This window comes from Peptoniphilus hominis (ex Hitch et al. 2025) (assembly GCF_040096015.1).
GTDB lineage: Bacteria > Bacillota > Clostridia > Tissierellales > Peptoniphilaceae > Peptoniphilus_A > Peptoniphilus_A hominis.
This window is the reverse complement of the sequence record NZ_JBBMFO010000009.1, coordinates 1-57671: the sequence shown is the minus strand read 5'-3', so window position 1 is coordinate 57671 and position 57671 is coordinate 1. Positions and strand designations below refer to the sequence as shown.

At 33.7% G+C, this 57671-nt stretch carries 51 protein-coding genes and 3 pseudogenes (1 of these 54 running past the window's edge); 2 read left to right on the top strand and 52 right to left on the bottom strand.

The annotated features are described in order from the left end of the window. The 30 genes and pseudogenes from mobQ (WMO19_RS04390) to WMO19_RS04245 all read right to left on the bottom strand — a co-directional run. Positions 1-1636, bottom strand: the 5' portion of a protein-coding gene (gene mobQ, locus WMO19_RS04390) for a MobQ family relaxase (protein ID WP_019595625.1). The gene continues 17 nt to the left of window position 1, outside the view; only the first 1636 of its 1653 coding nucleotides appear in the window; its start codon is at positions 1634-1636; its stop codon lies beyond the left edge, outside the window. Positions 1637-1882: 246 nt separating this feature from the next. Beyond that, a complete protein-coding gene (locus WMO19_RS04385) occupies positions 1883-2212 on the bottom strand; it encodes a DUF3847 domain-containing protein (protein WP_002842117.1) in 330 nt (109 codons plus the stop codon). Between the two features lie 84 nt (positions 2213-2296). Further along, positions 2297-2713, bottom strand: coding sequence for a sigma factor-like helix-turn-helix DNA-binding protein (locus WMO19_RS04380; protein ID WP_005957966.1), 417 nt, complete (start codon positions 2711-2713; stop codon positions 2297-2299). A 284-nt stretch (positions 2714-2997) separates the two neighbouring features. Further along, positions 2998-4353: an MATE family efflux transporter gene (locus tag WMO19_RS04375; RefSeq protein ID WP_002844948.1), complete on the bottom strand. Its 1356-nt coding sequence runs from the start codon at positions 4351-4353 to the stop codon at positions 2998-3000. A 24-nt stretch (positions 4354-4377) separates the two neighbouring features. Beyond that, a complete protein-coding gene (locus WMO19_RS04370) occupies positions 4378-5775 on the bottom strand; it encodes an ATP-binding cassette domain-containing protein (RefSeq protein WP_002844950.1) in 1398 nt (465 codons plus the stop codon). Beyond that, positions 5768-6469 (bottom strand): energy-coupling factor transporter transmembrane component T, encoded by a 702-nt coding sequence (locus tag WMO19_RS04365; RefSeq protein ID WP_002844952.1) that lies wholly within the window; start codon positions 6467-6469, stop codon positions 5768-5770. Before WMO19_RS04365 ends, WMO19_RS04370 begins: the two co-directional genes overlap by 8 nt. A gap of 20 nt (positions 6470-6489) precedes the next feature. Further along, entirely contained in the window at positions 6490-7077 is a 588-nt protein-coding gene (locus WMO19_RS04360; RefSeq protein ID WP_002844954.1) for an MptD family putative ECF transporter S component, read from the bottom strand. A gap of 11 nt (positions 7078-7088) precedes the next feature. Beyond that, the gene (locus WMO19_RS04355) at positions 7089-7679 is read right to left on the bottom strand and encodes a TetR/AcrR family transcriptional regulator (protein ID WP_002844956.1); all 591 of its coding nucleotides are present in this window, start codon (positions 7677-7679) and stop codon (positions 7089-7091) included. Positions 7680-7799: 120 nt separating this feature from the next. After that, positions 7800-9629: a recombinase family protein gene (locus WMO19_RS04350; RefSeq protein ID WP_349170332.1), complete on the bottom strand. Its 1830-nt coding sequence runs from the start codon at positions 9627-9629 to the stop codon at positions 7800-7802. A gap of 38 nt (positions 9630-9667) precedes the next feature. Then, a pseudogene (locus WMO19_RS04345) lies at positions 9668-10393 on the bottom strand (VirD4-like conjugal transfer protein, CD1115 family); the annotation flags it as partial. A gap of 151 nt (positions 10394-10544) precedes the next feature. After that, positions 10545-11177 (bottom strand): hypothetical protein, encoded by a 633-nt coding sequence (locus tag WMO19_RS04340; RefSeq protein ID WP_349170330.1) that lies wholly within the window; start codon positions 11175-11177, stop codon positions 10545-10547. Positions 11178-11197: 20 nt separating this feature from the next. Further along, positions 11198-11617, bottom strand: a complete 420-nt coding sequence (locus WMO19_RS04335) for a nuclear transport factor 2 family protein (protein WP_019107268.1) — start codon at positions 11615-11617, stop codon at positions 11198-11200. 60 nt (positions 11618-11677) lie between these two features. Then, a complete protein-coding gene (gene mobQ / locus WMO19_RS04330; protein ID WP_019107269.1) occupies positions 11678-13138 on the bottom strand; it encodes a MobQ family relaxase in 1461 nt (486 codons plus the stop codon). 241 nt (positions 13139-13379) lie between these two features. Continuing rightward, the gene (locus WMO19_RS04325; RefSeq protein ID WP_019107270.1) at positions 13380-13700 is read right to left on the bottom strand and encodes a DUF3847 domain-containing protein; all 321 of its coding nucleotides are present in this window, start codon (positions 13698-13700) and stop codon (positions 13380-13382) included. Between the two features lie 82 nt (positions 13701-13782). Continuing rightward, positions 13783-14004, bottom strand: coding sequence for a hypothetical protein (locus WMO19_RS04320; RefSeq protein WP_019107271.1), 222 nt, complete (start codon positions 14002-14004; stop codon positions 13783-13785). A 13-nt stretch (positions 14005-14017) separates the two neighbouring features. Continuing rightward, positions 14018-14533 carry a hypothetical protein gene (locus WMO19_RS04315; protein ID WP_349170327.1) on the bottom strand — a complete coding sequence of 172 codons (516 nt, stop codon included), beginning with the start codon at positions 14531-14533 and terminating at the stop codon, positions 14018-14020. Positions 14534-14667: 134 nt separating this feature from the next. Continuing rightward, the gene (locus WMO19_RS04310) at positions 14668-14859 is read right to left on the bottom strand and encodes a hypothetical protein (protein WP_349170326.1); all 192 of its coding nucleotides are present in this window, start codon (positions 14857-14859) and stop codon (positions 14668-14670) included. An 81-nt stretch (positions 14860-14940) separates the two neighbouring features. Further along, complete coding sequence (locus WMO19_RS04305) at positions 14941-16779, bottom strand: recombinase family protein (RefSeq protein ID WP_349170324.1); 1839 nt, start codon at positions 16777-16779, stop codon at positions 14941-14943. A 59-nt stretch (positions 16780-16838) separates the two neighbouring features. Continuing rightward, a pseudogene (locus WMO19_RS04300) lies at positions 16839-17183 on the bottom strand (VirD4-like conjugal transfer protein, CD1115 family); the annotation flags it as partial. Between the two features lie 44 nt (positions 17184-17227). Further along, positions 17228-17434, bottom strand: coding sequence for a hypothetical protein (locus WMO19_RS04295; protein WP_349170323.1), 207 nt, complete (start codon positions 17432-17434; stop codon positions 17228-17230). A gap of 198 nt (positions 17435-17632) precedes the next feature. Continuing rightward, on the bottom strand, positions 17633-18124 hold the full coding sequence (locus WMO19_RS04290) for a PcfB family protein (RefSeq protein WP_349170321.1): 492 nt from the start codon (positions 18122-18124) through the stop codon (positions 17633-17635). A 14-nt stretch (positions 18125-18138) separates the two neighbouring features. Further along, positions 18139-18996, bottom strand: a complete 858-nt coding sequence (locus tag WMO19_RS04285; protein ID WP_050755278.1) for an ATP-binding protein — start codon at positions 18994-18996, stop codon at positions 18139-18141. 14 nt (positions 18997-19010) lie between these two features. Then, positions 19011-19988 carry a replication initiator protein A gene (locus WMO19_RS04280; protein WP_339074591.1) on the bottom strand — a complete coding sequence of 326 codons (978 nt, stop codon included), beginning with the start codon at positions 19986-19988 and terminating at the stop codon, positions 19011-19013. Between the two features lie 87 nt (positions 19989-20075). Beyond that, positions 20076-20366, bottom strand: a complete 291-nt coding sequence (locus WMO19_RS04275) for a CD1845 family protein (RefSeq protein WP_004829699.1) — start codon at positions 20364-20366, stop codon at positions 20076-20078. Between the two features lie 75 nt (positions 20367-20441). Next, positions 20442-20651: a hypothetical protein gene (locus WMO19_RS04270; protein ID WP_349170319.1), complete on the bottom strand. Its 210-nt coding sequence runs from the start codon at positions 20649-20651 to the stop codon at positions 20442-20444. Further along, a complete protein-coding gene (locus WMO19_RS04265; RefSeq protein WP_002836981.1) occupies positions 20648-21376 on the bottom strand; it encodes an energy-coupling factor transporter transmembrane component T in 729 nt (242 codons plus the stop codon). Before WMO19_RS04265 ends, WMO19_RS04270 begins: the two co-directional genes overlap by 4 nt. Then, positions 21376-21966 (bottom strand): MptD family putative ECF transporter S component, encoded by a 591-nt coding sequence (locus tag WMO19_RS04260; RefSeq protein WP_002840863.1) that lies wholly within the window; start codon positions 21964-21966, stop codon positions 21376-21378. The genes WMO19_RS04265 and WMO19_RS04260 overlap by 1 nt, the downstream gene beginning before the upstream one ends. A 25-nt stretch (positions 21967-21991) precedes the next feature. Continuing rightward, positions 21992-23716, bottom strand: a complete 1725-nt coding sequence (locus WMO19_RS04255; RefSeq protein WP_349170316.1) for an ABC transporter ATP-binding protein — start codon at positions 23714-23716, stop codon at positions 21992-21994. Further along, a complete protein-coding gene (locus tag WMO19_RS04250) occupies positions 23713-25482 on the bottom strand; it encodes an ABC transporter ATP-binding protein (RefSeq protein WP_349170315.1) in 1770 nt (589 codons plus the stop codon). Before WMO19_RS04250 ends, WMO19_RS04255 begins: the two co-directional genes overlap by 4 nt. Before the next feature lie 107 nt (positions 25483-25589). Further along, entirely contained in the window at positions 25590-26204 is a 615-nt protein-coding gene (locus WMO19_RS04245) for a TetR/AcrR family transcriptional regulator (protein ID WP_019125083.1), read from the bottom strand. 284 nt (positions 26205-26488) lie between these two features. Between WMO19_RS04245 and WMO19_RS04240 the strand changes: the two genes are divergently transcribed. Then, positions 26489-26845: a plasmid mobilization protein gene (locus tag WMO19_RS04240; protein ID WP_349170313.1), complete on the top strand. Its 357-nt coding sequence runs from the start codon at positions 26489-26491 to the stop codon at positions 26843-26845. A 2-nt stretch (positions 26846-26847) separates the two neighbouring features. Continuing rightward, complete coding sequence (locus tag WMO19_RS04235; protein WP_349170312.1) at positions 26848-28179, top strand: relaxase/mobilization nuclease domain-containing protein; 1332 nt, start codon at positions 26848-26850, stop codon at positions 28177-28179. A gap of 31 nt (positions 28180-28210) precedes the next feature. Here WMO19_RS04235 and WMO19_RS04230 read toward each other — a convergent pair whose 3' ends face one another. From WMO19_RS04230 to WMO19_RS04125, 22 genes and pseudogenes are all read right to left on the bottom strand, one after another. After that, positions 28211-29209, bottom strand: coding sequence for a sensor histidine kinase (locus WMO19_RS04230; protein ID WP_349170311.1), 999 nt, complete (start codon positions 29207-29209; stop codon positions 28211-28213). Then, the gene (locus WMO19_RS04225) at positions 29199-29882 is read right to left on the bottom strand and encodes a response regulator transcription factor (protein ID WP_028078671.1); all 684 of its coding nucleotides are present in this window, start codon (positions 29880-29882) and stop codon (positions 29199-29201) included. Before WMO19_RS04225 ends, WMO19_RS04230 begins: the two co-directional genes overlap by 11 nt. Positions 29883-29914: 32 nt before the next feature. After that, positions 29915-31969, bottom strand: coding sequence for an FtsX-like permease family protein (locus WMO19_RS04220; RefSeq protein WP_028078672.1), 2055 nt, complete (start codon positions 31967-31969; stop codon positions 29915-29917). Next, entirely contained in the window at positions 31959-32732 is a 774-nt protein-coding gene (locus WMO19_RS04215) for an ABC transporter ATP-binding protein (RefSeq protein ID WP_028078673.1), read from the bottom strand. The genes WMO19_RS04220 and WMO19_RS04215 overlap by 11 nt, the downstream gene beginning before the upstream one ends. A gap of 96 nt (positions 32733-32828) precedes the next feature. After that, the gene (locus tag WMO19_RS04210) at positions 32829-33071 is read right to left on the bottom strand and encodes a helix-turn-helix domain-containing protein (protein WP_435891047.1); all 243 of its coding nucleotides are present in this window, start codon (positions 33069-33071) and stop codon (positions 32829-32831) included. 89 nt (positions 33072-33160) lie between these two features. Beyond that, on the bottom strand, positions 33161-33820 hold the full coding sequence (locus WMO19_RS04205; RefSeq protein ID WP_028078675.1) for a single-stranded DNA-binding protein: 660 nt from the start codon (positions 33818-33820) through the stop codon (positions 33161-33163). 40 nt (positions 33821-33860) lie between these two features. Then, entirely contained in the window at positions 33861-42581 is an 8721-nt protein-coding gene (locus WMO19_RS04200) for a helicase-related protein (RefSeq protein ID WP_349170310.1), read from the bottom strand. 86 nt (positions 42582-42667) lie between these two features. Next, a complete protein-coding gene (locus WMO19_RS04195) occupies positions 42668-44095 on the bottom strand; it encodes an AlbA family DNA-binding domain-containing protein (protein WP_037404551.1) in 1428 nt (475 codons plus the stop codon). 19 nt (positions 44096-44114) lie between these two features. Beyond that, positions 44115-44294, bottom strand: coding sequence for an AbrB/MazE/SpoVT family DNA-binding domain-containing protein (locus WMO19_RS04190; RefSeq protein WP_000655432.1), 180 nt, complete (start codon positions 44292-44294; stop codon positions 44115-44117). Between the two features lie 83 nt (positions 44295-44377). Further along, complete coding sequence (locus WMO19_RS04185; protein WP_050139216.1) at positions 44378-46084, bottom strand: DNA topoisomerase 3; 1707 nt, start codon at positions 46082-46084, stop codon at positions 44378-44380. Positions 46085-46181: 97 nt separating this feature from the next. Continuing rightward, positions 46182-48368: a CD1107 family mobile element protein gene (locus tag WMO19_RS04180; protein WP_349170309.1), complete on the bottom strand. Its 2187-nt coding sequence runs from the start codon at positions 48366-48368 to the stop codon at positions 46182-46184. After that, complete coding sequence (locus WMO19_RS04175; protein ID WP_000711923.1) at positions 48346-48582, bottom strand: hypothetical protein; 237 nt, start codon at positions 48580-48582, stop codon at positions 48346-48348. Before WMO19_RS04175 ends, WMO19_RS04180 begins: the two co-directional genes overlap by 23 nt. A 12-nt stretch (positions 48583-48594) precedes the next feature. After that, the gene (locus WMO19_RS04170; RefSeq protein ID WP_349170308.1) at positions 48595-50754 is read right to left on the bottom strand and encodes a CHAP domain-containing protein; all 2160 of its coding nucleotides are present in this window, start codon (positions 50752-50754) and stop codon (positions 48595-48597) included. A 4-nt stretch (positions 50755-50758) separates the two neighbouring features. Beyond that, a complete protein-coding gene (locus tag WMO19_RS04165; protein WP_000653481.1) occupies positions 50759-53188 on the bottom strand; it encodes a VirB4-like conjugal transfer ATPase, CD1110 family in 2430 nt (809 codons plus the stop codon). Further along, entirely contained in the window at positions 53100-53489 is a 390-nt protein-coding gene (locus WMO19_RS04160; protein ID WP_047200384.1) for a PrgI family protein, read from the bottom strand. Before WMO19_RS04160 ends, WMO19_RS04165 begins: the two co-directional genes overlap by 89 nt. A 3-nt stretch (positions 53490-53492) precedes the next feature. Further along, a complete protein-coding gene (locus WMO19_RS04155; RefSeq protein WP_435891046.1) occupies positions 53493-53759 on the bottom strand; it encodes a conjugal transfer protein in 267 nt (88 codons plus the stop codon). A gap of 14 nt (positions 53760-53773) precedes the next feature. After that, positions 53774-54637, bottom strand: a complete 864-nt coding sequence (locus WMO19_RS04150) for a VirB6/TrbL-like conjugal transfer protein, CD1112 family (RefSeq protein WP_000466901.1) — start codon at positions 54635-54637, stop codon at positions 53774-53776. A gap of 19 nt (positions 54638-54656) precedes the next feature. Continuing rightward, a complete protein-coding gene (locus tag WMO19_RS04145; RefSeq protein ID WP_000394208.1) occupies positions 54657-54872 on the bottom strand; it encodes a Maff2 family mobile element protein in 216 nt (71 codons plus the stop codon). A gap of 3 nt (positions 54873-54875) precedes the next feature. Continuing rightward, positions 54876-55187, bottom strand: coding sequence for a hypothetical protein (locus WMO19_RS04140; RefSeq protein ID WP_007894841.1), 312 nt, complete (start codon positions 55185-55187; stop codon positions 54876-54878). A gap of 164 nt (positions 55188-55351) precedes the next feature. Further along, positions 55352-56164 (bottom strand): annotated as a pseudogene (locus WMO19_RS04135) (VirD4-like conjugal transfer protein, CD1115 family); the annotation flags it as partial. Between the two features lie 11 nt (positions 56165-56175). Beyond that, positions 56176-56361 carry a transposon-encoded TnpW family protein gene (locus WMO19_RS04130; RefSeq protein WP_001005000.1) on the bottom strand — a complete coding sequence of 62 codons (186 nt, stop codon included), beginning with the start codon at positions 56359-56361 and terminating at the stop codon, positions 56176-56178. Positions 56362-56462: 101 nt separating this feature from the next. After that, positions 56463-57452 (bottom strand): ORF6N domain-containing protein, encoded by a 990-nt coding sequence (locus WMO19_RS04125; RefSeq protein WP_002838522.1) that lies wholly within the window; start codon positions 57450-57452, stop codon positions 56463-56465. Positions 57453-57671 lie beyond the last annotated feature (219 nt).

Below are 57671 nucleotides of genomic sequence, written 5' to 3'. Positions count from 1 at the left end.
TATTTTTATAATTTTCTTTAGCCTTTTCCTTGGCTTTTTGTTTGTACTGCTCCTTTCTTTCCTCTTGCTCTTGGAATTTTTTCAGCTGTGCAATAACACTTGGTTTATCTCCTCTCTTAATTGCCTTATCTATCTCAATAGATAGGTCTATTCCATACTCGTCATTGACAATCTTTACTGCATATTTGATATGGTCTATCTGCTTAAATTCGTCTTGTACTTTAACTTTATCTTCCGTTAAACTTTGTATCTCTTTTTCAAGGTTTGATATTTCTTTTTGCCAATCACTTAATTTTATAGATGATGTCCCTGTAAATTTTTCTATGGTCTTTCTTGCTCTTAGATATCTGTCTATTCCTTTTTTATGAGAATTATAAAAGCTGTCTTTGAATATGGTTTTGCTTTTGTATTCCTGATAAACTTCTTTGTTTTCTTTGATAGAGTCTATGCAGCTTACACATTGATTTAAGTCTTTTATTCTTTGTGTTTTTTCTTGAATATCACCACTTATCTTTTTACTTTGTTTTGCAAGTTCAAAGACTTTTCCTTGTAGGTCTGCTATGGTTTGAAGATGATTATCTTTTAGATAGTAGATTGCTTTTACAAATCTCTTTAGGTCTGCATTTCCCTTTTTTATCTGTCCATAGTAGGATAGATTTTTTATTTTTTCTCCCTGTATCTCGTTATAGATAGAGATATATTCATAGAGGTTAAAGAGTTCGGCTTTGTTCTCAATCTCTTGTTGTCTTGTTTCTTTGTACTCGTCATATTTTGCTTGAAATGTAGAAACAAGTGAGTTAAGCCAAGAGTTAATCTCTAACAATTTTTCTTTAATTGCCTTAACTAAGGAGTTGTGCTTTTTTATTTCTCGGTTGATGTTTCCTTTGTCGGTTTCGATTCCTTTTTTCTCTAAGGCGCTGGCACTTGCTCCCATGTGAATGGTTGGGATTTCTTCTATCCCTTGTCTTTTGTAGGAACGATGATCCACTCTCTTTTCCTGATGATTTTTTTCTAAATACTGATTACAAAGGCTTGCAAAATTCTCTCGCCATTTCTCTGCGTTGCCTTTATCGTTCCAGTCTGTCAGCTCTACTTTTCTTGTTTTATAGTTTCCGCTTTTTAGTTTTATCTTTTCTCCGTTTTCATCAAGAACATATTCTTTTTTGCTTTTTGCCTGCCACTCTCCTTTTTCATTGATTGGTCTAAGGGTAGTCATAATATGAGCATGGATATTGTTATTTTCTTCATCACTTTCATCATGGATTGCAAGGTCTGCTATCATTCCTTTTGATGCAAAATTTTCTTGTATGAAGTCGATAATGAGTTTCTTGTTTTCTTCAAAAGATAATTCTTTCGGTAAGGCGATAATGAAGTTTCTTGCAAGCTGTGCATTGCTTGCTTTCTCATTTAGTTCAACGCTATTCCATAAAGTAGTTCTATCTTTTAATGCTATGGGGACATTCTCCGGCAAGAAGATTTCTGAATGTAAAAGTCCTTTTTTATTATGGTAGTCGTGAGTTACTCCGTCCCATTCATTTGTTAATTTCTCACAGGATATATATGCTGCACTTGCAACTGCCGATTTACTTTTTCCTCTGCTTATCATTGATATACTAAAGTGAAATGTTTCTGCCATCTGTATAAGCTCCTTTCATTTTTTGTTTGTTTTCAGGTAAATAAAAAAAGCAGACAGGTTATTTTTGTATCTTTTCCTATCTGCTTTATCTGTATATTTTTATTAACTTTTGTATGTTTTAAGACTTGCTAAAATCCCTTAGTTTTTCTAAGGGCGCAATTATACACCCTAAAGGGTGCTTTGCGTTCTGCGAAGCTTTTTGCCCTTGCAGGGAGCTTCTGAAAAAACTAAGGTCTTTTATTCTGTCTACTCGCTGTCTGTTTCATCTTCCATATCTTTCCCATTTATCATTTCTTCATAGGCTTGTCTGTATTCTTCTGTGTGAGTAGCAACTTTAAGTAATTCTTCTATCTCCTCATTGGTAAACATTAGTGGATTTTTAACCACTCTTTCTACTATCAAGCCTCTTTGTATAAGCCTGTGATTTCTTCTTTTTCGTTCTTTTTCGTTTGCAAGTTTTTCTAATTTCTTGCCTTGATTTTCTAATTGTTTCAGCTTCACATTGCACTTTTCTCTTTCTTCCTGAAGTTCAGAAATTTGTTCCTGTACTTCCTGTAATGTATTTTCTTTCTTCATTTTTCATTCCTCCATTTTGGTATCTGCTTGTTTCCATAAAGAAAGGTTAAGCACCTTTTTTTGACACTTAACCTTTCCAAGTTTTTAGATTTTATCTTCTAAAATCTTTCTCAGTTTTTCTAAAATCCTATCCCTCCTCCCACTGATTGCTTGATGTGTAACTTTCTCTTTTTTACCGATTGACCTTAGGCTTTCTTCTTTGTAGAAGATGGCTTCCATTAACTCTCGTTCTTCTTTTGAAAGAGTATTTAATGCTCTATGAAGTTCTTCAATTTGCATTTTTACTTCTACAATTTTTTCTAAGTCTATTTTTTCATCTATGATGTTGTCTATGAAGTGTCCGTCGTGATCCAGTCCTGAAAATGGTATAACATTATGCTTCCAATCTTTTCTTTGGAGATACTTTTCATGCTCTGTTATCTTCCAATAGGCTTTGTAGACTTCTTCGCTTACAGGTACGGCTTTGCCTTTTACATAAAGGTAATATTCTTTCTTTGCCACTTAGTTATCCTCCTTTTTTAAGTTCTCTGTTTTGCTTTTTGAGAATAAAAAAGGAGGACTTCTACACTTTGGCGTAAAATGTCCTCCGAATTGAAAAGAGTTTACCTTTTCTTTAGATGTATTTAATTGTTTGAGAGAATAGACAACTATAAGGCAAATAGAAATTTTTATTATTTATTTCTTTTGTATATAAAGATTTTTTCATCTTAATCACCCATCCCTTATAGTTAAATAATGTTCATACATCAAACCTTTCTTATTTTTTCTTTTGTCTTTTGAGCTACCTAACTTTTTGTAATTTCTTGTTTTCCCATTTTCCTAAGTCCATTAAGCATTAAAACCAGCCCAAGCAAAATCATACTAAAATCCACAATAGGTTCAGCCCACCAAACTGCTAATCTTCCAAATACCTTTGGCAATAACAATATCGCCGGAATAAATAAAATCAGTTGTCTAAGCATTACAATCATGCTCGCTTTTTTCCCATCTCCAATAGATTGGAAAAATGTAAGAGTCATAATCATAATTCCATACAGGATAAAGGTAGAATAGAACAACTTGAAGTTCATAACTCCAACTTCAATTATTTCACTTCTCACATTAAACAAAGACAATAATTTTTCAGAGAAAAACATGGATGGTATCCAAGAAATAGCAGCAAGTATTGTTGCCCCATACATGAAAATCTTCATAGTATCTTTTACTCTTTGATATTGTTTTGCTCCAAAATTAGCTCCTATAACAGGCTGTAAACCTTGACTCATTCCCCACAATGGAATAAATGAGAACATATAAAGTCTCATTGTGGCAGACATTAGAATTCCCCAATTATCTCCACCATAAGCGAAAGCCTGTTTGAACAAAAATGTTTGTTGTACTGCAAATAAAATTTGCATCATCATAGCCGAACTTCCTATACTAAACATTTCACTGTAAATTGCCTTGCTCTTTTGAATTTTATGGATACCAACAAAAGCACTTTTCTTTGAAAAATAGTGAAATGTTAATATCGCCTGTACAATTTGAGATATTACAGTTGCAATGGCTGCACCTTCAATTGCATACTCTCCCATCAACTTCATAAAAATAGGATCTAAAATAATATTTAATAAAGCACCTACTCCCATAATCATCATAGATTGCTTCAATGCACCTTCACCACGCATTGTCATATTACCTGCTTGAGCAAAATTCACAAATATTGAACCAAAGAAAACTACTCTTAAATATCTAACTCCAAGTTCTTTAATATTCCCTTTTGCTCCTACCAAATCCAGAAAATTAGGTGCAAATATCAATCCTAATATGGTAATTACTATAGAAAATAAAATCACCCAATAACAAAAATTACCAAATATTTTATCCGTTGTTTCTTTGTCTCCCTTTCCAATAGCCCTTGACAAAATCGACGCACTACCAACACCAATAAGTGCTGATATACCGCCATTTATTATTGTTAAAGACATTGATATACTAATAGCAGACATAGCATAATCCCCTATAATCCACCCAGCAAATATTCCATCCATAAATGGATAAAGTCCTATAACAACCATTCCTATAATTCCCGGAATAGCTAATTGAAACAACAAGTCTTTAGGACTTTTTGTTAAAAGTTGTGTTTTCATATCTTCTTTCATCGTATTGCTCTCCTTTACTTATATTTATTTTGTAAATTCATATATTGCACCATCGCATTGTTTTATAAATTCAAAATCATGCGTGATTATAATAATAGTTTTCCCTTGCTCTACCATTTGATTTAAAAATCCAATCAAAATATCCATTTGCATTTTGCAAAGTCCACTCGTTGGCTCATCAAACACTATGATTGGTTTTTGACTTACCATAGACATAGCAAGCAACAATCTCTGTTTTTCTCCACCCGATAACGAACTTGGGTGCATTTCTTTTTTATTAAATAAATGTACCTTTCTTAAGGCTTCATTTTTCAAATTATCCTGTTTTGTAACTGTTCCAATTTCTTGCCATACAGATTCTGTAAAAAGTTGATAATTAACATCTTGCATGACTGCAAAGATATTCTCATACCGTTTTTTGAGTTTTTCTCCCTTATAAAAAACTTCTCCCTTGCCTTTTATAGTTCCCATAAGTAAATTGATAAAAGTACTTTTCCCAACACCGTTTTGTCCAATAATGAAATTTATCCCGGTATTAAAAGAAACACTAAAATCAAAAATTGTATTCTTATCGTATGTTTTTTTGAAATGTAGACATGTTATTGATTCATTAGCAAAGTTTGATGGAGTATTTTTTTGCAACATATCTACTTTTTCATATTGTCTATTTAAGAAATCACTCTTAAAAATTTCATTGAAATTTCTTAAATTATGTTTTTCTGAAACTCTTACAAAGAAATCATCACTAAAATATTCTTTCGTGTATTCTTTAAAAGTTTTATTTTCTATTACACACAGCTTGTCTACAATGTCTTTCAAATAAAATAATCTATGCTCGACAATGATTATGATTTTATTTCTTTTTTTTAGCTCAATAATAGCTCTTTTTAAGTTCTTAATTGATTCATAATCCAAAGATGAGGATGGTTCATCTAAAAGAATAATTTCATTTTCTGAAATTCCGCTGGCGGTTATAGCAATTAGTTGCTTCTCTCCACCGGATAGTTCAAAAATATTCTTGTCCAACAAATCTTTACTACCTAAAACATCTGAATAATAGCGTATTTTATCTAAAATCAAATTTCTTTCTATACACCTATTTTCTAATTGAAAAGCTAATTCATCTGTAGAATTGATACAATAAAATTGTGTTTTAGGATTTTGAAACACTGTGGATATAAACTTGGATCGTTCTAATATACTCATCCCTAATAAAGATTTGTCCCTGTATAAAACATCTCCTTTTACATCTCCACAATCATATTCGGGAATAATGCCGTTTATTACTTTTAACAAACTACTTTTCCCCGTACCTGATTGTCCCGTTATAACAGTTACCTCTCCGGGTTTGAAATTTAGATTTATATTTTCTAATATGCTTTCTCCATCAAACTTTAATACTAAATTTTGTAAACTAAGCATACTTACCCCTTATATATAAATAGATTGCCCATACCATTATCAAAAAAAATATGCAATCAATGCCACCAATGCGAGATTCACTAATACTTGTTCGCTTTTGATTAACAGCTAACCCTTTTGTCATTGCGGATACTGTTAAATCATCTGCCGTCTTAGACAAACACATCAATAGTGGCACTAATCTATATTCAAATAATAGAATTGGATTTTTTATTAACTTTTTAAGCGTTAGTCCTCTCAAACGCATGGCTTTTTTTATCTGGCTATAATCAATCCTTGCGGCATAAAAGAAACGAACCATCACAGTCAATGGTATTGCTATTTCATCGGGACATTTCATTTTTTTCAATGAATAAATACTTTCCCCTACATTTGATGTGAGTATGGTATATTTCCCCATTAAAAATGCGGGAAGTATTTTCTTAACAACCATTACTAATATCAGTAAAATCGCTACCAAGGGACTGTATTCTAATTTAATTAAAAATCTATCAGCACCATAAACGAACACAAGAGTAGCCATCCCAATAATAGCTACTCTTGTATGTTTTGTATTTATTAAAAGCACTATCGGAATTACAGATATTATAAGGGCTTGCAAGAAATACTTTACTTGAATATTGCCTAAAACCATCACATATGAAAGAACTATTGTCATAAAAAGTTTTGTACGAAAATCAAGTTTGATTGTCATCCTTAACTCCTTATGAATCCTTATTTTTCCATACCAGCCTTTTTAAAATGTTTTTTTAGGAAAGCCATACCTATACTACAACCAATATATGCTCCTATAATTCCACCTATTGCCATTACGACAATAATCCAATTCGGCATTACACTAAGCATCTTATCAATAAATTCTTGGTTATATCCTTTCTCTAACATCTGTTTGACATATTCATTTCTTGATATAAAAATTGGCAACCAATTTCCTAATGTGCAAAGTGGAGCAATAGAAAATGCTAATCTTGCCTTTCTAACATCCGTATATTCTCCTGATTTCAAAATAACTTCAGCAATAATACCAGCAATAACAGCGGTCAATAATGCCCAAGGTCCATGTCCCATAGCAACATATACTAATGCAATAAGTAATGATTGAATAAACACCATTCCTCTTTTTTTAATCTTTGTGGAATACAGCATATTTACAGGTCCTACTAAAACTCCCTGTGCAAATGGAACAACCGGCATTAAAACTGGAACCATTCCTAAAAATGATCCAATCATCATAAATACAAAACCTAATACAGAAAATAATCCTATGTTGATTAAATCCTTTACTTCTAATCGTTTACTCATTTTAAACCTCCCTATCTCTTGTCAATATCAACAATGTAATTTACCATTGTTTCTTTTATATATTTTTTATGTTGTGAAAAAGAATTTCTTGCACAGAGAACTTCAGAACTTAATATCATCGCATTGATATAATTCACTAAAAAATCATCCTTAAATATGTCTGTTTTAATTCCAAGCTGCTTGGCGATTAAACTTAGCTCATTAGTCGCATTAAGTTTCAATTCTTGATACAATTTTTCCAAATCCTGATTATATTTTTTCGCTTGTAAAAGGAGTGTATACAATCTCATCAATTCTGTATCAGCCAGCGACTTATCAACCAAAATATCACCCATTTGCTGATATTTATCTTTTCCTCGATTGTTTTTTAAATACTCATTTATCAAGTTGTTTCTATAATCATTACCATCAAACATTAAGTCTTTAAGCATTTCATTTGTACTTGCATAATGATGATAAACACCCCCTCTACTCATTCCTACCTCTGTGATAACATCTTCCATTGTTGTAAGTTGAAACCCTTTATTTAGAAAGCATTCCTTTGCAGCTTCTCGAATCTCTTTTTTTCTAATTTGTCCAACTTTTTGTTTTTCTTCTTTCAAAATAAAGACCTCATTTCATATCGTAATAAAAACCGACACTACTGTCGAATTTTATTTTATCATAAACGATAGTTAATGTCAACTAACTTCATGATAATAACTACCGTCTTAATATGAATACTATTTCATATAATCTTTCATCGGTATCCCAACTCTTTTCAAAACCTTTAATTTCTCCTGTTTCTTCTGTTCTCTTCTTGCCTTATATTTATCTTCATACTCTTTCTGTTTTCCGCTGGCTTTTCGTTTCAGGTAATTTTGATGTAGCTTGTCTTTTCTTTCCTTGATTTTTCTTTCTTCTTCCTCAAGTTTTTGTTTTTCTTCTTCACTTAACTCCGCCTGTGGCAGTTCATAATTGCCTATGAAATTAAAGTAAATTTCTATCTTTTGCTTTGATGTCTGACTTCCTTTTCTATCTCTTTCGTGTACGATAATTTTTTCTACAAACTCATTTATCATTGTAGTTGTAAGTTCATCAAAGTTTTCATAACGACTGATAAGAGATATAAATTTTCTTGCTCTGTCTGTTTCTTTTTCATATCTTGAAACCTGCTGCTCCAAGTCCTTAATTTCTTTACTTAAAGCTACCTGCTCCGTTTCATATTGATTATTAAGGATTTCATAGCGATTATTCGGTATTTTATTCAGGATCATATCTTCGTAAATTCTGCACATCAGTCGTTCAAGTTCCTGAAGTCTATTTTGGCTTTCCGTTAATCTTATCTTTTTCTTTTCTATCTCTATTTTTTCCTTTTCTTCCATTTCATTTTGAATGGAACGGATAAAGGCTTCATTATCTTCATCAAGGTATTTTTTAATGTCTTTCAGTGTTTCCCTAATAAGGTTTAGGACTGCTTCTGCTTTTATTCTGTGTGCTGATGGACAAAGTGTGCCGCAAGGGGTTTTGGTATAGGCACTGCAAGTGTAATAGGGAATATTCTTATAGTTGCTTGTTCTATGAACATACATCTTGCTCCCACAATCTGCACAATACATCAGTCCTGTGAGTGGGTGATATTCGCCCCAACCGTCAGGATACCTTTTTACATTTCCTCTTATCCTTTGCACATTATCAAAGGTTTCTTGGTCTATGATTGGCTCGTGTGTATTTTCAAAAATAAGCCAGTTATCCTCGGATACATATTTGCTTTTTTTGTCCTTGAAGTGCTTTCTTGTTTTGAAATTGACTGTATGTCCTAAGTATTCCTGTTTCTTTAAAATGCTTGCTATGGTTGAGCTGCACCAACGATAGGGATGTTCAAAGTTTTTGCTTTGATATAGTCCATAACCTAATTTCTGTTGATGATAGGCGGGTATATCTACTTTTTCACTCTCCAATATCTTTGCTATTCGATACGGACCATTGCCTTGCATGGTCATATTGAATATTCGTCTTACTACTTCGGCTGCTTTTTCATCTACTATCCACTTATTTTTATCTTTTTCATCTTTGATATAGCCATAAGGCGGTGTGCTTGCCGTATGTTTCCCACTTTCGCCTTTTGACCTGAAGGTAGATTGGATTTTTCTTGATGTATCTCTTGCATACCATTCATTCATGATATTTCTAAAGGGGGTAAAATCATCTTCTCTGTAAAAGCTATCTACATTGTCATTGATAGCGATTAGTCTCACTCCCTTTTGTCTTAGTATCTCCATACATTGACCGACTTTGAGATAATCTCTGCCAAGTCTGCTCATATCTTTTACAATGATACACCCAATATTTCCTTGATTAACTCCGTTCATCATTGCCATAAATCCCGGTCTGTCAAACTGCGTTCCACTGATTCCATCATCTGTAAAGTGAATGATGTTTGACAGGTTATTTTTGCTTGCGTATTCTTCCAATATTTTTTTCTGATTGATGATAGAGTTGCTTTCTCCTTGCAGTTCATCATCACGACTTAATCTCTCATAGAGTGCTGTTATCTTTTCAAAATTCCTCATTTTTACCCCCTTTCTCTTAATTTTTCAATAAAAAAGAATTAAGAAGCACATATTTCACTAAAATAGTGATTAAGTGTTCTCCTTAATTCTATTACTCCTGCTGCAAGTTTGTATTTCTTGTATTGCTTTACTGCGAAATGGTTTGGCTTTTCTTTTTCTAATGCTTCAAACATATAGTCTACTGCATTTTTAAAATTTTCATCTTCTTCTCTTACCTCACTTGCATCTATCATAGCAAGTAGAGTTGTAAAGTTCTGTTCTTCTTTAGGAGCTTCATACCAGATATATCCTATAAGTGCTGTGTAATAGAGTTTTTCAGCTTTCACCCAAAAATCCTCAGTTGATTTTTCTCCTTCTCCCTTAGTATTTGCAATTATTGTTTGTACTAATTTCAAAATATCTTTTTCACTTTTCAAGTATGCAAAGGGATTATATCTCATGGATTTTTTAAAGTTTATTGTATTTAGTATTTTTATCTCATATCCATTTCTTTCCAACATTTTTCCGCATTCCAAGACTAATGTTCCTTTTGGATCGGTCACTACATATGAAGAGTGCATTTGCATGAGATTCGGCTTTACAAAGAACCTTGTTTTACCACTACCAGAACCTCCAATTACCAATACATTTTTATTCCTAGCATATTTTGGATTTTTAGGTCTATTGTTCATGGTAAGTCTTTCAGTTTGAGTTAATAGCACATTGTTTTCAAACTTCTTGTCAATGTATGGCTCAATATCTTTTTCATTTCCCCAGGAAGCGTTTTGTCAAGTGCCTTTTTATATTTATGGATGCTTTTTCTACAATGGCATTTTAACTTTTAGACAAAGAAAAACAGTAAACCTTTTTTGATTTACTGTTCTTGTTTTAGTTTCGTATAAATTACTATTTTTATAAATTACGCAAGTAAAAGCACTATAACCATGTAAGAACTTCTCTATGATATAGAATAAAGTAAAATACTAAGAAACTTATGATTATAGAAAATAAGTAAACATAGCGATTTTTCACTCTTCTAAAAAATAATACTCCGAAAGCAATAGTTCCTATTCCATCCATTAGTAACTGAAATAGAAAAGTATGTGTCATGTAAAATTTTATTGCTATAGCTACCGTTTCAGAAAATAATGCTCCTACAGGCAACGAATATAAAATAAAGTTATAAAATTTATCTCTATTCCAATAATAAAGTACAAACGCTGCAATCGCACATGGTATAGACAAAATAGTAAACATTATAAATAAAGAAAAACGAAATCCATCCGAAAACATTGGAATAAACATACCAAGAATAGCTTGCAATCCATAAAAGCTCAATGTCATTCCAAACATATATAAGAATGAGCTAATTCCTGCACACTTATTAGATGAACTTTTTACTACTATTACAGTATTTGAAATCATCCAAAATCCTAATAGTGTTTGAACAGAAGACCAACTCCATAAAGTATCTAATGAGCAGTAATCTAATAATCGAGTAATACATCCCACCAATATTCCAATTAAAAATATTTTTATATATGATTTTCTATCATCTCTTAACTCCATTTTCGTTATATTTCATCTCCTCAAAACCAATTTACTTTTTCATCTCTAAATAATGGACTTTTACTCTGTTTATAAGGATTGTAGTTATTGCAATTACAACCAAACTCTTTCAATGTTTTTATCTTATTATCGGCTGTCCAAACTATCAAAGAAATACCGTCAAATTCTTCAACTTTCCCTTCATTCATTTTATTTTTGAAGTGCCATTCTACAATGGTTTGATTATCCTTATGAAAAAATTGCTTTATATCCCACGCAAGCACTGTTCCTCTTGTATTCCATTCATTAAACCAGTGCTTTACAGTTTGACGATTTTCATACTTTGGACACCAACTTTCAACATAAATTACATCATCTGAAAAAATTTCATCTATCCCTAAGTCTTGTTGTTCAAGCCACATATCAAACCATAAACGAATGATTTTTTCTCTTTCATCCATATATTTAGCACCTCCAAAATCAAATATTTATATATTGTTATACCATTTTTTCACTTAGTTTTATAGGTCTAACTCGTTCCGCTTTACCTGTGATAGTTGCTTTTCGTGTTCCTGTAACTGCTCTATACAGGTCTTAACTTTTTCTGCTTGTTCTACTTCTTCTCTTATCTCTAATATTTGATTGTAAAGGCTCTTTTTCTCTTTCTTCAAAGTGGCAACTTCTGGTTCCCATTTACTGATGGCTAAGGTCTTGCTTTCTCCTAAATGGTCTTTCAAATATTTCTTAGCACTTTCAAATAAAATAATCTCTGCTGTATGCTCATTATAAAAATCTTCCTGTTTTCTTTTCTTTAATTGTGCATAGACTTTGTAGGTGTCCTTATACTTCAAATATTTTTCTGATTGGTCGATGAGTTGTGTTTTTTCATCAATCTTCTTCTCGGTATCTTTTAAGGCTCGTGTTGTCTTATAATTCTTATCTCTAAGGATAACTATATTTTCTTTAAGCTCGGATAATGAAGTGATGTTTTTCTCTTTGAGTAGCTGATAACTTTCAATATATTTCTCCAAGTCTGCATTATTGTTATCTGCGTTTTTATGAATAAGATTTTCAAAGATTGACAACAGATTTTCTTTGGGTGGGAGGGTGGACTTTGTATTTTCGTTTTCTATTTTTTCTTCTTTTCCTATTCCTCTTATCCAATTTAGTAATGCCTTTATTCTTCTTGAAATTTCTCTTAAAATCATATTTTGATGTTTGATTTCTCGGTTGATATTTCCTCTGTCTGTGGCTATGCCTTTCTTCTCCATTTGGGTTGCTGACACTCCTAAATGAATGGTCGGTATTTGTTCTATCCCTTGTCTTTGATAAGAACGATGATCTACTTTCTCCTGTATGCTGTTTTCTTCAAGATATTTGTTTGTAATATCTGCCCATGCTTTTCGCCATTCTTCTGCCTTGTCTTGCTCGTTCCAATCTGTTGTATTTATCTTTCTTGTTTTGTAATTACCATTTTTAAGTTTTACTTTTTCTCCATTTTCATCAAGGATATATTCCTTTTTTGATTTTGCTCCCCATGTTGTATCTTCGTTTAGTGGTCGCATGGTAAGTAATATATGACAATGTGGGTTTCCATCATTTTTATCATGTAGGGCAATGTCGGCACACATACCTACTTTTACAAAATTTTCTTTTACATATTCTCGTACAAGATTTATTTGTTTCTCTCGGTCTAATTCTTTAGGTAAGGCTACTTCAATTTCTCTTGCAAGCTGTGAGTTTTTACTTTTTTCTATTTTCTCAACACTGTTCCACAATGTCCCTCTATCTAAAAATTCCTGTGGTGCATTTTGTGGTAAAAGAATTTCAGTATGTGCTATTCCGCCTTTTCTTGTAAAGTCATGCAGTTCGCCATCGTATTCATTTTTTATTTTTTCGCCACTTCGATAGGCGGAAGCTGCTACTGCACTTTTGCCTTTACCTCTTGAAATAATCTTTATACAAAGATGATATATCGCCATAAGAGAAAACCTCCTTTCGTTTTTCTGATACTTTGATGTGGCGATAGATAAGACTTCCTAAAGAAATCGGATTGCTTTTTATCCGATTTCTTTTGGTAAGTACACAAGGGGTAGGAAATTTATTTCCGTAGGGGAATGTAGTTCCCCTGTATCAGCGTTAGCTGATATGCCCTCTGCTAAGAGCCTTCGGAGAACGCACGCACCTGCTAAGGTGTATATGTGCGCCCTTGTAAACAAGGGACTATTCCTCTATCCCCGTTTCTTCATCTTCTTTTTCTATATTTTCAACTTCGCTTTCTTCTCTGCTTTCTATAATTTTTTGTATTTTGAGATTGGCTTCCTCTTTACGAATTAAAGATGTGATTAACTGATAAAATTCATCTTTGGTTAGATTTTTGCTTTCTGTAAAGATACTTTCAAAGACTGCTCCTTTTTCATATATTCTTTTATCTCTCTTTTTTCTTTCTTCCTGTTTCTGCTGACTGATGAGCTTTTTCCTTTTGTTTTGTAACTGCTTGATTTCTTCATCTGCCATTAAGATTTTTTCTTCTATGTTCTTCATTTTCTCATTTCCTCTCTTTCTAATTTTGAGCAAATAAAAAACAGTAAACCGAATTTGATTTACTGTTTCATATATCTATTTTTTATTTAAAGCTATTTTCTATTAGCATCTGCACTTGCCCTAATGGGATATTAAATATTATACCGTAAATAGACATTCCAAGTAGCAATACTGCAACAACTATGCCTATTCCATAAAGACATCCGTTACTAACTTTAGCTTTTTTAACTTTTATATTTATATAGCTATATATGAGAAATACTGCAAATATAAAAGCCAAAATATAATTTGGTAACATACTCATTATACTTTACCTTTTATTTGCAAAATTTATTCCAAAAATCTACCCAACCACTATGTTCTTCTCTTTGGTCAATATAAGTGAATGTTTCTTCATCATACCAATCATGATTTACTATATCGCCAATAGTCTCAGGAACAAAAAAGTTGAAAAATTCTTTCTTGAATGAGTTTCCGTATTGTAGATAATATGAACCTACCATCTTGGTGAAATTAGTTTTCTTTATATCTTGTGGTCTATAAAGAAGTGCTTCACCAACCTGAGTTAAATCAGGGCTTACCCCAAGGAAAACTAAACTTAAATCACTTTCCTTGTAGCCAAGTATAAAACTTCTATACTTATAGGAAACCGTACGAAGTACCGCAAAATTAGCTCCACCTATATCTTCTGAATAAGCATAGATTATTCTATATTCTGAGCCATTATCTACTTTCCTATCAAAGATTTCTCTCATTAATGCCTTGTTTTTATCGCTTTTTGCTTTATCTAATTCAACTTCTTTTTTTCCTCCAAACAGTCCGAATAACCCCATTTTTTGTTCCTCCGTTCATTTAGTTTTTGAATATAATTATACTTTATTATACCACTTTTTAGTTATTTTTTCTATCATTTTTTATCTGGATTCAATTATTTTTGTCTTTTATATTGTAGGAGTGGTATACCTATTTATTGTTTTTCATTCTTTTTAGAATGTATTACCTTAAACAGTTTATCTTTAAATGTTTCTTTGCTCTTTTTGTCAAAATATATCTCTGTTACAAAGGTCTTTCCATTTATCTTCTTTGTAAGAATGCCATCGGGCTTTTGATGTTGTTCTGCTTGTATTTCTTTAATATCTGTTTTCTCATTTTCTGCCATTTAGTTCCTCCTTTCGACTTGCACAAAAAAAAGATTTCCTGTGATTAGGAAACCTCTTTTGCGATTAATTAATATTTGGTTTTAGGTTGTTGCTTGTAGTTTCTTTTTTGCTCTGTATTCTCTTGCTTTTAATTTTTCATACTCTCGGCACTTTTCAAGATTTTTGGCTCTGTATGCTTTAGAATATGCCCTATGATAAGCTCGTGATTTTTCTCTCTTTGCTTCTTCTATTTCTTCCCTCATCTGTATCATTTCTTCTTTTGTCGGCTCTATCTGTTTTGTAAGTTCATTTTCAAATTTTCCGATATAGTTAAAATAAACCTCTATTCGTTGAACTACATATTTTGCTCTTTTTACATCTCTTTCATGCACTACGATTTTACTGATAAACTCATTGATAATGGTAGGGGTAAGTTCTTCAAAGTTGGAATAGCTTTCTGCAAGTCTGATAAATTTCTTTGCTCTTTGGTTTGCATTTTCACATTCGGATAAGCGTTCTTTGATTTCTTCTTTTTCTGCTTTTAAGGTGTAGTATTCTTCAGCATACTTTCTTGATAACTGTTCATAGCGTTCTGTATCCATATTTCCAAGTGCATTATCTTCATAGAGTTTATTCATCACTCTTTCTATCTGTTCCATTCGATCTGTGATTTGTGGCATACGCTTTTGATTTTTCTTGAATTCTTCGGTCTGTTCTTTATACAGACTCCCTTTTACAAGTTTCTCAAAATCTGCTTTGTTTTCCAAAGAATACTGTGCTATCTTTCGCAAGACTTCTGCAATATTTTCCATAACCTCATCAACATCAATGCGGTGTGGGGAGTTGCATTTGGGGTGCTTTGCTTTCCCTTTGGCATATTCACTGCAATAGGTTACATGCTGTACTCTTCCATTTTTGTGTATGGTGCGAATGTGCATTTTTGTTCCGCAATCTTTACAGTACATCAAGCCTGAAAGTGCGTGAATTTCTCCATCTCCGTTTGGTCTTTTTACAGGTGCATTTTTTAACATACGCTCTACATTTTCAAAGGTAGTTCTATCTATTATTGGCTCATGCACATTTTCTGTTATTTGCCATTTGCTTTTATCTACATATTGGTTTCTCTTATCTCTGTAATGCTTTTCGGTCTTAAAATTGACTACATCACCACAATACTCTTGTCTTTTCAGTATGCGTGTTAGAGTTGCTTTGTTCCAGTTATATCTGTTTTCTTCATTTAGTGGTTTGTTTTTTGCTGTTCCTCTGTTTTGCTGTTTCATATAAAAGGTTGGAGTTAGTATTTCTTTTTCTTTCAGGTAAACAGCTATCTGATTTCTGTTTTTCCCCTCCATAAATAGCCTAAAAATGAGTTTTACAACTTCGGCAGCTTCTTTATCGACGATCCAATAATCTTTGTTCTCAGGGTCTTTTATATAGCCGTATGGGGCTTCTGTTGCGACAGGCTTTCCGTCTGCTCCTTTGGTCTTAATTCCTGTCTTTACTTTCTTGCTGATGTCTCTTGCATACCACTCTGACATGATGTTGATAAAGGGAGCAAATTCCAATGTATTTTGGTCTATGCTATCTATACCGTTGTTGATAGCGATAAATCGTACATTGTTTCTTCTAAATATCTCCATAGCGTTTCCGACTTGAAGATAATCTCTTCCCCATCTTGTCATATCTTTCATGATGACAATACCGATTTTGCCTTGTTCTACATCGTTTATCATCTGTGTATAGGCTGAACGGTCAAAGAACCTACCGCTTTCGTCATCATCGATATAGTGACGAATGTTTATCAGCTTTTTATCTCTTGCATACCTTTCTAAAAAGGCTTTTTGATTTACAATACTATTACTCTCGCCACCGTCTCTATCTTCATCACCAACTGAAAGGCGGGAGTATAGTGCTGTAATTTTATTGTGATATTCTATCATGGCATTATCCTCCTTTTTTGTGTCTATATATCACTCCTGTTCAGTTAATATTATGCAACCCATCTTGCCGATCCATATTCTCTGCCCTCTCTAAACTTTTTTGCTTTTTTCTTTTTCTGTATAAGGATTAACTTAATAACTACTGATAGAATTAGACCGGGTATCAGGCTTTTTATTTTTAATGATGGAATATAGTTTAAAGTATCTATTTGACTAAAAGCTACTAGAATTCTATCTATTATATCACCTCCTACATAAGAGTTGACATGGCTTGCAAAGATATTTCCTATATAAAAAAATAAGAGGTAAGGAAGATTTTCTAATACAAATTTCTTCTTATCTCTTATCTTAAAAACATTTTTTATATCTTTTATTATTTCATTTAGTATTTTCGAATTAATCACTTCCTCTCCATAAAAAAGAGTAGATTTCTCTACCCATTAGTATCTTATTTATCTTTTTTATATCTTATTACTGGAACTTGTTTTATTTTTTTACCTATCTTTTTTCTTTCCAAGACAAAAATCATATTTTCATTTCTTTTAAAATATCCTAAATCTTTATGATAGCTTATACCACACTTGCAATGTGATAGACCTATAAACTGTTGCTTCATCTTTGAGTTACATATGGGATATATTCTTTTATTTGTCATTTTGAACCACCATTATACTTATATTTTACTTTCAAAGGTGTTTTTTCAGTTTCTTTCCTAATGCTTCTGCTCTCATTTTTTATCTACAGATAAGAGAAATTCTTCTACTGGATGACTCCAATCTTCTTTTTCATAGTATTCAACAATAAAGCTATTCATGCCTTCTCATCATATATATTATATATCCAGGTGCTTTTATTATAAACTTTGTTCCTGATGCTTATGCTTAACCTTATCTTTGTCAATGGTATCTTTGACTTTATTCTTGAAATTATTAAGCCTTTCTATTACAGATTTCCTTTTTCTTGACTTATCTTTAGTAAATTTCTGGACTGTCTTTTTAAAAGCTTGTTCCATTACTTTTATATCTTTTGCTTGAAAAAAGATAATGTTGTTTCCATTTTCTAAATCTTTCTTTACGGAAAATTTCACCCCATATCTTTTTAATTCTTTTTTCAATGCTTTTAAGTCTATGTCATTTAATTCTAAGGTTTCTACTTTACCTTTTTTTACAAGGTCTTTTACTTTTACTTTTTTAAATTTTTCTAAGGGTCTTGACTTTTCTGTCTGTGTTTTATGTTTATTTATCTCTAATATTTTCTTCATCAAATTTATAACTTGCTTGGCTGTAACTATCCCCGCTTTTTTTACTATGGCTATTGTTCTGCTATTTATATCATCATTTTGCATTCACTCACCTACTTTCATTCTTTTTTTAATATTTCATAGGCTAATTTTGATTTCTCCTTCATTTTTTCTATTCTTCTATTTTCTCCTGTAAATATAATGGGACTGCATATTTCAAGTATCCTTGAGTAAATTCTTTTATCCTTTATAGTTTCAGGATTAGTTAAAGCTGATATATTTAAGTTTGTTGTTATAATTAGAGGTTTCCCACTTCTATATCTACTATCTATTATGTTAAAGATATGCTCAGCTGCAAAATCTGTATCTCTTTCCATTCCAAAATCATCAATAATTAATAGTTTCTTATGATTTAGGTTATCTATATACTTACTTTTATCAATCTCAAAGTTAGTCATATCATTTAAAATTACTGAAAAATTTGTCATTTTGACTGATATTTCTTTTTCTAGTAAAGCATTGGCTATAGCACTTGCAAGATATGTTTTTCCACATCCCACATTCCCTGTGAGAATTAACCCTATATTATTTTCATATATTTCATCAAATTTTTCCACATAGTTTTTTGCTACTTTTTCATGCTCACTATCTTTGTCCATATTTTTAAAATTCCAATTTAATAAGATAGGATCAGAAAAACACTCTTTTTTTAAGTGTTCAATTTTTAAAAGCCTTTTATTTTCTTTTCTTTTTTCTTCCTCTAGTTTTTGTCTTTCTTTTTTACATTGACATAAAATACCAACTTTTTTTATTTCTCCAAAGAAGTCTATTTCTTTTTCAATTGGTGTTTTACATTTTGCACAATATTTTAGTCCTGTTTCTTGATCTATATAACTCCTATTTTCTTCATCATTTGATGGACTATTTGTTTCTGCATTTTTTATTTTCTGTTCTAGGATTTCTTTTATTAATTCCATATACTCATCTCCTATCAAGTATTTAAAATTTCTCTCCAGATATCCTCATCGTTACTATAGTCATAGTTTTCTTTTTTCTGATTTTCCCTCTTTATGACTTCTATGTTTCTAATATTTTCATCTGCATTGTATAATAGAGTCAGTAGATAGGCATTAATGTTTCTAATATCCTTTGGAGCATTTTCTCTTAGGTATTTCAAAACATAGTCTATGTGTTTATAGTTAAGACTTAGAAATTTTTCTTTAAAATTTTCATTGGATATATGCCTCCCTCCTATTTTAATTTTTGTAAAGCTAGTTAAGGCTTTTACAAGTACATTTATCATTACATCTACTTGCTTCTTTTCTTCTATTCTTACTTTTTCAAAGGTTTCATAAGATATATTCTTTTTTATAGTTTCTTTTAATTCTTCCTCCTCCAAAGTCTTTTTTGATTTTTCTCCTAGCTTTTCTAAGGGGGATATGGGGGTGGTATTATTAAAATCAGTATTATTAGTTTCAGTATTATTAATATTAGTATTATTAGAGTCCTCTTTTGAAACTTCTTGAGGTTTGTTTTCTAAACTTCCTGAAGTTTGTTTTTTAAACTTCTTGAGGTTTGCTTTTGAAACTTCTGTAGTTTTATTATTTTCTGTGTAAATAAAGTTCTTTACATAAAGTAAATTTGGCTTTCCAAGTCCTAACCTCTTTTTTTCTAATAATCCTATCTCTTCAATTTCTTTCATTACTTTGACCGATTTATTTCTCCCCCAATTTAATACTTCCATAATTTCTTCTATGGTATAGATGATGTATACCTTGTTTTCTTCATCTAACCATTTATTCTTAATTGACAGGCTCATTCTATCGAGTAGAATTCCATAAAGAATTTTTGCTTCTACGGATAGTTTTTTAAAATTTAAGTCGGTAAATAAAGTTTTGGGAATCCTAAAAAATGAATATTGTTCCGCTTCATTGCCATAATAATATTCAAATTTAACTATTTCTTTCATCATAACCCCCCTTTCTTTTCATATAAAAAGAGATAGCTTTGATTTTGCTATCTCTTTTTAATCGTTTTAATCTATTTATTTTTATATTTAAATTGTTTTTATTCTTTCATTCACCTCTTCTATCCCTTCTATAATAAAATATCCTAGCACTGGTAAACCATAAGGACTAAAAAGATATGCTAGTATAATTGCCTCTATAGCAAGTGCTTTTTCTCCATGATAAACAGATCCCAAAAATCCCATAATAGCGATAAATGAAATCAGTTTAAAAAATATTGTACTAAGTCCTAATACAAACGTTAAAAATAGAGTGATGATACTTAACGCTATACTAATAGGAAACAATATGATTTTGAAAAAAACTCTAAATATTATCATATTATCTTCAATCCTTATTACTTATGTTTTCTTTTCTTTTTTGTTAATTTAATAAAAAAGATGACAGACTTAATCCTAAATCGTCTTGTTTAAAAGTTTTGTGGAAGCTTTAAACTTTGATTTTAATGGATTTATTGTATCTGTCATCATTATATCACTGTCCCCGCAACCGCTCCTACCACACAGAAGAATGCATTCCCCTTTTTTGATTTTCAAATTTATATCTTTTAATGAGTAATCAGATCCTCCCTTATACTTAAAACTTAATTCTCTAATTTCAATCATAAGTCCCACCCTGATACTTTCATAAATATTACTATTGATAAAATTAAAATCATAAGAATTAGAACACCAATATCATTTTTTCTAAACTTAATTAGGTGTCTACTTGTTTTGTTAACAGGAGCATCGAGTCCCCTTATAATGGCTGATTGAGAGAGCTCATCCCCAATTTCTATCACACTTACGAACAATGGCACAAAAAAATATTCCATAATTAATGTTGGTCTTCTTGTTAAATTGATTAAGTTAAAATTAATTCCTCGAGTTTTCATCGCCATATTTATATGACTCCATTCGTCTTTAATAGTAGGCAAACATCTAAATATTACAGAAATCATTATGAGCGAGTCTTTTGAAAGTTTTAATTTTTGTAAAGTTGCCACTGCACTGGAAACAGATGTTGAATTTAAAATCCATTTACCCACGATAATACATGGCAGAAATTTTCTTCCAATTGCCAAGATAAATAAAATTAAATTCAAAAGAAAATTCATACTAAAATAGGCTAAAGATTTTTCCAATACTACACTTATTACAAAAAATAAAATATACCTTATAGTGGATTTTTTATAACCATCGCTAATAATAATGACAAGGAAAAATAATGTAATAAGGCTTTGATAGATCCAATCAAACCCTAAAAAAATTAAAATATTCGCACCTATAAGTAAGATAAGTTTTGTTCTGAGGTCATATTTTGACCCCAGAACAAACTTTGAATTTTCCATTATAAAACTCCTGCGGATTCCAACTTTTTATTTAGTATTTTCTTTGTAAAATAAGAACCAATCAAAGAGAATATAAATGTTCCTATAATCATAACTGGTAACATCCATATTGGTGTCCATGCCCTTACTGTGTTACAAAAGCTTTGATCTAAGCCACCTTTTATTACACTTTCAAAAAATGCTTCTCTCATAACCCAAATTGGTAAAAATCCTCCAAATAAGTTTAGAGAAAAAAACATATGACTAATTGTATTTTTCTTAAAGTCTGTATAATTCCCACCTTTTGCTATGAACATAGCAATTATTCCGGCAGGCACTGCCACTAATGGTGCAATTGGAATATGTCCAGTTGCAACTAATAAAATACTTGGTAAGATAGCTGCGATTACAATAGCAGTGGCTGACTTTGTCTTTGCAAGAAGCATATGATAGGTTGGTGCAGCAAGTAGTGCTACAAGCATAGGCATTAGTAAAAACAAAACAGGGACAGGCATAGATATTACCCCAATAACTGCATATGTTACAAAGTAAAGTGCAATTAAAACACCAGCTGTAACTGCATTTTTTGATGATTTCTTTTGTGTTTTCATAAGTTTCCTCCTTTAAAATTGATTGTTACTGTACAATCTTCCATTCTTTAGACTTTTCTTGATAATTCCATAAGTCTTTATATAGTCCTTCATTTTTTATAAGTTCTTCATGCTTCCCAACTTCCTCTACCTTTCCTTTGTTTAAAACAACAATTTTATCAGCTCCCATTACGCTCCTTAATTTATGAGCTACAACCACAACTGTTTTATTTTTAATTAAATTTGATATTGCTTCCTGTATAATAAGTTCATTTTCAGGATCAAGTGAAGATGTTGCTTCATCAAGTAGTATTATTGGTGCATTTTTTAATATTGCTCTCGCTATTGATATTCTTTGTTTCTCACCTCCAGACAGAGTCGCTCCTCCTTGTCCAATCATAGTGTCAAATCCATCATCTTTTTTGACTATAAAGTCATAAGCTCCTGCCATTTTTGCAGCATTCATGATTTCATCTTTACTTGCATCTTCATTTCCAAATTTTATATTGTTATAAATTGTGTCTTTAAAAAGATACACATCCTGAAAAACAACAGAAAATTTATCCATTAATTTATCAGGGTCGGCTGTTAGCAAATCTACTCCACCAATTTTAATTATCCCTTCATTAGGATCATAAAATCTGGAAATTAATTTAATTAGTGTAGATTTTCCAGAGCCAGAGTAACCAACAAAAGCAGTTAATTCATTTTCATTAATGTCTAATGAAACATTATCGATAACCTTAGATTCCTTGTAAGAAAATGAAACATCGTGGATTTCAATTTTGTTGCTTTCGTTTACATCGGAATTTCCTGACATAGGTTTAGCGTTAAGTAAGTTAATGATTCTCTCTCCTGAAACTGATGCCATTTGTAGACCTGTATAATTTACAAGTGCAAGCTCCAAGGGATCAAAAATCCTTGTGCCTACAAATAAGAACATTAAAAATGTATCAATTTCCAAAGATCCATTTATAAATAAATAGGAACCAACTAAACTCATCAAAGGAAGTCCTATTCTTAAAATCATACTTGCTATAGTAGTTAATGAACCAACCCCTTTCTCACTCTTAATATTTGCATTTCTTGAGTTATCTATATCTTCTTCAAGCTTTGTTAATGTATCATCTAAGCTGTTATAAGCTTTTAGAGTCTTAATAGAATCCAAATATTCGTTTATATCTTCTTCCTCTTTTATCCTCATTTTCTTTGTTTTCAAATAAATTTTTTTCTGAAAGTTTTGCATGAGTGTAAGAAGTAGAACAGAAATCGGCAATCCAATAAGTGTTGCTATTCCCATTTTTACATTAATTATCAAAAATAATATCGAGCAAAGAACCGCTACACATATGCCACTGAAAAATTGAGGTAATTGATGCGTTACTGCCGTTTCAACTTTGAAAAAATCATTCATTAATGTATCTAAGATCTCTGCTGAACTTTTTCCTGAAATATAACCTATCGGCAGTTTTCTTATGTGGTCTGCAAGCTCTATTCTTCCATCTGCACTTGTCTTGTATCCAAGTTCATAGGTATATTTTGTGGCTAAATTTTCCAATAAGAATGTTATTAAGAAAAATACTGCCATTATCCCAAAATACTTCCATAAAAAGCTCGTATCTATACTATCTGCACCTCTATTTAAAAATAGTGTTTCTACAATTTTCGCCAAAGCAATAAATGGTATAAGGTTGGAAATAGATGCCAAAACATTTAATATAATTGATTTTCTTATATTATTCATTTTTCCTAAAGTAATATTTCTTATCATTCATTCTCACTCCCTTCTATATCCATTTGCCAAATATTTGTCTTCTTATAAATATCAAATAGTCTCTTATATATTCCATCTGCAAGGATTAAATCTTCATGCTTGCCTCTTTCTGCAATTTTTCCATCAGATATTACTAAGATTTGATTTGCATATTCTATTGTATTTAACCTATGAGCAATCATGATAACCGTCTTATCTTTAACCAATTCAGACAAAGCTTCCTGCATAAGATATTCATTTTCAGAGTCTGCAAAACTTGTTGCCTCGTCTAATACTAATATTGGTGCGTCCTTTAAAATTGCTCTTGCTACTGCAATACGTTGTTTCTCTCCGCCGGATAAATAAGTCTCTTTACCCAAAACAGTGTCATACCCATCAGGAAGTTTTTCAATAAAATCATGACATCTTGCTTTTTTACATGCTTTTATGACATCTTCTTTTGTAGAACCTGTCTTTGCCATAGCAATATTATTGAAGACTGTATCTGTAATAAGATCACTGTCTTGAAAAACAAATGCTATCTTGTCCATTAAGGCGTTTATCGGAATATTTTTTATATTAACTCCACCAATTTTAATAGAGCCTTCTGAAGGATCATAAAATCTGGGTATTAACGTTCCAACGGTAGATTTACCTGCTCCCGAATAGCCAACTAATGCTGTAACTTCTCCTTGTTTGGCGCAGAAGCTTATATTCTTTAAAACCTCTTCATCTCCATAAGAAAAGCTTACATTCTCGAATTCAAGATCATGACCTTTTATCTCTTCCTCGCTATTTTCAATTGCCAATTCTTTTTGATCTATAATTTCGTAGATTCTCAAAACAACTTCATTTAGTAAATTCATTCCTTCTGCAAAATCTCTAAGTTTTAATGCAGGTACGCTAATGGCAGGTGCAAGAATCAAATAGAAAATAAATACTGTAGCAAAATCCAAGTTATTATTTCGTGACATTAAAAGTATTCCTACTGGAACTATGAATGTAGCAACAGATAAAATAAACATTCTAAATGAAACAAATCCCGGTCTTATCATTGATGTCATCGAACTTGTAAAGTCTCTATATTCTCCTACTGACTTTGAAAAAGTTTTAAATGATTTTGCTCCTGTTCCAAATATTTTCACTTCCGGCATACCTTTAACGTATTCAGTAGTTGCTGAATTAATTTGATCCAAAATCGCAAAGTTCTTCTCAAGTCCACCCGACTTTATAATCTTTGCCATGATTGCAATCTGAATTCCTAAACCAACAAATATAATTAACAAAGTCGTAAGACCTAATATTAAATTTATCTTTAACATAACAATTATCATTGCTAAAATTAGTGCTAAAGTTGAAATTAGATTTGGTAATTGATGAGAAAAATAACCCTCAATTTGATTCATGTCCGATCCTAATACTTGCCTTATTTTTGACTTGTTGTCTCCGGTAAAAAATCCTAAAGGAAGATTCCCAATATGAAATAATATCTTCTTTTTTAAGTTAGCTATTAAAACATAAGAAAACTTATGGCATAAAATACTGCCAATGTAAGTTAAGCAATATGACAATACCACTGCTGCAAGTCCATAGATACAGAACTGTATTTTACTTTGTTCTAATTTTCCATATAAAAATAGAGATTTTATGACTTTGTATATCACCAAAATTGGACAAATACTTAATAGCATCCCAAGACTAACAAATAATATTCCTCCTACAAGTTGTCCTTTTTTTATTTCACTGTAGGAAATAATATCTTTGATAGATTTCTTCTTTTTCATCTAAAACATACCTCCTTACCGAACGAGTTCGTTCATTTGCCTTAAAACTAATACAAGGAAAACACCATTGATGTTTCCCTTGTAAAATACTTATATTTTATTTTTCTCTACTGAGGTCTTTGAAATAGTTCGCTTATTATTCCAAAGGCTTCACTTGAATTTGTTTTGTTTTCTCCCTTAATAATATAGTCATTATATATTGTTCCAACAGCTCCGTATAAAATAAAAGCTGCAAAACTTCTCACATTTTCTCTGTTTATTCCCATATTATTTTCTATTTTTTTATTTTCAATTCCTTCAATTATAAACTCTGAATAGACATCTATAAATTTTCCAATGTAATGAATTAATTCCCATAGCCTGTAAGAGTTATCTGTAATTGAATTCTCTTTCGAAAAATTATATCTTGTTGTAAATTGACCGATATCTTTTACTATAAGTTCTCTTACAATTTTTATTCTTTCTTCGTAATCCATTTCCTTATTTTGAAGTATATCCAACTTATTTTTTAGTTTTTCTTCAAAATATGTTTCCATACACGCCAAAAAAATATCTTCTTTTGATTTGAAGTAATAATAAAACATTCCAGGTGCACCGTTAACTTCTGCGAGAATATCTCGCACAGAAACTTTTTCATACCCATACTTTTCAAAAAGTCTGGACGCTATATTTATAAGCTCCTGTTTTCTTTCTTCTGGATCTTTTACATTTCTCTTTGCCAAAACCTCACCACCTATTGACCGACACTCGTTCTATTAATATAGAATATCATTTTCTTATACTTTTGTCAATAGTGCCCTGAAATTATATTCTGAGTATGGTATAATTGATTTAATATAAATAACACGCTTAACGCTTATAACTTTAATAGCAAGCACAGTAAGTGAGTACCCACTTACGAAAAATTGATGAAGCAGAACCTTTATGGACTGCTTCTTTTTTTATCAATTTTACCTTGTTAGGGAGAACCCTAAGACCCCAATAATTTATTATAAGGAGATATACTATGGATAATAGAAAAAGAAATAATCAACTAAAAATATATTTAACAGATGAAGAAAAGGAGGTTTTTGAAAAGAAAATGAAACTTACAAACTGCAAAACTATGTCCCACTTTCTTAGGAAATGTGTATTAGAAAAAGAGATTTATGTTGTAGATTTAGAACCATTTAGAAACCTACAATGGCTACTTTCGAATGCAACAAATAACATAAACCAGATTGCAAAACGAGTAAATTCGACAGGTGTAATCTACAAAGAGGACATCAGTGATATAAGAAAAGAGATTGAACATTTCTCAAAAGAGCTGTGGCAAATTCATTCACTACTTCTGAAAAGAACATCTGAAACGGGAGGTGAATAATAATGGCTATTACAAAAATACACCCAATAAAATCGACTCTTAATCTTGCTATCGACTACATTGTAAATGGAGATAAAACAGATGAGCAGCTTTTAGTAAGCACTCATAAATGCCACGAATCAACTGCTCACACTCAGTTTTTAAGGACACGAAATGACGCAGGAACAAAAGGAACCGTTCTTGCAAGACATCTCATTCAATCATTTTTACCGGGAGAAACAAGTCCTGAATTGGCTCACCAGATTGGTATGGAGCTGTGTAAAAAGATACTCAAAGATGAGTACGAATTTGTCTTATCTACTCACGTAGATAAGGGGCATATCCACAATCACATCATCTTCAATAATGTAAATATGGTAACAGGTAGGTGCTACCAGTCTAACAAGAAAAGCTACCACCAAATCCGTTATCAGAGTGATAAACTCTGCAAAGAAAATAGCCTATCTGTCATTGACGAGTTTTACGAAAGCTATAAGAAAAAATATAAGATTAACGGTAAATCTTGGTATGAAAACGAACAGGCAAAGCATGGCACTTCTTGGAAAAGTAAACTTCAATTTGACATTGATAGAATAATAAAACAGTCAAAGGACTGGGACGAATTTTTAAAGAAGATGGCTGATCTTGGCTATGAAATCAAATACGGTAAGCACATTGCTTTTAAGCCAAAAGATAAGCAGAGATTTACAAGGTCTAAGACGATTGGCGAAGATTATACCGAAGAAAGATTAAAAGAGCGTATTACAGAAAGGAGTGCTATTAAGGATCCTGCTGTCAAAAAACGAATAGGAAATGTCATCAATATGAATACCAATGCCAAAGTGAAAGAGAGCAAAGGCTACGAATATTGGGCAACCAAACATAACCTTCATACAATGGCTGAGTCTGTTATTTATATCAGAGAACATGGCATTAAATCCGTTAAACAGCTTGACGAGTATATTCAAAAAACAGCCGATGAAAGGCAAAATATACAAGAGAAAATCAAGGCTATTGATAAGGAAATGCAGAAGCTTTCCACTACTATGGAGCAAGTTCATACCGTTAAAAAATACAGAGCGTGCTACAAGGAATATACTGCTAATCCGTCTGACAAGGCATTTTTTGAAGAGTACAAATCTCAGATTACCCTATATGAAAATGCTCTCTCAGAGCTTAAAAAATCCTATTCCAAGCTCCCAAATTCAAAGGATATTTTAGCTGAGCTTGATAAATTACAAGAAAAAAAGAACACCCTTATGCAAGAGTATTCTTCCTCAAAATCCACTATGGACGAGCTTTATCAAATACGAAAGAACTATGGAATTTATATGGATAAGGAGATGGAGAGATAATCTTTATCTCCTATTTTTTATTTAAAAAATTCTAAAGATAAAGATTAATCTCAAAACCTTTTGTCCAGTCGCTTCTTACTTCAACATCTATTTTTAAAGCATCCGCTAACTGTTTTACAAGATATAATCCCATTCCTGTTGATTTCTTCCTTGTATTCCCGGAATCTCCAGTAAATCCTTTTTCAAATAAATGAGGCAAGTCGCAAGCCTTAACTCCACATCCATTATCTCTAATAACAATAACATTCTTTTCATCACATTTTTTCATTGAAATATTTAGTTCAGGATTTTCTGTGCTATATTTTGCTGCATTAGAAATGAGTTGAGAAATGATGAATTCAAAGCTACGACGATCTGTATAAGATATTCCGTGAATGCAATTTAGTTCAACTTTAAAATTCTTTTCTTCCAATAAGGGTTTAAAGCTCTCTAAAACATCGCATATACTTTCTTGTAGATCAACATCTTCAAAGAGGAAATCTTTTTTATCACTTTTTATTCTGTGATAAAACAAAATTTGAGATACATTGCTTTGAATTTGATTTCTTACATAATCTAATTTAAAAGCAACATCTTTAGGTAAGTTCTCATTTTGATTATCCAGAACAAGAGAAAGAAGAGAAAGAGGCAATTTAATTTCATGAGCCCACATCTCAACATATTCTTCATATTCTGATAATAAAGATTTTCCCCTTTCTATATCCATCTGTTTTTCATAAAAAGCAGATGCCATTTCCTTAATACATTCTTTTTCCGATTCACTGCATAGTCGCAACAATTCAAGTTCAGTGTTTTTTTCAGGATAAGATAAAAATACCTTATACCCATTTATCTTTTTTATTTCTTTTCCTACAAGTACAGTTGATAAGATTGAAAATAATACTATCGTGGTTAAAATCAAAAGGACTGAAAGCGCCTGAAATATTCTTATATCTGAAAGCCAAAGCAAGATTACAGTGAACATATCAAACCCTAAAAGAATAAATAACCAAGGTAAATATGCGTCCAAATATTTTAATTTATTCTTCATTGTTCACCACCCTTTCCAATTTATATCCTATCCCCCTTACAGACTTAACTTGAAAAGCAATGCCCACTTCTTTCATCACTTTTTTTAATCTTGTAATATTTACTTGCAAAGCATTTTCGTCAATAAATTCAGTGGTATTCCAGAGCTTCATGCTAAGATCTTCTTTTGTTACCACATTGTCGTCCGTTGTCAACAGAGCTTCTAATAGCTTTCCTTGATTTTGAGGAAGCAGGATAGAATTCCCATCAATATAAAGTGTGTATGTATTTCTATCCAGCAAAAAATTATCTTTTTCGAGTAGATTATTTCTTCCTTCATAGCGTTTTAATAGATTTTCTATGCGTGCCAAAAGCCTTTCTTTTCTGAAAGGCTTTGTCAAATATTCGTCTGCTCCTAACTTTAAAGCGTAAATTTCATCTTTTAACTGCTCACGGGAAGTAAGGACTAATATGGGTATAGAGCTTTTAGTTTTTAAGTTTTTACAAATTTGAAATCCAGTTTCTCCCGGTAAATTTAAATCTAATATAATTAAATCTGTTTCATATCTCTGCACCTGTTTAGTGGTTTCTTTAAAATCAGTTATTTTACCAACTTGATATCCAGCTTTTTCTAACAGAATTACAATCTCATCTCTAATCAACGGCTCATCTTCAATTACTAAAATGTGCTTCATATCAGTCCCTCCTTTCCATAGTTTTTATGATTTTATTCTTCTCTTTTGGGTTCCATTAAAGACAGCAAATATTTATTGCTATTTCTCTTTACAACTCCCATATATATAACCTCAAATATACCTAACAAAAGTATCATGAAAATCGCTATAATAAATACTTGTGATATATTTGCCTTTACACTTGATGGCAAGATACCCGTAAACAGCGAGCGAACTCCAAAGAAACTGTTTATAAGTGCAATGACTATTGGTAAGCCGAAATACCAGTTGATTTGTTTCCCCGATGATTTGCAAAGTGTTTCATAAGTAGCACCAAGATGAATCAAAGTTTGGTATCGTCTATGTGATTTTCTTTGTCCCATCAAGAACTGTACACCAATTATAGTATTCGCAACCACAAGGAAAATAACTGCAAGATAAATGGTGATATAACTTGCTGATATAACAAAGAATAGCTGTCTGCCCATATTTTGTATATAGCTTTCATATTCAATGGAAGCCTTGTCCAGTTTTTCGTTTGTAGCAGAAATAGCCTGCATCAATCCTTTTTCTTCAACAATATTCGGAGCTAAAATTCCACTGACATAATTTGAGTGTGTACCGTCTGTGTATTCTGCAAAAACATCGTCTGAAACCACCATTGCTACTGCAATTGTAATCTCACGATCAGTTACGATTGGTAAAGACTGCACATCTTCGGTGATTTTAAAAGTTTTCCCCATAATTTTTATGTGCGGATTTGCCTGAACAACAGCATTCATTAAATCCGAATCAATTAAAAATTCTTGCCCCATGTATAAAGCAGCTTCATTATCTTTTAATTCAATGGGTTTTAATTTTGCAGCCTTTCTTAATTCATTATATCCGGAAAGGGAAATCAACTCACAATCATCATATTGCTCCAAGTTATGAATCAAAATCTCTTTGTTTTTGCTATCTTTCAAGTTTTTTAGGATATTTACAATATTCTCAAATGATACTTCCCCATCCGCTTTTGGATTTCCTATCTTAATTTCAATTATTTTTTCAAATTGAGATTCCAGACCTGCATCTTTAAGTTTTTTTACTACTTTATTCACATCAATATTTTCATCTGCAGCAAGATCATTATCCTTAAATGTATAATCCAAAATATGTGCTTGATTATTTGAACTATTGCTTGAAATTGCAACACCTGCTCCAAACAAACATAACGCAGAAAAAATCAAAAGAGAACAAATTGCAAGTACAGTGGAACGCTGGATGACTAATTCCTGAATCTGCCTAAAATTATAAGCACGAAGTTTGCGTTTACCTCCTAAGCTTACCAAAGCACCTATAAATAAGCGTATTCCAAAGAATAGTAAAATCGTACCCAAAGTACCGAGCAAAACTGTGATTCCCATATTTCTTGTGCTGTCCCACGCTTCACCACTTATTCCATAATGATACGCTTTGACAAGAAACATAATACCTATAATAGAACCAACTAAATAAATTCCTTTTGGCAGCATTCTTTTAACTCCAGAAGGGGAATATAAAAGAAGCCCTCCAATTTCCTTGTTTGCTATTCTTGTACTTAAAATTATAAAAGCAATAAATTTTACAATCATAAATCCGACAATAGTAAACAATATTGCCATAAATGACAGCGAGAATCTATGACCAATAATGCCAAGTCCAACTATTTTTGCTGTTACAAGACTGATTAGTTCCGAAATCATTATTGCAATAGGAAGCCCGATTCCAAGAGCGATTATATTGTTTCTAAAGTCCTCAAGCATGAGCATAGAAAATAGATGTTGTCTACGCATTCCTAATGTGAGATAAACACCAAATTCATGCTTTCTTCTTTCCATCTGCATGCTACTTGCAAAATATACTAAAAAGAACAGTATTATCAGAGTTGATATATAAAAAATCGGAATGATTGTAAAAAGTCTGCTTACCGCATCACTCTCCATTTTCTGCAAAAAAATCATAACATCCTGATGTGATAACGAAAGAATGATGTAAAAAGCAATAATTGATATAATCATTGAGCCGAAATATAATCCGTTGTTTTTTCTATCTCTCTTACTATTTCTTGCAACCAATTTAGAAAACATTAAGATCACCTCCGGAAAGTGTTGACATGACCTTCAATATTCTTTGGTAAAAATCTTCTTGAGTTTCTCTTGGATAATCTCGTCTTATTTCGTGGAATAGCTTTCCGTCCTGAATAAATAAAATCCTGTTACAGAAACTTGCTGCTACTGAATCATGAGTAACCATAAGAATTGTTGTTTCCTCTATTTCATTCATAGCTGATAACTTTTGCATTAGAATATTTGCATTTTTTGAATCCAATGCACCTGTCGGTTCGTCTGCAAAGACAATCTTAGGATCTAAAATCAAAGCCCTTGCAGCAGCCACCCTCTGTCTTTGACCACCTGACATCTGCGTGGGAAATTTGTTAAGAAGTTCAGAAATATCAAAATATCCTGCAAGCAATTCCAATCTTCTTTTACTTTCTTTTTCATCCACATTATGCAAAGATAGCGGCAGTAATATATTTTCTTTTGCCGTCAGATTATCTAAAAGTTCAAAGTTTTGAAATAGATAGCCAATCATTTTACCTCTATAATCAGCTAAGCTGTTTCCTTTCAATTTACTTAAATCCTGATTTTGCATTTGAATTAAACCATCAGTCGGTTTGATTATGGTCGCAAGGCAATTAAGCAGTGTAGTTTTTCCTGAACCACTGCTACCCATAATCCCCAAGAATTCACCTTTCATAACCTGAAAGGATATACCATTTAGTGCCTTTGTTATGTTAGGATCTTTTCCATAATATTTTTTTAATGATTCTACTTTTAAAATTATTTCCATAGATAACACCTCCATAATTTGTTAATCTAATTTTAGTCTGTGGCGAACTAAAATAACACTTACGGATGATGTAAGAAATCTTCATAGAAATATATGCTATTGCTCATCGTCAGTAATAGATCTGCTTACTGAGATTAGCTCTCCAAAATCGGTATTGAGAGCAACACAAATTCTATAAAGAATTTCCATACTAACAAATTCTCCTTTACCCATTTTTGCTATGGTTGCAGGGGCAATACCAAGCTTTTCCTTTAAGTTTTTTTTATTCATGTTCTTGTCTATCAATAGCTTCCATAACCCATTATAGTTCACTTTCATTTTTGCACCCTTTATATTCATATTATTGAATTTATACTTCATGTATTATAACATAATTCCTCAACTAAAAAAAGAGCCGGTGCAGTCCTAAGACCACACCGACCATAAATTTATCTCTCAGCTTCTTTTGATGTTTCTTTCTTTTCTTTAGGCTTTTCCTTATCTTCAGCCTGATATTTTTTAATGGCTCCAAGCACAGACTCTTTCTTTTCATCTCGACCTTTCATCTGTTCTTTTGCCTTTAAGAGCTTTGAAGAAAGTATCCTGATGTTAGTATGTTCCTTGCCGTTATCGTCAACGGAAGTTCTGATCTGTCCAAAGAGTTTTACAAAATCTCCCTGCTTAAAGTCTTTTGGAATATCACCCTTTTCTCCGTATGCGGAGCAATTATGATATACCTTATTCCCCTCATCATCTTTAGATGCCACAGAGAAATTTACTACCTGAAAGGCTTCGCCGTTCTTATTTTCCCTTTCAACTACATCGATCTTTCCTACAACATTTCCAACGATATTGACAAGATTATCTTTCTCCTCTTGAACATAAGGAAGATCTTTAATCTGCCCCTGTTCTCTTAAATCTTCAATCATGTAATCAAATTCCTCATGCAGTAAATTAACGGTGTCATTGTCCATATAAGCCTCATAGAGCTTATCCAAAGCACTTTCATCGTTGATACCTTTTTCCATGCTGATAACCGCCTTAACAAAGTCCTTGTGATTATCATTTACCATATCTTCTATCTGATTTCTAATTGTTTTGTAATCCATGTTTTTTCTCCTTTCATGGTAAAAGGGAGGTTTCCCTCCCTTATCGTACATATTCCTGTTCTTTTGCAGTTTGTTTTTCTTCTGTTTTACTTTCTTCCTGATAGGCTCTAATTTGTCCTAAAATAGACGGCTTATCCTCTGTTTTCTGTGTAGCTTCCTCTTTGGTATGCAGATTATCTTCAACATCATAGGTTGACTCAAAATAATCGCTGTCCTTAAAGTCATTGTCATATCTGTCAGCAATTCCATCATTATCAAGGTCTTTAGAAAGTGGATCATAGAAGTTACCTTCATCATCAATTTCAAGTCCAAGTGCCACCCTTAAATCTTCCGAATCGACATAGACCAAATCACTAAAAGAAGACAGCTCAATCTCATTTTTCATATTTCGTAGAGCTTCGTTTTCTCCTTTGTTTTCATAATCAAAACTCTCCGTTTTAATCGGTATATCTTCAATATACTGTGTCCATCTCTTATCCTCTAAGTTAAGCTCATATTGGATGCTGTGTCTTTCGTCAGGTGTATTGGTATAGGCGATGCCGATGTGCTTTAGGTCAGGATATAGAGTATCAAACTCATCATAACTATGATTTTCTTCATACTCTCTGTTGCAGAAGTCAATGATGGCTCGTTTTACATCTTCTACAAGGGGATTGTCATTTCTCTTTTCTTCCACATCCCCCATATCAAGGAGCTTATTCAGTTCTGCCAAGCGAAGCACCTTATCCTTTAGTTCATCAGCTTTTTCAAAAGGCTTTTGTAATTCCTCTTTGGCATTTTCAAGCTGTTCTTTTGTCCCAATGAGCTTTTCTTCAAGCCTCTTTAATTTCTCAGGCATTTTCTCAAGAGCATTATCCAGTCTTGTAATATTACCGTCCGCACTCGTTCCAAGCTCTCCTGAATGCTTTGCAGCACCGTTTAAGCTGAAGTTATGCTCATTGGTGAAGAAGTTGTAGCTTACCTCTAAGTCCATGTTTCTATACTTACCGATAACCTTGCTTTCATTGATTTTCACTTTAGAAATAGCTTCAAGCAACTTTTCTCCGGCTAACTTTTTATCTAATATCTTCTCACCACCGATAGTAATAGAAGTAAACTTTTCCTCTCCTTCAGCTTTTGCTTCTACATCTTTAATATCTTTCTTTACAGCCTCAATGAGTTTTTCTGTTCTTGAAATTTCTTCCGGATAATTTTTAGCTACCTTATCCTCTAATCTATAACGATTGGACTTGTAGTTCGCTTCAAGCATTTTAAGTTTTGTAACCTCATTATCCAGATCCATTTTTTCCTTGATTTTCGGATCACCTGTAGCAAGGGCTTTAATCTCTGCATAGTTAAGGGAGCTTTCGTCCACATCTTCTGCAACTCTTACAGGTGTTTTACTTGTCATAATCTGAGAAATGAACTTCTGTTTATTCTCGATAGTCTGCCAAAGGTACGCATCAAAGGTATTCTCCGTTACATATCTGTATATGCTGACTTCTTTGTTTTCATTTCCCTGTCTTACAATTCTTCCAGCTCTCTGCTCAAGGTCGGCAGGACGCCATGGGACATCTAAATCATGAAGTGCAATCAGCTTGTTTTGCACATTAGTTCCGGCTCCCATTTTCTGAGTCGAACCCATCAAAATACGAATCTCACCTTTTCTTACCTTTGCAAAGAGTTCATCCTTTTGCTTATCAGAATTTGCTTCATGGATAAAGGCTATTTCTTCTTTCGGTATTCCCATTGCCACAAGTTTTTCTCTAATATCATCATAAATATTAAACTCTCCATCTCCTTTTGGAGTTGACATATCGGAGAAAAGAAGCTGTGTGGACTTATTTTCTTTTGTCTTATCCCAAATGGCAAAAACATTTTTCACGCACACATTGACCTTGCTGTCAGGATTATCCGGAAGTAGTGGATTGATTAAACGCTGATCTAAGGCGAGTTTCTTGCCGTCATTAGTAATCTTCAGCATATTATCTTCGTCAGGCTCTACTGCCCTGTTTCTTACATCATCAGCTCTTTCCGATAAGCTCTTTAGGATTTCCTTCTGTTCCTCACTTGGCAAAGTTTTAATAACTTCATAGTGTGCTTCAGGTGTTGGAAGATTTAGCATATCTGCTGTCTGAATATCCGCAACTTCTTTAAACATAGACATTAGTTCAGGAAGGTTATAGAACTTGGAAAATCTTGTCTTTACTCTATACCCTGTTCCCTCCGGAGACAATTCAAAAGCTGACTGCGTTTCACCAAAGGTAGAAGCCCAGCTATCAAAATGCTCCAAATTATTCTTTTTAAGGCTTTCATACTGAAGATAACGCTGCATAGTATAAAGCTCTGTCATCGAATTACTGACAGGCGTTCCTGTGGCAAAGACAATACCTTTTCCACCTGTCATTTCATCCATGTATCTGCACTTCATAAACATATCGGAGGACTTAAAGGCTTCAGACTGTCCAATACCTGCTACATTTCTCATTTTGGTGTAAAGATAGAGATTTTTGTAATTATGTGCCTCGTCAATAAAGAGCTTATCTACACCTAATTCCTCAAAGGTTATGACATCATCTTTCTTAAAATCATCGTTTAACTTTTCAAGCCTTGTTTCCAGTTTCTTCTTTGTCTTTTCAAGCTGCTTTACCGTAAAGTTTTGATTTCTGTCATGCTTATATTCCTCCACATAGTTTATTATTTCATCAATCTGATCCTGAATATGCTTTCCCTGATATTCCTTACTCATCGGGATTTTTTCAAACTGCGTATGCCCGATTACAACGGCATCATACTCTCCTGTGGCAATTCTTCCGATAAATCTTTTTCTGTTTTTCGGCTCAAAGTCTTTCTTATCTGCAACCATAATGTTAGCTGACGGATATAGCTGCATAAACTCACGACCGATTTGACCTGTTAAGTGATTGGGGACAACAAACAAGGACTTACTGCACATTCCAAGCCTTTTACTTTCCATCGCAGACGCCACCATTTCAAAGGTCTTACCACTACCTACCACATGGGCAAGCAAGGTATTTCCTCCATAAAGGCTTCTTGCTATGGCATTTCTTTGATGAGGTCTTAAATCAATTTCTGTGGTCATTCCCTCAAAAGAAAGGTTGCTGCCGTCATATTCTCTGTTACGGATAGAGTTAAAACGCTCGTTATATATCTTTACAAGACGGTTTCTTCTTTCCTGATCGTTAAATATCCAGTTCTTAAATTCTTCTTTTAGAAGCTCCTGTTTCTGCCCTGCAAGAAGCGTTTCCTTTTTATTTAGTACAGAAGTTTTTGAGCCGTCCGGATTTACAATCTGGTCAAATACCTTTGTTTCTTTTAAGTTCAGCGCATCTTCAATCAGCTTATAGGCATTTACCCTTGAGGTGCCGTAGGTCATCTCTGCAAGGTCATTTCCTCTGTCCCTGCTCTTTCCTTCAACATTCCATTCACTTGTCAGATTTGAAAATTTAACCTTAATATCCCATTTGGCATATCCCGGAGTTTTCAGCGTTTCAAAGATGAATTTTTCAATATCCTTATTCGGTATCCAAGTAGCTCCGAGTCTTACATTGATTTCACTTGCTTCAAGCTCCCTTGGAAGAACTTTTGTAAGCTCTGCCTTTTGATATTCCAAACGGTTCATCTCATAGCTTATCAGCTCTTTTTCTTTGCCATCTTCCGCATAGCCAAGATGAGGTAACTCTCTTTCGGTTTGTCTTAACTTTGCAAGGTAACTGTCTACTATGGCAATTTTGTCCCTGATATTTCCGCTTAGATACTCATCCTTTGTTACATAGCCGTACTTATATGAATTACCGCCGTTTGCACAGGCAAAAGGTAGATCTCCATCTTCAAGGTTAAAAGATAATGGTCTATAAAAGTTTTGTTCTTCTCTGATGTTTAGATAGATTTCCCCTCTAAGTTCTTCTATCAAAGTCGGTCTGTCTTTATCTGTAAGACTTCCCATATACTCAAAATCCACATATCCTTTTTCAGATACCGATAAAACAAGAGCTTCAAGGGAATTGTCTACATGGTCGATAACCTTCGCCTTTGTGATTGTTCGCTTGGAGAAAATATCTCCCTTTGCTTTGAAGTTTTCTTCTTCATCAAGGATTTCAATGGAAGAAACAAGCGGGAAGTTGCTGTCCTCTTTTAAGGCTCTGGTATTAGAAAGGTTATTGACATATCCATGTTTCTTAGAAAAGCTGTCATAAATTTCATTTAGTTTTTCCTGAGCTTTCTTTACTTCATCATCTGAAAAATCTTCTTTCTGTTTGTAAATAACGTCCTTTAAGGCAGCATTTAACTCAAGATAGTCCTTAATCTTTTCCTTGTTTTTATCCGTTACTTCTTTCTTTACAAATAGGGAGTTTTCTCTGTAATAAACTTCATCATCAATAATGGTATATGAAAAGTTTTTAACATCATCTGTGGCAGGAATTGAGGTAATTTCATCATCAAGTAGCTCTATTTCTTCATAATTAGCATTTTTAGAGATTTCTTCGCTTGCTTTTGTCAGTAGCTCCTTTAAGTCTGTATTTTCTTTTGGCAGACAAGCTATTGTATTCCCAAATCTTCCGGATATTTCTTCCATAGAACCAAGCACCTGTTCAGGATGATCAACAAAGTATTTGTTATATAAAAGCCCGTTTTCATCTTCAGCAAGGTGAATCCAGTCCTCATCCCTTTCTCTGATACTGTCCCTTTTCTTTAGGAAAATAATATCTGAGGTTACTTCTGTTCCTGCTACGCCCTTAAAGGTATCGTCCGGAAGTCTTATCGCTCCTAAAAACTCTGCTCTTGCTGCAAGGTAGCGTCTTACACTTTCGTCCTTTTTATCCATCGTTCCGCTTGATGTAATAAAGGCGATAATACCGCCGTTTCTTACTTTATCAATGGACTTGGCAAAGAAATAATCATGGATAAGGAAGTTATTTTTGTTATACTCCCTGTCATTTACCTTGTATTCTCCAAAGGGTACATTGCCGATAATCGCATCAAAGAAGTTATTTGAGAAAGAAGTTTCTTCAAGCCCCTTAATCTGTATATCACTTTCAGGGTATAGTAGTTTTCCAATTCGACCGCTTACAGAGTCAAGCTCTACACCATAAAACTTAGACTTATTCATTTCATCAGGGATATTGCCTATAAAGTTCCCTATTCCCATACTTGGCTCTAAAATGTTTCCCTGTTTAAATCCCATATCCGAAAGCGTCTTATACACTCCGTCAATCACTGTTTTCGGTGTATAAAAGCTCGTTAAAGTAGATTCTCTTGCAGCTTCATATTCTGCCTGAGATAAGTTCTCTTTTAGAAAGCTCCTCGCTTCTTTCCACTGTCCGCCTTTTTCTTCATCGAATACATCAGCAAGTCCTCCCCAGCCTACATACCTTGCTAAAACTTCCTGAGCTGTACTGTCAAGCTCTCTTTGTCCGCTTTCAATGCGACTCAGCATAGAGATTGCTTCAAGGTTATTGTTTAATCTCTCACTTGGAGATAACTTGTCAGGTAGCGTTTCTTCTTTAATTTTGAAGTTATGAGCTTCTGCTTTCTTTATTTCTACTTCTTCAGTAGTCTGCTCTGGATGTTTATATGTCAGATTTTCAAATATCCTCTCAAGGTCACCTTCCAGACGATAAGGAATGACATCGGAGCCTGTTATCATACCGCCAAGATATTCTGTATTATCTTTAACTGTTACCGTCTTTAGGTTGTTTCCCATATCATCAAAGCGTGTGATAGTATAGTCTTTATCCTTGTATTTAACTTCATCACCGACAATAAAGTTCGGTCTTTTAAGGCTTATATGCTTCAGAAGATCCTCATTATCTGTAAAGGCTACAATCGGAATTTGATGATTGCCTTGTCTTACAGGATCAAGCCACAGATCATTTCTTCCTGTGATTTCATTTTTAGAAATTTCTCTGACTTTGTATTCTTCATGATGAAAATAGACTGTATCACCTGCTTTAACTGCCAAATCATCTAAAGGGCTTTCCTCTTTTTCATTGAGTTCTACTTCTTCTCTATCCTTTAGGTAATCAAATAAGGTAGCTTGAACTGTGTCAGCCCTTCTAACTTCTTCTGTTTCTTCAGGTGCTTCAAGTTCTTCTTCTACAAAGCTAAGTTCTCCGTTAAAGACAGACTGAAGCTCCTGCTCATCCATCTGCTTTTTAAGTTCTGTATCTTTCAGCTCTCTAAAGGTCTTTGGGAAATCCTCTAAAATAAGCCTTTGTGCGTTTAGTTCTTTCAGCTCCTCAAGATTAAAATATCCCCATTCAGGTTCAATCCCAAGTACCAGTCCAAAGGCATCGCCACTTTCTCTATCATATTCCGTCATATACCAAGTCCAATTAGAACGGAAAGGAATGATATATGCAGCATGAACCTCTTTATCCGCTAAAGCTACATCCTCCTGTGCGTAAAGCTCCGGCACTCTTTCAAGCATTTCATCGGTCATTAAGTTTTCAGGATCATCTTTGGAATAATATTGTGGTTCTTCAATCTCTGACTTGTTTTCTGTTTCCTTTTCTTCAAGATAAAGATTTTTAGAAAACAGCTCGTCGATATGCTTTGCAACACTTGTCCAAGTAAGAAACACATCATTACAATCATGTTTCTGTAATTTAAGTCCCTTAGCATCGTGCCATTCATCACTTCCCATTGCTCCGGAAACAGCATGGGAATGTCCTCCAATTCCATATTCGTCTTTTAGGAAATTCGCTTTTTCTTGAAGCGTATGATTTTCTTTAAAAAACTTGGTGATTCGTTCTTTTCCTCTATCAACGCCACTTCCCCTTGAAAGGCTTTCAAGGACTTCATCTTCTGTAATAAAGGACTTTACCTTCGGAAGTTCTGCCAAATTGGTGCTATATTCCTTTCGTGGTAGCTCAAGTTCTTGTAATTTCTGATAAAGGCTATCTACCTTGTGATAGTGAAATCTTAGTACATTCCTATTTTCTTTGTATCCTGCTAAAAATCTGCTGTATTCTTTGATTATTTGTTTTAGGTATTCAGGATTTTTTAATGCCTCAGAGAGTCTTTTTGTTTCTTCCGGAAAGCCCCCACCTCTTTCAAAAAGTTCAAAATATCCTTGCTCTTTTCCTTCTTCACTTAAATCATTAGATAAATACAATAGAGATTCTGAAATCCGATTTCTTTCATAATCAAGAGCTTCAGAAATCTCTACATTTGTGGCAAACCCTCCGTTATTAAGAAGTTCGTTTATCCTCTTTGCAGCATCACTCCAACTTAAAACCTGCGTATCATCTTCTCTTGCCGATGTTCCGTAAGCTAAATGAATTCCTTTATCCGAATACCAGGAAGATACTTCTTTTTCATCAATGTAAAATCCATTTCCTCCTTTAAAGGTATCTTTGAGGTATTCTCCCAATTCTTCTACTGTTTTTTCTTTGGAAAACTCAGCAATAACAGGAAGTCTACCGCCATCGTGATTTCCTCCGTTAACAAGAACGGTATCTATATCATTCTCGGTTAGTGGTATAGTAAGGCTTATCTGTCCATAAGAATTTTCAGGTAAAGAAAAAGAAGCTTTATCAGCTTCTCTTATCTCTGCCTTAGTATTTTCTTTTAAATTTCCACTACTTCCTTGATGGTCATTTCTTTGAGAGCTGAAATCATCGCCCCATACTGCGGATTGTTCTCGTCCTCTATCTTCCAAGCTGCCATCAGTTTCGGTTTCTCTCTTCTCATAAATTCTATCGCTTGTTTCTGAATGTCCATCAGGTGTCCTGTCAGTTTCTTCTCCTTGTATAGATCTAAAAGCATCTCGAAGTGGCTCTGCTCCTCGCTCTGTGAAAGAAACTCCAGCCTCATCACTGCGTAGGTCGGATTTGGATACTTCCTTATGAAGTCCGTCTCTTCCTCCAAGCTGTTTAGCGTATTCTCCCTGATTTTCTCTATTATCTCGTCCGTACTCTCCATTTCGGAGAACTCGCTCGTTTTCATTTCTTTTCTGATCATCTCGTCGAAGTACATTTTTATCTTCTCCTTCCTCTAATTCTTCTTTAATCTTATTATATCTCGCTTCTTTTCCTCTTAAAACTTCTTTTTGAAGCTCAAGTTCTTTGCTTTTTTGAATGGTCGCATCAATAATCTTTCCGCTAATATCCGATACGCTTTCACCAAGACTCATTAGAGATATGCTGTCAAGTCTTTGAAAATTCTCTCTTAAAAGCTCATAATCTATCGAATAATCTAACTTAAATCTTGACGCTACCGCATAGCTTACCGAGTCCCTTACAAACTTGGTAAAGGATATTCCATCCTCATCCGCTACTCTAAGTTCATTCATTAAGGTATCTATTTTTTCATCACCGTAGAGTCTGCTTAAAGAAAAGATGTTTTCAAGTGTGCTTTCACTTTCCTCATAGCCCTCGCTTTTTATCATTTCCTTTAACACATCTTGATGATTTTCTTTGTCAAACTTCCAAAGATTTACTTCGTTGACATCTCTGTTTCTTGAAACTGTCTGACCTATATCAAAAATATAGTCCACTTTTTTGAATGTGCCATAGTCCTCTAAAATGGGGATCCCTTTCTGTCCTCGCATTACTGTTCGATTAAAACGTTCCCTCCAGTAGTCAAACTTGGCACAAGCTGTCGCTTCAGGATTTTTATCATAAATACTTAACTGACTTCTAAAATCGTACTTCTGATTGTTCCCGACAACTTTTAAGAGCTTCAGATACTCTGCTTCACTCTGCAGAACATCTTGTTTTATCAGCTCCAAAATGTTATGAAAATCATTTATTCGCATGTTTACCTCCTTCTTTTTTTACAAACAAAAAAGGCGGTTAGATTTTACTCTAATCACCTTTAAATTCTGTGTGCTACAACTTACTGCTATTCATTCAGTTCCCAATGACCATTACTTCCACTTCCTACATATTGTAGATTATCCATTTCTTTAATGGTTCTTTCTATAGTCTTTACACTAACTCCAGCTTCATCTGCAATTGCTTTTCTTGTAATCTTGTTGTTTCCTCTTATTTTTTCTTTTATAAACTCTGCAAGAGCTATCTTATCGTGAGCGACATCCTGAGCGACACTGTGAGCGACATCCTGAGCGACACCGCTTCCTCCAACTTTTTGAGTCGCTATTTTCTTCAAAGGAATAATCGTTCTAAATATATCTCCCTCCTCAAACAGAGGATCAACACCTGAATATAGCCTTGTATATTTATAGGTGTTTCTCATACCTGAACCAAGCTCATCAGCAAGTCCTATTTCTCTAAATACTTTTGAAATAGCCGGATTTTTAGGAAAAGGTTCAAACTTTTGTAAATCCAATGCTCCCATGCCATGAGCTAAGTTACTGTTTTCAATCATAATCTTCTCATCGTCAATAATCATTTTTGCAGGGAAACCACTTGAATAATCTCTGTGAGCCAATGTATTAGAAACAATTTCTCTAAGTATTCTATCCCTTGCATTGACATTTACAATTCCGTCTAAGACAAATAAGTCATTCAAATGCTTCTGTCCAAACGCAATAAGCCTATCGTAGCTATCAATCAGATTTGTTATGACAACATCTCTATCGTCATACCTATCCTTGTTTTCAACTCTAAATATTGCATCAGTTTTATGCTGTGGGAGAACTGACATAATAGAGTTGTCTTTTCCAAATAGCAAAATTGCCGCTAATGTAATGCCCTCATGCTTTGTTTCAGGATCTGTCAGAATGAGATTTGCACTTCGGAGCAGTTCCTCATAACTCATATTTTCCCAGACATGATTTTTATTTCTTGCTACTGCCATTCTCTTGGCTTTATCAATAACATCAGTATCAAGAAATTCCATATCGAGGTTTGGATACACCTTATTCACAAAATAGCTTCCCTGTTTCCTCGCATATAGCTTATAGACAAGTTCTGCATGGTCTGTGATATTGATGTCTCCTTCATAAGACCTGTCCCATATTCTTCCATTATGCCTGCATACCTGATATCCTTCAGGCACTCGGATATAAATGACTTTTTTACTGTCAATCTCAAATACTTCCGGTAATAAATAAAGTGGTGGGTACATCTTCTGCGAATTGTTGATAGATGTTGTAAATTCTTTAATAACCTTATCCACTTTATCTTCACTAACACCAACAATATCTCTTTTATCATTTACACCAAGTAAAATATGTCCTCCATTTCTATTGTTGAAAGAGCATACTGTATCAAAGACATCTTTGGTTAAAGCATTCCTTGATTCTTTAAATTCAACATCTATCTTTTCTCCGTTTTGAATTAACTTTTTTATTTCATCTATCGTCATCTTTGTTATTTCACCACCTTTATTTATCAATATTTTCTTCAATAAAAATTTTGGAGTTTTGAATTTGCACTTTATCGTTATTAACTACAAAAGTAACATAATCTCCATTTTGTAAGTCCAAAAGTTCTCTTATCCTTTTCGGAATAGTAACCTGCCCTTTTGACATAACTTTTGCAGTATCCATAAATGTATCTTTCATACCCGTTTCCTTTCTCCCTACTTTTCCTACAAAAGATTATAGCATTTTTAGGGCATTTTTTCCACCTTGAAATTAGTGCCATCTTACTTGATATAAGTTGAAATCACTTCTTTTATCTCATTTTCAATCGCTTTTAAAAATTTTTCCTTTGAAGATTTTCCCTGTGCAATATCCGATAACTCCATTTCCCACTTTGCTGTTGTTTCTGCCGATTTAAAAGTATTGGCTACAATCGTTACAAGGCTGATTCCTTTGTGTGTGGCAATAAGGTTTTTCTTATCTCTTTCAATAAATCCTTTGAAGATTAAATTTTCAATGATTCCTGCTCTTGTTGCAGGTGTTCCAAGTCCTTTTCGCTCAACTTCTACACCTTTTTCCAATGCGTCATTTCCTGCAAGCTCCATAGCCTTCAGGAGAAGATCTTCCGTAAAATGCTTAGCCGGTTGAGTGTACTTTTCTTTTATCTCTTTATCTTTAATATCAAGACTATAACCAATCTTTACATCCGGAAGCACTGTATCTTCATTTTTCTTTTTTGCATATTCGTTTAGGTATTTGGTAAAGCCCTCATCTACAATCACCTTTCCACTACTTGTAAATTCAAATCCATCAAATTCAGCCACAATCTTCGTTGTATTCTCAATTAAAGGATAGCCTACACTTGCATGTAGCTTATTTAAAATAAGTTCATATACCTTCAATTCACTTTCCGGAAGAGAAGTTAAGTTCTCATTCATACTGCTTGCTGTCGGTATAATCGCATGATGGTCTGTAACCTTTTTAGAATTAAATACCGTCTTGATACGCTCTGTGTCAAAATCATTCTTTCCTAAAATGTTATTAACCGTACTTACAATCATATCTTCCGTAAGGCATCTGCTGTCTGTTCTTGGATAGGTAATCAGTTTCTTTTCGTAAAGACTTTGAGCATAATCAAGTGTCTGCTTAGCTGAGTATCCAAAATATTTATTGCACTCTCTTTGAAGCGTCGTCAGGTCAAATGGCAGCTCAGGCTTTGTTATCTTTTCCTTTTGAATAACATCGGTAATTTCTATCTTATCGCCTACTAAATTTAAGAGCTGTTCCGCTGTTATTTCATCATCAATTCTATCTGTTGATAGTGTAAAGCCATTAAGGCTTAATTCCACTGTAAAATATTTTTCTTTCTTGAAATTGGCTATCTCATCATCTCTTTTTACAATCATTGCAAGGGTAGGTGTCTGCACTCTGCCCACACTGTAATTTTGCTTGTATAGACACGAATACAGTCTGCTTAAATTCATTCCCACAAGCCAATCTGCTATTGCTCTTGCTTGTGCAGACTCAAATAGATTATCGTAAGAACTTCCATCTTTTAGGTTATCAAAGCCCTCTTTTATGGCACTATCTTCCATTGATGAAATCCAAAGACGCTTCATTCTCTTTTTACAATTTGCCTGATTATATACAAGCCTGAAGATGGCTTCTCCTTCACGCCCTGCATCGCAGGCATTTATCACGATGTCTATATCCTTATCATTCATCAGCTTTTTAAGAATCGTAAATTGTTTCTTTGTGGACTTTGCAATCTCATACTTATATTCCTTTGGAATAATCGGTAAATCCGCCATATTCCACTTAGCATACTTTTCATCATAGCTTTCCGGATTTGCCATTTTAATTAAATGTCCAACACACCAGCTTACCTTATATCCGTTTCCTTCATAATATCCGTCTTTCTTCTTTGTTGCTCCGATCACTTTTGCAATAGAAATTGCAACACTTGGCTTTTCAGCAATTACTAAATTCATCTATTTTTTCCTCCTGTTTTTCAAAATAATAGGGCGGAAGATGTTACTCTCCCGCCCTGTCTTTTGCACCAAATATTGTATAGTTTTGGGTGCAAATTTATTCCAATTCATCTTCTTTATCTTCTGTTTCTGTTTCATCTACTTCATTTTCACTTTCTTCTGCCTCTGAAAAGAAATCATCATCTTCCTCCTCAAAGCCTTCAAGCTCCTTATCTTCTTTTTTCTTAACGACCTTGAAATAATATCCTGCACCTAATGCTCCTGCTACTACAAGAATGAGAATTAAGTAGGTTCCCATATTGCTGCTTTCTTCTTTTTTTACTGGCTTAGGTTCTTCTTTTTCAGGTTCTTCCTTTGTAATTTCCTGTTTTGGAGCTTCTTTCTTTTCAACCATATTAAGAAGATCATCTTCGGATACTTCTGTTAGGAGCATGACATTTTCGCTATCCTCATCGTGATTGATGATTAAATGAAAGGTCTTGCCATTCTTAGTAGTAAAGGTAACAAACTGTCTTGCATCCGCTGAATACATATCCGTTTCTTTATTATCTTTACTGTCATTATGGTGTATTGGATAATCCTTGTTCGCATTATCCTTATTTTCCGTAACAGTTCCTCTTGCCTTTGATGGTGCTGACGCAACTCCTTTATTGGTATTTACATTCTTACTTGAACCATCCATAGAGGAATCCTGACTGCTGTTATTGACAGGCTGTTTCGGTGTCAGCTTATTGGGATAACGAACTTCTTTTTCTTTGTCATTATTCTTACCAATATTTGTGTCCTTTGTAATCTTTCCTGTATTATCCTGTGATGATGAGCCTTTACCCGTATCACTTACAGATGTTTGAGGAAAGTTTCCTGTTCCTGTTTTCATTCCGGAGATAGGGCTGATTGGTGTTACAGTAGGATTATGCGTAACTGTAGCCTTGCCAACCTCATTCGTCTTTTTCTCAAGCTCCTTAATTTTCTCAGTTAGCTTCTCAATCTCCTTTTTCATATCCGCCGATAAATCCTTATCGTCTTTGCCCTTTTCAAGTTTTTCCTTCAGCTTATCTATTTTTTCCTCAAGGTCTTTGATTTTCTCCTTTTGCTTGTCGCTTAATTTATCCTTGTCCTTAATCTCCTGACTTAGCTTATCAAGTTTTTCCTGAAGTTCCTTAGATTCCTTTTCCATTTTGGAAATATCATCTTTGCTAAGCTCTGTTTGAGTTCCCTTATCTTCTGTTTTTGGCTTTTCTGTCTGCGTCTGAGCATTACTTTCTAACTTTTTTACAATTCGGATAATACTATCGCTTCCATCACCTTTTACTGTGTAGTTTACAAAATTGTCATTAAAGCTCATGTTATCAGGAAGCATTTCAAGATCAGAAGCGTCAATCACCTGATTTTTGTCAAAGGAAGCTGAATACTCCTTATATACCTTTCCATCCTGATATTGATATTTGACCTTTACTTCACTTTTTGTCTGACTTTCCTGATCCTTTGTATCCTTATTGTCTGTTTGAGTTGACGCATTCGCTACTCTCTTATATAAATCCTCTAAAGGTAATTCAAGATATGGGACACCGGTATGAAATCTGTTCCATGTTTCAATAATCAGTTTGTCCTTAACAATCTTGATTTCTTTTACATTGTTGATATTGGGATTTGCTTCCTTTACTCTGCCAATAATAGCGTTCTTTGTTTCCTCTTTAAGCTCTCCCTCATAGTCAACTGTTACTTTCTCAATATTTCTATTTAACTGTAGAACAGGGCAGGTATAGACAATGACATTTGCTTTCTTTCCTTTTACGGTTCGTTCTTCTGTATTTTCTGTAATATCTCCAATATAGTAATTATCTTTATCTCTTGGAGAAACGATACTTGTAAAAGCACCTGTCCCTACATTATGAATTCGATAATAAGGATAAGTTTTCTTTGTCATATATCTTAGATCATCTAACTCATTTTCCTTGTCCATGTTCTCATTGGTAAAGGTTTCATTATACTTATCGACAAGCACACCGCCCTTTTCTTCAAAGGATTTTGATAAGGAAAACTTAAAGTTCAATGGCTGACCTTCTTTATTTTCTTTTCCGACATAATAAAATCCTCTAAAGGTGTCATCTGAAGTATGATCCTCAAATTTCAGTTCATAATATGTTTCATACTTTTCAGGCGGTTCATTTGACGCAAATACTGTCTTTGCGCCAACTTTTAACACCCCTAAAACTCCACCCATTAAGAGGGTAAAAGCTACAACAATGGCTGTAATTCTTTTATTTTTCAAACTGGTTTTCATTTGTTTTCTCCTTTTTCACTTCTGCTTTTTCTCTGTTTACCTTTGCCATTAAATCACTGATTGTAATGTTGTTCTTTCTGCAAATGGCAATAATTTCTTCGTTTTCAAGTTCTTCCTCACGAATGAACAAAGGCTCCAATTCTTCATCAATTAGAGCCTTTTTATCTTTTAATTTCTTTATTCTGTTTTTTACTGCTGTAAGTTCTTTTTTCAAATTGTGTCCTCCTTATCTGTTTACATTTGGCGGAAAGCCGAAACCTACGGGATGGTGCTTGCAGAAAGTTGCTATCCAATCATCTAAGGTAGTTACTCTGATTCGCCCGATATTATCTATTACCTTGCCATCGCCTATATAAATTCCCACATGACCATAGGTAAGTCCTGCTGTACTTCCGCTACTACTACTTTCAACTGCAACAAGCATTCCTACCTTGAGTTTTGATTTATCTGATGTAAAGGTGTAGTTTCTGTACATATCACAAGCATTTCCTCCGATATATCCAAGTCCTGCATTTTGATAGACCTGCGACACCCACATAGCACACCAGCCTGCACCCGGAGATGGCGTAATGTATGCAGCATTTACAATCTTCTTTTGAACTTCCGTAGAAGCCTCATACTCTTTTCCACCTCCGATACCTCCATTGGAAGCAATCAGATCGCTATTGCCAAAGGCTTCTCCCATATTGCCTTGAGCAAGGAATAAGGCTTCATAGTGTTTTAGATTGTCAGGATAGTTCGCAAAGACTTCTCTGATGATACTGTCCATTTCCCTTTTATGAAGGGTTACAATGAGTTTCTTGTACTCGTAAGGTTCTTCATAGCTTTCGGTATATTCATTTCCATCTTCATCGGTATAGGTTTCTGTAACTGTCCTGTATCTGATTTCTACTTCTTCCTTATACTCAAGGTCATACATGGACTTAAAAAGCTCATTTAATACAGAGCTTACTTCTGATACATTCTTTACTTCTCCGCACCTTGATGTAATGTAGGATAAAAGCTCATGGACATTATGACCGATGTACTCTGTGTTATTTAGGATGTACTCGTCATATCCGGGATAATTCTCTTTGACATGATCAACCTCGTTTTGCAGCTTCTTTTCCATCCCTGAAAAATTCTCATTGATTTCACTTAGGACATTAGGCTTTGATAAATAGCTTGTTGTCAGAACTGTACTTGTAGAGTTCATAAAGCCTGTCATTCCTGTCCCTGCGAAGTTAATAAAGAAAGTTCCCAAAATAATAAGACCTATGAAAATAACCATAAGTCCCTTTGCTTTTCTTAATATGACTTCCTTTGAACTTTTAAGACTTCCTATAAGCCCTTCCTTAATGCGATCTCTAAGCCTTGACTTATTCTGCCTTTTAATGGAATCTTTCATCTGCTTTCGCTTTTGAAATCGCTTAAAGTTATTTGCTTTTTGATACTCCTGTGTCTTTTTTAGCTCCTCTTTGGCATCTCGAAACTCTAACTTGGATTTTCGCTTTCTAATTTTATAGTCCTTATTCGTAAGGTCATATCCTTTTTTTGCTCTTTTCTTATCTGAATAGTTCTTAATGCCATGAATAAGTTTTGAGCTTGTGTCGGCTGTTTTTTCTCCTGCCTCTACCCCTTGATTTTCATCACTTCCATGTGATAAGTAATCTCTTACGGTTTCACTTCCTTTAGCAAGTCCTGATAAAGCGGACACCTTAGAAGCCTTATCCCTAAAAGTTCTTTCCTGTTCTTTAGAAAGCCTGTTTTTCTTTTCTCTATCAAGAATGGCTTCTTTTCCGCTTTTTTTATTGTCAGCCTTTTCCTCTTTGGCTTCTTTGTCCTTTTTTCTGGTATAGAGCTTATCGGAATAGTTTTTTTTCTTATATTTTTTCTTTTGAGCCTTTTGGCTTTTTGAAAAGCCTTTTGTATCTTCTGCTTTACGATGAAGGTTGTCCTCTACATCATAGGTTGACTCAAAATAGTCGCTATCCCTAAAGTCATTGTCATATCTGTCTATAATCCCGTCATTGTCGAGGTCTTTTCCTAAAGGATCATAGATTTTTCCATCTTTAACCTCAGTATCATAATCTGCTTTTCCGATTTCTTTTTGACTTACACCTCCTGTTTCAGTTACAGAAGCTACGCTGTCCTTATCCGAAGCTCTATACTTTGCATTTCTTTTGGAAGTACCTCTAATCAGTTCAATGTCAGAGGTCATTTTGATTGTTTTCTCATGCACCTTATCTTGAAATCGGTCTTTATCATGGACAATTTTTCCTCTGTAATCATCATTATGCTTTAACTTACTTTCTTCAGGCTCTATACTGCCATTACTTTGCAGCCTTTCCTTTTCAATCCTTGCCCTTTGCCTTTCCTTAAAGTCCTTTTTCAGTTTCTTTCCCATAAGCCTACCTCACTTCTTCAGGCTTGGTTGTCATCTTCTGATAAAGGATTGTGTCTTTCGGGAATTTATCAAGGAAAGGGACAATGGTATTTCCAAAGAACAAAAGTCCTTCTCCTGCATTGGAATTGGTTACATATTTTAGCTGTGGCTGTGAGATTTTAAGTTTCCTTGCTAAAATCTCTCTATCTCCTGAAGCCTGATTAAGCATTAGCACAAAGTCCGTATTATCAAAGATATTTTCAATTTCCTTGCTCATAAGTAAGTCTTTGACATTTTGTGTAATACCTGTCGGGATTCCTCCCCACTTACGAAATCTTTTCCAAATTTCTACGGAATAGGAAGCTGTCTGCTCATCTTTTAACAATAAATGAAACTCGTCGATATAGTACCTTGTAGCCTTATTCCCTCTGTTTTGCGATACCTTATTCCATACCTGATCCTGAATAACGAGCATTCCAATTTTTTTAAGCTGCGAGCCTAACTCCTTAATGTCAAAACAAAGTAGCTGCTTATTTAAGTCCACATTGGACTGATGGTTAAATACATTAAGAGAACCTGTTACATAAATCTCCATTTCCGTTGCCAGTTTTTTCCCGACTTTTTCTTCCTGATTTTTTAACATATCATATAGGTTTTGAAGAATGGGCATATTACAAGGCTTTGGATTTTCAAAATACTTTTCATAAATCTTAGGCAGGCATCTATCTATAACCGATTTTTCTTCTGCTGTAAGACCACTACCACCAACTACTAATTCAAGCATCGACATAATGAAGTTTGCTTTATCTTTCAGTGGTGCATCCCCATCGCCATAGTTCATATTTATATCTAAAGGATTTAGATAGTCTTTTGACTTACTGCTAACCTTTATGACTTCTCCTTTAAACTGACGCACAAGGTTTCCGTACTCGCCTTCCGGATCGCAGATAATCACATCATCATCCGTTGTAAGAATGGCATTTGCCATTTCTCTTTTTGCACTAAAGGACTTACCACTTCCCGGAGTTCCGAGAATTAGACCGTTTGGGTTTTTCAGTTTCTTTCTATCTGCCATAATCAGGTTATGACTTAGGGCATTTAGTCCATAATACAAACTGTTCGCCGAATTTATGAAAAGCTCCTCTGTGGTAAAAGGCATAAATACTGCCGTAGATGATGAGGTTAGTCCTCTGTCAATTTCAATCTTATTTACCCCAAGAGGAAGTACACTGATTAAGCCCTGCTCTTGGGAATGGTCAAGCCTTTTTAACTTGCAATTATGCTTATTGGCAATAGAGCTGATTTGAGAAATGGTATTGTCCAGCTTTTGGATTGTCCTTGCAAAGTTCATAAAGATAATGGTTACAACAAACATTCTTTCATCTCTTGTCTGAAGGTCTTTTAAAAGACTTTTTACATCTTCTCCATAGGTAATTAAATCACTTGGAAGAATGTCCATATCATATCCCGACCTTACAGCCTTTTTGTTTTCCTCAATCTTCATCTTGTCAATATCGGTATTTTTTCTTTTAACCATCTTGATGGCTTCCGATTGTTCGATTGCCTTGATATGAAAAGAGATATTGATGTTATCGTCTATATCCAAAAACTCTGCAAGCATACGGTCGGAAAGCTCACTTGCAAGGATTTGAAAATGACTTGCCGCTCCGATAAACTTTCCAAACTTAAAATACCTTGACGGTGTAAAGTTAAATTCATCAGGCACAATATATGTCTTGGTACTTTCCTTTTTCTTTAAGTCTTTATATGAAAATTCAAAGGTCTTATTCGGATTTAAAACATCATGAAGTATCTTTAGTCTTTCCTCTCCGTTCAAGCTTTCTGCTCTTACTCCCATACTTTTAAGACTTGATAATATATCTATCTCCAGTCTTTCAAGTTTTGATGTTGCCTGCTCTAAATTATCCGCTTCCACCGTAAAGGTTACATACTTTGATTTTTTCAGTCCGTTATTTCCCTTTACAATCTGACTCTTGAGCATTTCTCGAAACTCAAGGCGTATATCGTCAAACCCATCCTTTTTATCCGGTATTTGAATGGCTGATTTCATTTCTTCGTTTCTACCAAGCTGATTGATATATGAAAATTCGATGCTGATACTTGGATCAAAAGAATTAAGAAAGTTTGCAAACTGATTAAAAATCAAATCCCTATCTTCTTCTAAGGCAAGCTGATAGTTTATATCCTCAAAAGCGATACTCTTATTAAAATGCTTTTCATCAATCTGACATATCCCACTTTTTAAAAGTCTAAGGTAGGGAATGGTATCTTCAACTGTGTATCTTTTCGGCTCTTTCCTAAAGATAAGGTCAAGTAATCCGCCCCTATCTTTTTTAGACTTTCCCTTATTTTGCTTTAAGTCCTGTTTTTGACTTCTTAACTTCTTTTGGTTTTGTTCTAACTTTAGCTGCTGAATCTTTCTTTTGTCTTTCAAGGTAAACCTCCTTTCTCACTCTTTTTTGTGGCTGATAAAATTTATGAAGGTAAACATACTTAAAGTATTTCTCAAAGCTAAGTCCGTCCTTTTCAAAAAGAGTGATGAAAAATATGGGAAGTGTGGACACAATGAGAAAGATGACTGCTATATCATTTGGAACTACCTTTCGCATAAATAAATAAATTGGTATTCCAATCAGTCCTGCAATCGTAAAACCGATAAGCTGTCTTTTCGTCAGGTTGAATGCTACCTTTGTTTTTACCTTCTTTAAGTCTTTTGGGATAGGTACATATGCCATAACTTACCTCCCATCTTCTTTATCCTTTGAAAGCTCCTCTATATGCTCATATACGGAGCCAATTTCTTCCTGAATACTTGCAATCTGTTCATCTGTACTTCTGTTATATCTTTCCTGCATTAGACAAAAATCATTGTGGCAGCGACCGATGTCTTTTGTTCTTTCTTCCAAGTCATTCACCTTGCTGTGAAGCCTGATTCTATCCATCACCGCCATAATACCTGTTCCAATTACTACTGCAATAAATACTGTTTTTCTTTTGTTCATCATATCTATCCTTTCTTTTAGTGTGCGTTTAATACGCTTTTGGCCAGTGTTCCGCTCTTTAGCATCATTAACCCCAGCAAAACCGCATATCCAAGTATCGTAAAGGTACTTGTGTGTATATCTGTTATCTGTATTGTCTTAACTAATACTGCGTATATTCCAAGACAAACCATTAAAAAGAGTCCTTGTAGTCCTATAGCAAATAAACCTTTGATATAGTTTGTTCCAATCTGTCCCCACTCTTTGTTTCCCATTGTGGCAAATGGAATGGCTGAAACGGATGAGTAAACATATATTTCAAACATTCTTCCGTACACTACAAGCATAATCACAATGGAAATGACCTGTATTGCCACCTTTATGAGCGAGGTTTCAAAGAGTATCATGACAAGCTCTCCAAGACCTTTATCTTTTAAGCCTTCTACCATCGTTACAATCTGATCTCCGGAGATAACGGCAGAGGTGTTAATTACCCCTGCCGCTTTATTTACCATGTGCTGTGCCACATCAAAGACTGCCATAGAAAACTGAAAAGCGTGAGAAACTAACCATACGGCAATCCACATCTTTATGATGTACTTGAAAAATTCAAATGTATCCGTATCGTGCATATTGTTCTTTTGCATAACCATATTGATAAGCTCGATACAAAGGACTGCCGTTATGATTAGCCCTGCAATGGGGATAATGACAGAGTCGTTAATGCTTTTGATAAAACTAAAAACCTGTCCGTTCCACCCCATCGGTGTCTTTCCCACATCCGTTGCAATCGCACCAACTTTATCGTTGATGTCAAGAAACATGGACTCTAAGTTTGCTTGGATACCGCCCAGTAGAAGATCTTTGAAAAACTCCTCTATCTTGTCGAATATCCCAAACATTTAATTTCTCCTTTTCTTCTTACTTGAGTACATTTGCAAGAAGCGGAATCAGCTTTAATCCGATAAGGACAATGCCGCCTCCTGCCATAAGCTGCTTAATGCCCTGAGATTTTGCACCCGGATTGTCATTACCATAACCTTCCATCAGGTTAATAACGCCCCATGCTCCAAGTCCTGCACCTACTGCCATAACTAAAATCTTTAATACATTTACTGCCTGTGTAAAAAATTCCATAATTTATTCCTCCTCGTTTTCTTCTTTCTTTTCAATCTTGTTGTATGACTTCACAACAAAGTTTTTGTAAGTCTTTCCGTCTTTTTCACGCTTCTTGAAGTAACCAAAGATATGAATCAAATCGCCCTTTTCAAAGACTTTTGCTTTCTCCGCTTTTTCTCCATAAGCGGCACAGTTGATATATTCCTTGCCTTTCCCATACTTTTTTACAAGCGTAAAGTTTACAACTTCAACAGCTTCTCCCTCTTTGTCAAAACTCGAAAAAGTTGGTTCTGCCAATAAATTGGCATTGATGTTAATCATTTCTTGCTTCATTAAAAATTTCTCCTTTTCTTTTCAATAAAAAAGCGATCGGAGTTTTTCTTTTCCAATCGCTGATACTCTTGCTATTTAGTTTTCCTTAGTGGGACTTCTTATCCTTACCATCTTTCCTCCTGATTTTGAGTAATAAAAAAGCAGCAAATCTATGTTCTTTAGACTTACTGCACTCTTGTAATAACCGTTTCTCTATTTAATTTTGCTTTCCCTTTTCTCTTGATATATTCCTCAATATTAAAGGCATTTTTCTTATTAAAATCTTCAAGTAACTTGTAATTCTTGTGCTTTGTAATATCAAATTTATCTGATAAAAACGGTCTTACACCTCTAAGCTGAAAGATACATTTACTGCCATCCATAACCGTTATCTCATCTTGACTCATCAGCTCTTTTCCTGTCTTTTGGTAATTCAGTCCATAACTATTAGCATTGGAGCGTGTTTCAGAAGTGTTATACAGATCTATGGTTTCTTTACCAAGTGTTTCAGATAGCTCCTTTAGTGTGGTCTTTTCCTTTCCACCAAGAAACAAAGTGCTATCGCAGTTGCCTACGATTGTGTCAGCATTATCCTTATATATCGCCTTTAACTGAGATTGTGCTTGCAAAATAATGCTTGCAGATATTTCTCTTGAACGGATTGTCGCTATTAACTTCTCAAACTTTGGAATTAAGCCGATATTTGCAAACTCGTCAAGCAAGCACCTTACATGAACAGGTAATCTTCCTCCATACTCATCATCTGCCTTATCACAAAGTAGATTAAATAACTGTGAGTACATGATAGATACCACAAAGTTAAAAGTATCATCTGTATCAGATATAATGACAAAAAGTGCTGTCTTTCTATCTCCAAGAGTATCAAGCTCAAGTTCATCTTCTTTCATCAAGTCCCTAAGCTCCTGAATATCAAAAGGAGCAAGTCTTGCACCACATGAAATAAGAATAGACTTCGCCGTTTTTCCTGTAACAACTTGTCAAGGACTTTCTAATCATTTTTATGAGGTTTTTTATCTTTTTCTCGCTCCATTTCTCTAAGCATTATCCTTTTCAATTTATCTTGCATGGTTTCAGTCGCATTTTCATTAAAATGGACAATAACCTCATAAGTTACTTTTCCAATCTTCTTTATAGTCTTTGTTCCTGTATTATGTTCATTTCTGTTTTCATTCATATTATTTTCCTCCTGTTTGTTGCAATTAAAAAAGACGATAGATTTTTACTTCTACCGCCTTGCTTAAAGCTCATATAACTGTCTATTCTGTTATCTGCATATTAAATTTTCAAATTCTTATTGTTTAACATTCCACCAAACATTGTATGATACATATCCTTAGAGGATTCTTCTATCTTGGTAATACTTGATATTTTATTTCCTGCGTCCTTTGATGAAGCTCCGCAAAGATAAAAGGCTTCATTTTCTGTTCCATAGTCTATTGCAATATATCTATCGTGATATTTTTTGCCTGCAACCTTCATTTTTAAGTTGATATTTGGATAATCTCTTCTAAAATCATTTAGGATGTTTTTTGTAAGCATATCTTTATTTTTCACATTGTCGCTAAAGACTATAATTTCAACATTGTCTTTTGCAGCTCTTAATAATTCTAAGGTTTTCAAGCCTATATAGTTATCTATTACATAAATGCTTTTCTTTGCTGACTTATATATTTTTGTATAGGCAACATCTGCTTCAATCTTATCTCCATTCATCAAAAGGAAATGCTTGTAAGTGTCCGGATCGATAAAATTATCCATTACTTTTTTCAAATCTTCTTTAGTAGCCATTTGAGATTTTATTTCTGCAATATCATTTGTGTTTTGGTTGGTTTGAATAGCTATTTGGACTAATTCTTTTGAACCGATAAAATCTTGATTTTCAATAATGAAGTCTTTCATCTGCTTAAATGTTCTAATTAAGGCTCTGCTTTGCCTAATCGCAAGTTCTCCCCTTAATACAGTCATAAGCATATAAATACCTTGTTCCGTAAAGGCATTTGGTAGGTACCTTGAGCCGCCCCAACTTGAGGTGAAATTTTTGCACCTCAAGTTTTCAAACTCATTCTCGGTCAATTGAAACATAAAATCTTCGCCTTCAAACTTTTCAATATTATTTTTTACCTGTCTATTAAAGTTTTTAGTTTCATAACCATATATTTCAGCTAAATCTGCATCAAGCATTACTTTTTGTCCACGAATGAAATATATTTTTTCTTGTATAGTTTTATCATCTACAATAACTATCTCTTTATTTTCATCTGCCATGAAATGCACCTCCAAAATTATCTAAATATCTTTTCCAATCCGCCACGCACTGCGTAGCTTTTTGAAATAAGTCTCATATCTTTTTATATTTTTCTACTCCACCTTCAGCTTTTCCGATGTGTTCTACATTTTTCACAAGTCCCTTATTTACATTTTCATAAAACCATCTGCCAATCAATGCCGGCGGTGTTGCGATTAACTCTCTCAAAACAAATTCTT

What these genes read in the sequence shown, in the direction of transcription:
- WMO19_RS04385 (WP_002842117.1), bottom strand. Translation starts at nt 2,212, where the DNA reads ATGAAGAAAGAAAATACATTACAGGAAGTACAGGAACAAATTTCTGAA.
- WMO19_RS04375 (WP_002844948.1), bottom strand. Translation starts at nt 4,353, where the DNA reads ATGAAAGAAGATATGAAAACACAACTTTTAACAAAAAGTCCTAAAGAC.
- WMO19_RS04370 (WP_002844950.1), bottom strand. Translation starts at nt 5,775, where the DNA reads ATGCTTAGTTTACAAAATTTAGTATTAAAGTTTGATGGAGAAAGCATA.
- WMO19_RS04365 (WP_002844952.1), bottom strand. Translation starts at nt 6,469, where the DNA reads ATGACAATCAAACTTGATTTTCGTACAAAACTTTTTATGACAATAGTT.
- WMO19_RS04360 (WP_002844954.1), bottom strand. Translation starts at nt 7,077, where the DNA reads ATGAGTAAACGATTAGAAGTAAAGGATTTAATCAACATAGGATTATTT.
- WMO19_RS04350 (WP_349170332.1), bottom strand. Translation starts at nt 9,629, where the DNA reads ATGAGGAATTTTGAAAAGATAACAGCACTCTATGAGAGATTAAGTCGT.
- WMO19_RS04340 (WP_349170330.1), bottom strand. Translation starts at nt 11,177, where the DNA reads ATGGAGTTAAGAGATGATAGAAAATCATATATAAAAATATTTTTAATT.
- WMO19_RS04335 (WP_019107268.1), bottom strand. Translation starts at nt 11,617, where the DNA reads ATGGATGAAAGAGAAAAAATCATTCGTTTATGGTTTGATATGTGGCTT.
- mobQ (WP_019107269.1), bottom strand. Translation starts at nt 13,138, where the DNA reads ATGGCGATATATCATCTTTGTATAAAGATTATTTCAAGAGGTAAAGGC.
- WMO19_RS04325 (WP_019107270.1), bottom strand. Translation starts at nt 13,700, where the DNA reads ATGAAGAACATAGAAGAAAAAATCTTAATGGCAGATGAAGAAATCAAG.
- WMO19_RS04320 (WP_019107271.1), bottom strand. Translation starts at nt 14,004, where the DNA reads ATGAGTATGTTACCAAATTATATTTTGGCTTTTATATTTGCAGTATTT.
- WMO19_RS04315 (WP_349170327.1), bottom strand. Translation starts at nt 14,533, where the DNA reads ATGGGGTTATTCGGACTGTTTGGAGGAAAAAAAGAAGTTGAATTAGAT.
- WMO19_RS04310 (WP_349170326.1), bottom strand. Translation starts at nt 14,859, where the DNA reads ATGGCAGAAAATGAGAAAACAGATATTAAAGAAATACAAGCAGAACAA.
- WMO19_RS04305 (WP_349170324.1), bottom strand. Translation starts at nt 16,779, where the DNA reads ATGATAGAATATCACAATAAAATTACAGCACTATACTCCCGCCTTTCA.
- WMO19_RS04295 (WP_349170323.1), bottom strand. Translation starts at nt 17,434, where the DNA reads ATGACAAATAAAAGAATATATCCCATATGTAACTCAAAGATGAAGCAA.
- WMO19_RS04290 (WP_349170321.1), bottom strand. Translation starts at nt 18,124, where the DNA reads ATGCAAAATGATGATATAAATAGCAGAACAATAGCCATAGTAAAAAAA.
- WMO19_RS04285 (WP_050755278.1), bottom strand. Translation starts at nt 18,996, where the DNA reads ATGGAATTAATAAAAGAAATCCTAGAACAGAAAATAAAAAATGCAGAA.
- WMO19_RS04280 (WP_339074591.1), bottom strand. Translation starts at nt 19,988, where the DNA reads ATGAAAGAAATAGTTAAATTTGAATATTATTATGGCAATGAAGCGGAA.
- WMO19_RS04275 (WP_004829699.1), bottom strand. Translation starts at nt 20,366, where the DNA reads ATGATAATATTTAGAGTTTTTTTCAAAATCATATTGTTTCCTATTAGT.
- WMO19_RS04270 (WP_349170319.1), bottom strand. Translation starts at nt 20,651, where the DNA reads ATGATTGAAATTAGAGAATTAAGTTTTAAGTATAAGGGAGGATCTGAT.
- WMO19_RS04265 (WP_002836981.1), bottom strand. Translation starts at nt 21,376, where the DNA reads ATGGAAAATTCAAAGTTTGTTCTGGGGTCAAAATATGACCTCAGAACA.
- WMO19_RS04260 (WP_002840863.1), bottom strand. Translation starts at nt 21,966, where the DNA reads ATGAAAACACAAAAGAAATCATCAAAAAATGCAGTTACAGCTGGTGTT.
- WMO19_RS04255 (WP_349170316.1), bottom strand. Translation starts at nt 23,716, where the DNA reads ATGATAAGAAATATTACTTTAGGAAAAATGAATAATATAAGAAAATCA.
- WMO19_RS04250 (WP_349170315.1), bottom strand. Translation starts at nt 25,482, where the DNA reads ATGAAAAAGAAGAAATCTATCAAAGATATTATTTCCTACAGTGAAATA.
- WMO19_RS04240 (WP_349170313.1), top strand. Translation starts at nt 26,489, where the DNA reads ATGGATAATAGAAAAAGAAATAATCAACTAAAAATATATTTAACAGAT.
- WMO19_RS04235 (WP_349170312.1), top strand. Translation starts at nt 26,848, where the DNA reads ATGGCTATTACAAAAATACACCCAATAAAATCGACTCTTAATCTTGCT.
- WMO19_RS04230 (WP_349170311.1), bottom strand. Translation starts at nt 29,209, where the DNA reads ATGAAGAATAAATTAAAATATTTGGACGCATATTTACCTTGGTTATTT.
- WMO19_RS04225 (WP_028078671.1), bottom strand. Translation starts at nt 29,882, where the DNA reads ATGAAGCACATTTTAGTAATTGAAGATGAGCCGTTGATTAGAGATGAG.
- WMO19_RS04220 (WP_028078672.1), bottom strand. Translation starts at nt 31,969, where the DNA reads ATGTTTTCTAAATTGGTTGCAAGAAATAGTAAGAGAGATAGAAAAAAC.
- WMO19_RS04215 (WP_028078673.1), bottom strand. Translation starts at nt 32,732, where the DNA reads ATGGAAATAATTTTAAAAGTAGAATCATTAAAAAAATATTATGGAAAA.
- WMO19_RS04210 (WP_435891047.1), bottom strand. Translation starts at nt 33,071, where the DNA reads ATGAATATAAAGGGTGCAAAAATGAAAGTGAACTATAATGGGTTATGG.
- WMO19_RS04205 (WP_028078675.1), bottom strand. Translation starts at nt 33,820, where the DNA reads ATGGATTACAAAACAATTAGAAATCAGATAGAAGATATGGTAAATGAT.
- WMO19_RS04200 (WP_349170310.1), bottom strand. Translation starts at nt 42,581, where the DNA reads ATGCGAATAAATGATTTTCATAACATTTTGGAGCTGATAAAACAAGAT.
- WMO19_RS04195 (WP_037404551.1), bottom strand. Translation starts at nt 44,095, where the DNA reads ATGACGATAGATGAAATAAAAAAGTTAATTCAAAACGGAGAAAAGATA.
- WMO19_RS04190 (WP_000655432.1), bottom strand. Translation starts at nt 44,294, where the DNA reads ATGAAAGATACATTTATGGATACTGCAAAAGTTATGTCAAAAGGGCAG.
- WMO19_RS04185 (WP_050139216.1), bottom strand. Translation starts at nt 46,084, where the DNA reads ATGAATTTAGTAATTGCTGAAAAGCCAAGTGTTGCAATTTCTATTGCA.
- WMO19_RS04180 (WP_349170309.1), bottom strand. Translation starts at nt 48,368, where the DNA reads ATGAAAACCAGTTTGAAAAATAAAAGAATTACAGCCATTGTTGTAGCT.
- WMO19_RS04170 (WP_349170308.1), bottom strand. Translation starts at nt 50,754, where the DNA reads ATGGGAAAGAAACTGAAAAAGGACTTTAAGGAAAGGCAAAGGGCAAGG.
- WMO19_RS04160 (WP_047200384.1), bottom strand. Translation starts at nt 53,489, where the DNA reads ATGGCATATGTACCTATCCCAAAAGACTTAAAGAAGGTAAAAACAAAG.
- WMO19_RS04155 (WP_435891046.1), bottom strand. Translation starts at nt 53,759, where the DNA reads ATGATGAACAAAAGAAAAACAGTATTTATTGCAGTAGTAATTGGAACA.
- WMO19_RS04150 (WP_000466901.1), bottom strand. Translation starts at nt 54,637, where the DNA reads ATGTTTGGGATATTCGACAAGATAGAGGAGTTTTTCAAAGATCTTCTA.
- WMO19_RS04145 (WP_000394208.1), bottom strand. Translation starts at nt 54,872, where the DNA reads ATGGAATTTTTTACACAGGCAGTAAATGTATTAAAGATTTTAGTTATG.
- WMO19_RS04140 (WP_007894841.1), bottom strand. Translation starts at nt 55,187, where the DNA reads ATGAAGCAAGAAATGATTAACATCAATGCCAATTTATTGGCAGAACCA.
- WMO19_RS04130 (WP_001005000.1), bottom strand. Translation starts at nt 56,361, where the DNA reads ATGAATGAAAACAGAAATGAACATAATACAGGAACAAAGACTATAAAG.
- WMO19_RS04125 (WP_002838522.1), bottom strand. Translation starts at nt 57,452, where the DNA reads ATGGCAGATGAAAATAAAGAGATAGTTATTGTAGATGATAAAACTATA.